The organism is Streptomyces tibetensis (assembly GCF_040647715.1).
GTDB classification, from domain to species: Bacteria; Actinomycetota; Actinomycetes; order Streptomycetales; family Streptomycetaceae; genus Streptomyces; species Streptomyces tibetensis_A.
In genome coordinates, this window is record NZ_JBEZCR010000012.1 from 227,032 (window position 1) to 282,398 (window position 55,367).

Sequence of the window (55,367 nt, forward strand, 5' to 3'; positions counted from 1 at the left end):
CCACAGCCCGATCCCGGTTGCGCGGGCCCCTGGACGTGGTCGCAGCTCGGTCAGCTGGGGGAAGCCACCGCCGAGGCCGGAACCGCGGCGGTGGACTTGGGGTTCAGCAGCCGTTCGGCCAGTTCACCGAAGAGGAGTCCGAAGCCGGCCCACAGGGTGACCTGCAGGGCGAGCGCGGACAGCCGGAACCGCCACAGCACGGTGGCCGGGAAGTCGCTCGGCACCTCGTTGACGACGGGCAGGAACGCGTACGCCAGCCCGGTCACGACGGCGAACGCGGTCACCGCGACGACCGTGGCGTACCAGGTGCCCAGCCTTGGGGCGAGCCGCTTGCCCAGGAGGGCCGCGGCCACCGCGAGGAGCACGCTGAGCGCCATCATCAGGAAGTACAGGGTGGTCCGCTTGCCGATGGTGCCGGGGTCGCCGACGGCGGGCGGGTTGGCCGGGTACTTCAGGAACGGGACCACATAGACGGCGAGCAGCGCGCAACCGGACAGCAGCAGCGCGGTGGCCCGCGGGGTGAAGTGGCCCACGCGGCCGAGGGCGAAGCAGTAGGCGAGGGCGGCGATGCCGCCGAAGGCGACCCCGTAGATCAGCACACCGGTCGCCAGGCCGGCGGTGGACTGGAGGCCGCGAGAGACGAGTTCGACCTCGTGCTCGTGGGCAGGTGCGTGGGCTTCCTCGAAGCCGATCGCCTTGTCGACGTTCGGCTCCCCGAGGAAGTAGGCGACGACCAGGGCGAGCGCGCCGGCGGCGAGGCCGGCGAGCATGCCCCGCACGAGGAGGTTTCTCACCGTTGCGGAGTTCATGGGCGCTGGTTCCCCCGGATCAGTGGCAGGGGAAGCCGAGCAGGTGGCGGGCGTCGTGCACCCACTCGTGGACGTCCTCGCCGGAGACGACGGAGGTGGCGCCCTGCTCGGCGCCGACGAAGTACAGCAGGACCAGCATCAGGATGCCGAAGAAGACCGCCCAGGGGACGATCGCGCCGATCGGCAGCTTGACGGGGAGGGCGGGGGTGGTGGCGGTCGGCGGGGCGACATGCTGCGCCATGGCAGGGCCTCCTCTGGGAGTTCGCGTCCCATCTCGGTGGTGCACGTGACGACGGCTACGGGTCTGACTCGCCGCCCCCGTTCCCAGGGGCCGGCACACAGTGGCGCGACCGTGCCGGATTCCCACCGGCTTCCGTTCTGCCGTCGTCGATACCAGAGCGACGGTAGCCCTCGGCCGGTACATGACCAATGCCGAGCCGAGGGGCGAGGGCCTGTTCTCACCGAACGCTTACCCCGGGCGCAATGGGGAAGGTCGTTCGTCGACGAAGGCCGCCATGCCCCCCCTTCCGGTCGGCGATGGCGAACAGCGCGCGAAAGAGGCGCGCAGGTCGAGGCCGGCACACCGCAGGCGGCCTCCCTCCGCCCCACGGTCAGTACCGCCGTCCAGCCGGTGGCGAACGTTCAGCCGGTCAGGCACGTCACAGTCACGACCACTCACGAAAGGCTCCCCTATGACTGCCGTGCGTCGCGCAGCTCGTGCCGCGCTTCCGTCCCTCCTGCTGATCGCAGGTCTTGCGTGGGCGACGACCTCCTGCGGCGAGAAGGCTGCTTCAGGCACAGCGGGAACGGAGTCTGCGCCGGCCCCGAGCGGGACCGCCTGGAAGGAGCCCTCCTCGTACACCTACACCCTGACGTCGAGTGAAGGAGAGCGGGCTCTGATCGGCACCTTCCACGTGACCGTCCGCGACCACAAGGTGGTGAAAGCAGCCGGGCTCGACGACAGCAGCCGGCGGGTGGTGAAGCAGTCACCCGCCGCGGTGCCCACCATCGCCGTGTTGCTGGACGAACTCGCCCAGGCCAGGCGCGAGAACGCGGACACGGCTGAAGCGGAGTACGCCGCCGACGGACACCCTGCACGCATCACCCTGGACTGGGAGAAGAACGCGGTCGACGACGAAGCCCTGTACGTCATCAGCGCCTACGAGCCCGCCCACCGCTAGCCGGTCACGAGACGAGGCCCCTCTTGCCCCCGTTCTAGGGGGAGCACGCCTGCACGGAGCCTCACACCTGGTCGGAGCTCTAGGAAGCCGAGCCACCCGGACCGGGGAACGGATCTCGGGAGGGCCAAGCTGCACCGGGTGGTGCTCGACGAGCTCGGTGAGCCGATTCCGGAGAAGGTCGGTGCCGGCCTGACGCTCGGGTGATCTATGTCCGTTCACGGCCTCCACTCCCGGGAGCGCGCGTGGAACCATGAGCGCACCCGGGCCGTGCAGCCCGAGCTGACCGCGGCCGCGATCCGCCCTCACCCCCTCGAAAGGTCATCACACGCGCATGAGCGACGACAACTCCGTGCTGGCGTCACAGAGGCCCGGTACCGAGCGGGGGCGGATGCCGAGCGGACTCGTCGCGCTGGCACTCGGCGGTTTCGGTATCGGTCTGACCGAGTTCCTGATCGCCGGGCTGCTGCCACAGGTGGCGTCGAGCTTCGCGGTGTCCGAGGCGGCCGCCGGCTGGCTGATCTCCGGGTACGCGCTGAGTGTTGCGGTGGGGGCCGTCACGCTGACCGCTGCGACGGTACGGCTGCCCCGCAAGCAGGTCCTGGTCGGCCTGGTGGCGCTGTTCGTCATCGGCAACCTGCTGTCCGCGATCGCGCCGAACTATCAGGTGATGCTGCTCGGGCGGATCGTCGCGGCGCTGTGCCACGGCTCGTTCTTCGGGATCGGGTCCTTGGTCGCGCGCACTCTGGTCGCCCCGGAGATGAAGTCCCGGGCCGTGGCGGTCATGTTCGCCGGGCTGACGGTCGCGAACGTACTCGGTGTCCCGTTCGGCGCACTGGTCGGCGAGCGGTGGGGCTGGCGTGCGGCCTTCTGGGCGGTGACCGCGGTCGGTGCGCTGGCGCTGGTGGGTATCGCCCTCTTGGTTCCCGCGTGGGCGGGACGGCCCCAGGCGCAGCGAGGAGATGAGTCCAGCCCGGTGCGGCCCCTCGGGCTGGCGGTTCAGGTCCGTGCGTTCCGGTCCTGGCAGGTCTGGCTGACCCTGTCGGCGACCGCACTCAGCTACGGCGGGATGTTCGGCGCATTCAGCTACATCGCCTACACGTTCACCGAGGTCAGCGGCTTCGCCCCAGCCGATGTCTCCTGGCTGCTCATGGTGTACGGCGTCGGCCTGGTCGTCGGGAACCTGGTCGGCGGGCGTGCGGCCGACCGTGACCGGGACCGAGCTCTGGTGCTGGCCCTGCTCGCGCTCACCGTCACCCTGACCTTGTTCGGTCTGCTGGCCGAAAGCCCCGTCGCATCGGTGGTCATGGTGTTCGCGCTGGGGGTCACCGGGTTCGCCAGTGTGCCCGGCATGATCACTCGCGTCACCGACTTCGCCCACGGGGCGGCACTGGCGGCCAGCGCCAACGTGTCCGCGTCCAACGTCGGCAACGCGCTCGGCGCCTGGCTCGGAGGGCTCGCCATCACGGCGGGCTTCGGCTATTCCTCACCGCTCTACGTCGGCGCTGGTATCGCACTGACCTCTTGGGTCGTCATGGTCGTCGCCGCCCGCCGAGCCGCTCAGCACGACGGACCGGATACGTGACGGATTCGACTGCACGTCCCTGAGGTTGGATCGAGCAGGCATGGTCGGCCAGGGGGTCGTCCTGTCCCCTGCGGGTACGCCGGTTCCGCACGCGTCGGATGCCCCCTGGCCCGCCAGGGAACTGCTGCGTGCCGGTGCCCCCGCCTCCTGGGTGGTCGGCCGCGGAAGGTTGCGACCGCGGCGGGGCTGTGCCGGGGTACCTCCTGGAGGGTCACCGATGTGCCGGCGCAGATGCCAGAAGCGTGGTCCAGTCCTGGGCGTCGGCCCACTCGGCGAAGGTGTGCCAGCCGACCTCGGGGTAGTCGCGGCGCAGCCCGGCGACATCGACGTCCAGGCCCGAGGTGGTGAAGTACTCGAACATGGCGGCCAGGTCCGCGGACCAGGTCCGTACGTAGGTCAGGGGCACTTCTTGATGGGTCACCGGGCGGCCGGTGGCCGTGGCGAGGGTCTTTGCGATCTGGCCCGGTGTGCACTCGTCGGAGGCGATGTCGATACGCCGTCCGGCGAACTCGTCGCGGCGCTGGAGGGCCAGCGCCGCGAATGCGCCGATGTCGTCGGCGGGGATGAGCGTGAGCGGCCGGTCGGTGGGCATGGGCCAGGCGAAAGTGCCGTCACGCAGGCCGTCGAGGGTCCAGCCGCCGGCGTAGTTGTCCATGAACGCCGCCGGGGCGATCACCGTCCAGGGCAGGCCGGAAGCGCGGAGGTGCTGCTCGACCAGGTACTTGCTCTCGTAGTGCGGCACGCCGGTGTCCCGGTCGGCGTGGGCGGCGGAGGTGAGTACGACGTGCCCGATGCGGGCGGCCGCCGCGGCGTCGACGATGGCCTTGCCCTGCCGGGCTTCGACCACGGTGTCTGCTTCGAAGGGTGTGGTGACGGCGAAGAGCGAGTCCGCCCCGGCGAGGGCGTCGTCGAGGGACGCGCGGTCGTCGAAGTCGGCACGGTGCACTTCTGCTCCGAGGCCGCGCAGGGTGACGGCGGCGGGCGAGTCGGGCCGGCGGGTGAGCGCGCGTACCCGGTGGCCGGCAGCAAGCAGAGCGCGGGCGGTGGCCCCGCCCTGGGCTCCGGTGGCCCCGGTGACGGCGATGGTGAGCATGGATCCCCCTGGATAGACTGACTGCGTGGCACATTAACTGCGTCACGCAGCAGACTATAGACAGCTGCGTCGCGCAGCAATAGGAGGACGATCCAGGTGACGAAGTCGCGTCGGGCCCGGTTGTACGAGGAGTTGTCGATGGAGTCCCGCCGCTACCTGGCGGCGTACGTGCTGTTCAACCAGGCTCTCGCCGACCACCTCGGACTGCATGCGACCGACGTGCAGTGTCTGAGCCTGCTGACGGCCGAACCCGGGCCGCTCACCGTGAAGCAGATCGCCGACATGACGGGTCTGACCACGGGCTCTGCCACACGGCTGGTGGACCGGCTCGAGCGCGGCGGCTACGTGGCCCGCACCCCCGATCAGCAGGACCGCCGCCGCGTCCTGGTCGCGCCGGTGCCCGACCGCGTGGCCCGCGTCGCCGCGGTCTGGGACGACCTCGGCGTGGCCTGGCAGGCGCTGCTCGACGAACACACCGAGGACGAGCTCGAGGTGATCACCCGTCACATGCGACAGGCGCACGACCTCAGCCACGCGCAGATGCAGCACCTGCGTTCCCGGCCCAAGCCGGACTGAGCAGCGGCCGCAGGCAACCGATCAAGCACCCTGCACTGCCGTACGGATCACGACCAGCAGGTCGATAGGCACGTTGAGCGGGGCCTGAAGAGGATCTCACGAACCCTTCACGGCGTTTCGGCTCATCCGCCAGACTTCTGCTTGTTCCCCAACGGAGAAGAGGTCGGCGAGCATGGGCAACAGCGCGCTTCTGGTGATGGACGTCCAACGGGACGTCGTGGCCATCGCCGACGACGGGTCCGGATATCTGCCGCGCTTGCGCAGAGCGATCGACGGCGCCCGGGCTGCCGGCATCACCGTGATCTACGTCAAGATGGCGTTACGGCCGGGTGACTATGAGGTCGGCCCTCGCAACAAGGTGATCACCAACGTGGTACGGGCCGGTCTGTTCGCCGAGGGTGCCCCTGGCACCGAGATCCATCACGACGTCGCGCCTCAGGAGGACGACGTCGTGATCACCAAGAGGCGGGGAAGCGCGTTCTCGGGCAGCGACCTCGACTTGGTCCTCAGGACGCGGGACATCGACAGCCTTGTCCTCACCGGCATCGCCACCAGTGCTGTGGTGCTGTCCACCTTGTGGCACGCCATCGACCTGGACTTCGGCCTCACCGTCCTGACCGACGCCTGCCTCGACACCGACCCCGAGGTGCACACGATGCTCACGGAAAGGCTGTTCCCGCAGTGGGCAGATGTCTTCACTGTCGAGGACTGGCTCAAAGCCATCGCAACGCGGTAGCAGGAGTCGCCAGCGTCGAAGGTGAAGACCGTTGTGCGTACGTCTCTCCACTGCCTGCGGACCGGAGGCGCCTCGGCACTCCCCGAACCCAGCGGGGGCGCCCCGCCGCGGCGCCCCGGCATGGCCGCCGCTCCCTGCACCGCCTACTGGCGGCCGCGTCCAGACTGACGATCCCGGCCTGCGTCTCGGGTCTGCTGGAAGGCGTCGGCGATGGTCTCCGCAGCGCCGGACAGCACGCCCTTGGTCTTGCCGCGGGCACCGGACTCGGTGACCTTCCCCGCGAGTTCCGTGAGCCCTGCCGGCTTGCGCGGCCCCGCCTCGAGATCGAGACGGTTGCACGCCTCCGCGAAGCGCAGGTAGGTGTCCACGCTGGCCACCACGATCCGTATGTCGATCTTGAGGATCTCGATTCCGACGAGGGAGACACGCACAAACGCGTCAATCACCAGCCCGCGGTCGAGAATGAGCTCAAGAACGTCGTAGAGGCCGCTGGAACCGCCCCCGCCACCGTGCTGTGTCGCGACGGTCATCGCGTTCACTCCTCGTCGCCCGCGTCGTGTCCCCGTATGTCGCTGTCGGCGCTGCCCCGTCGGGAGACAGGCTTGGCATGCGGATGACCCCTATTCGCCATACCAAACGCACGTACGAAAAATGTTGTCTACTTAGTGCCCTCCGCCGACAGGCGCTCCGGCAGGCCGAGCCGCCCGAACCGGTCGCTGTGGAACGTGATGATCTCCGTGATCAGCCCACCGGTGACGCGCAGGACGTCGATCGTCAGCGGCAGGTACGCGCTCTGCTGCTTGTTCCAGAGATAGAAGGCGAGGGCGGGCTGCCGGTTCACGGAGGTGGGAACGGCGCGCAGGCCCTTCATGCCCTCGAAGCCGCTGGTGATCCAGTCGTTCACCACCGTGTCGCGGCCGATGGACAGGCCCGGCGTGGGCGGCATCGAACAACGGACGTCCTCGCGCAGCAGTGTGGTGAGCCGGTCGATGTCCGTGGCCACGCTGGCGTCGGTGTAGCGCCGTACCAGTTCGCGCGTCCCGGCGTCCTGATCGCCGCCGTACCAGTCCTGCCGCTCGGCGGGCAGATGCTCCCGCATGCCGGCGCGGGCCCGCTGCAATGCGCTGTTCACGGAGTTGACGGAGTCGCCCAGGCATTCCGCGACGTCCTTCGCAGGCCAGCCGAGCACGTCCCGCAGGATCAGCACGGCCCGCGGGCGTGGCGCGAGGTGCTGGACCGCCACGAGGTAGGCCAGCTCGATCGTCTCCCGCGCGACGGCGACCGCCTCCGGCTCGTCCGCGTCGCCCGCGGGCAGTTCGTCGAGCAACCGGTCCGGGTAGGGCTGCAGCCACAGCACCTCGCCGCCGGTGGCAGGCTCCGGGCGGACCTTGGCGAGCAGGTCCAGGCAGGCGTTGGTGGCGATCCGGTACAGCCAGGCCCGGAAGGTCGAGCGCCTCTCGAAGGTCTCCCGCCGCCGCCAGGCACGCAGGAACGTCTCCTGGACGGTGTCCTCGGCGTCCTCGAACGACCCGAGCATCCGGTAGCAGTGCACGTGCAGCTCCCGCCGGTGCCGCTCCGCCAGCCCCGAGAACACCTGCTCGTCGACCTCGCCAGGACCGCTCACGCCCAGATCCTCTAGCCGCGTGTCCGCACTCATCACGTCATCCCTCCGCCTCGTCGTGTCCCGTCGTAGGTGTGACGGGTGCGGGCGCGAAAACTCATCACCAGGGTCGGTCGGCGCTGCCGTGCGCATGCTCATTCGGAGACCGGCCTGCACCCGCAGGTCCACCGCCCGCAGCCGGACCCCGATCCATGTCGGAGGGTCGTCCGGCACCGGACAGACCCGACGGCAGCGATCCAGCGACGCCCGCAGCGCCGCGCGCTTTTGGGTCTGCCCCGTGCGGAGGTACGGCGCTCAGCGCCACCGCCCGGCGCGCCGCGCAGTCCACACCGGGGTCTGATCCTGTACCGGGGTACCGCGAGGTCGGGCACGGCGTGGGGGGGAGCGCCCGGCGGTACCAGCGATGCGGGGCCGCTTGCGAGATGCTCGTGCGGTTCCTGCGGGTGGCAGATGACAGGATGGAAGCATGACTATCAAGGTTTTCTTCGACATCACCATCGACGGCGTTCCTGCCGGCCGGATCAACATGAACCTCTTCGACGACGTCGCCCCGAAGACCGTGGAGAACTTCCGCGCGCTCGCGACCGGCGAGAAGGGCTTCGGCTACAAGGGCTCGTCCTTCCACCGCGTCATCCCGGAGTTCATGCTCCAGGGCGGTGACTTCACCCGCGGCGACGGCACGGGCGGCAAGAGCATCTACGGCGAGAAGTTCGCCGACGAGAACTTCACGCTCAAGCACACCAAGCCGGGCCAGCTCTCCATGGCCAACGCCGGCCCGAACACCAACGGCTCGCAGTTCTTCATCACCACGATCGTGACGTCGTGGCTCGACGGCAAGCACGTCGTCTTCGGCGAGGTCGCCGACGAGAGCAGCATGGAGCTCGTGCGCAAGATCGAGAGCTACGGTTCGCGGTCCGGCCGCACCTCGGCCACGATCACCATCGCCGACTCCGGCACTCTCTGACGATACGTCGCCCCGTGCGGGGTCCGGACAGGCCGAACCCCGCACGAGAGGGCGCACGCACCCTCGTCCCTCATGCCTACGGCTTGCCGAGCACCGTCCCCGTCAGCACCGGCCTGCCGGGAAGCGGCGTCCCTTCGGTCACGAAACGGGCAACAAGCCTTGGACGTCGGGACAGTTGGCGATCGGTCCCTGCACACTGGCCGGCACGTCAAGAAGCTGACCGGCAGCGAAAAGGGGGGCCGTACCGGTGGAGTACGTGCGGCTCGCGGACGGCAGTCAGACGGTGGCCACGGCCGTCGTCAGCGTGATCCTTGGGGGCATCATCCTCTTCGCGATCGTCGCAAAAGTCGCCGAGAATCTGTCGGCTCTCGCTCGGGCCAAGCCCAGCGATCTCGGATTCCCCCTGGTGGTCGCGTCGGTGACGTTCCTCGTCCTCTGGCTCGTCCTGGCGATGTTCATGACGTCGGGGACGCAGGCGGCCGCCGTCGCGGGCGGCATCGTGGGCGTGCTGTTCCTCGGCATGGCACTCTTCGGGTAGCCAACCCCTTCGAGGCCGTACGACTGCGGATGGAAGCATCAGTGGATGGAAGAAGGGCAACTCTGCCGTGATGTCCCCGGATTTGACCGAGCCGGCGCAGTCGCGGCGCTCGGTGATGGCGAGCGACGCCTGCCTGGTGGCGCTGGTCGGCACGCCGACCCTCGTCTGGTATGGCCTCTGGCGCTTCGCGTCGGCGTCCCTGACCGTGGCGGCGTGCGTCGCCCTGGCAGTCGGTTGTGCCGCCACACTGATCGCCTCTCGCCTGGGGCATGCGCGGAAGATGCTGGTAGCCCTGGGATTGCTGGCCCTTTCCGTGGCTCTCGCGGCGCTCACGGGCCGGGCGCAGGACTACTTCCTGCCGGGCATTCTGATCGACGCGCTGTACGCGGTGGTGCTGTCCGCGAGCGTGGCGCTGCGGCGGCCCCTGATCGGTGTGGTGCTGCGCGCCGTCGCCGGACGATGGCGGTTCCGAGTTCCGGGTTCGAAGCGGGTACACGCACTGCTCACCTTGCTGTGGGCGGCACGGTTCGCCACGGAAGCCGTCGTGATGACCGTCCTGTACCTGCGCGGCGATACCGACGTCCTGCTCGTGGCGCGCTTCGTGCTGCGCGCGCCGTTGCAGATCGCCTGCGCCGCAGTGACACTCGCCGTCCTGGCTCACGGCGCTGCCCAGCAGCGTAAGACGGAGACCTTTTCGCCGAAGGCTGCCGGGAACTAGGGAAGTGAGTCCCGGGCGCCGGGCAGGGTGAGCCGTGTCGTACCCCTCGCGCGGACCAGGGCACGCATGCCCCAGCGCGCCGGTACGGCGATGACGGCAGGGGGGACGAGTGCGCGGCTGCGGGCAATCGTCTCGGCGATCCGGCAGAGTTCCCCCGGCCGCCCGTGCGGTGGCCGGCGCAGGACCAAGGAAGGCAGCATCCTCCGCTGCGTCCCTCGCGGGGGCGGGCGCAGATCGCAGTACCCGGAGGCCCGGATGTTGGCGGACGGCAACAAGCGGGCGTGCCCGTCCAGTTCCCCCACCGCGCGGCGCCCGGCGGCCGGCCGCCAGACCGGGTGCAGCGCGAGCAAGCCCTCCGGCCGTACCACCCGGAGCAACTCGGTCAGCAGTTCGTCGACGTCCCGAACATGCTGGGCGACGAAGCACCCCAGGACGACGGAGAACGTGCGGTCACCGAACGGCAGCGCCTGCCCGAGCGCGGCGACCGCCCCCGAACCCGCCGGGGGGTCGTCCGCGTACGCGGGGTCGACCCGCACGACATCCAGCCGCTCACGCCCGAAGGGTGAGTCGCCGGCGCCGATGTCGAGAATGGGACCGGCGCTGTCCACCACTTCGGAACCGAACGCACATGCATAAAATTCTAGGGTCCCCCGTCCGGTCCTGATCGTTTGCCGTGAGCGATCGAGATCTTTCCGGTGAGCTTCCCGCATCATCATGTACTTTCCGATCTCAGATAATCGAACTACTCAGTAAGTATGGACAGTTCACCCTGCGCACGGTCACACTGTTGGAACTTTGCATTTCTGATCAAGGGGGCGGGTGTGCAGCAGGACAGTTCGACCACCATCGAAGATCGCCAATTGTTCGAAGAGCTCGTCGGTTCGATCAATCAGGACTGGCGTACCGCGGAGACGGCGGACAGCACACGAGAACGCCGGCGGCTTCTCGAACCGCGCGCCGATGAAGGCGTCACTTGGTGAGAAAGGATTCCGGTCTCCGGCGGTACAGCCGGCTGACCAGGGTTCATGCCGCGAGCGCCGCGGCGTTCGTCTACCCCCTCGGCCCCTTGGTGGCCGCGGGGGGAGACGTCTCCCCAGCTTTGGTGATCGCGGTCTCGGCCCTCGGGGTGCTCGGTCATACGTATGGATGCACGGTCAACGACCTCGCCGATCTGGAGTCCGACCGACGGAACCCGGCGCGACGCAGAAGTGTTCTGGTCAGTGGTGCTGTCAGTATTGCCGGGGCGCGTATGGCGCTCGGAGTTCAGTTGATTCTGGCCGTCGTACTGACGATCTTCGCCGCGGTCGCCGGAGAATCGGGGTGGTTGTTCGCCATAGGCATGACCGTCCTTTTCGCGACTGTCACTTTTTCCAACACCCATCAGAAGCGCAGGGTCGCCCATCCCTTGGTGATGGACCTCCTGTTCGGCGTGAACATGGGCGCACCGGCTGTCCTGTGCTGTGCCGTGACGGCTCCGCGTGACCTCACGCCCGCCTGGTGGGTGGCCGTGGCCTTCGGTATCCACATGGTCCTGCTCAATGTCGTCGCCGGAAATCTCAAGGACCTCGAACACGACCGGGCGGTGGGAGACGACACGACGGCGCTCCGGGCGGGGGTGCGGCTGACCGACTCAGGCCGGCTGATACCGACGCACTCCTATCTGCTGCTGCTCTGTGTTCTGCTGCTCGGTTCGCTGGCCTCCCTTCTCGCGCTGGTCCTGGCCGCGCCGTCTCCGGCCGGGCACCGCGCGGTGGCCACGGCCGTACTGCTCGTTCTCCAGGGCATGGCCGGCCATTCGCTGTGGACGCTGGTGCGGCAGGCACGAGCCGTGGACCCGAACGGCAGGGAGCGTTATCTCGGCTTGAACTTCCTCTCGTTGATGGTGGCGTGTTTGCTCTGGGCACCCCTCGCGTCGGTCGTCGTCGCTGTCCTCACCGCCGTGTGGCTCGTGCTGACCCGCGGCCTGGTGGCCCTCCCTACCCGTGAGCAGGAGAAGATCGCCTGATGCCGTCCCTGAACGAGGCGCGCTCCGCCGTGCCCTGGGAATCCGTCGTCGCTCGCATTCACCGCGAGATCACCTGCGCCGTACCCGCGCTCGACCCCACGGTCCGGGAACTCCCTCGCAAGGTGTTCGGCCTCGATTCCGGCTTCTTCTACATGCCACTCGCCCAGGCCATGCATTGGGGGGAGGAGGACGGAGGGTGGCTGGAGGAGGTCGCCACCGTCTTCGGCCTCGGGCATCTGTACTACGTCCTGCACGACCAGCTCGTCGACCACGGACGGCTTTCCCCCAGGCAGGCGGTGCTCATGGACGCCGCGCTCTCCCTGTACCTGACGCGCGGGGCACGGCTCGGGGCCGGAACCGAGCGCTTCCTGGTGTCCCATGCCGCCGGTGCGGCCGCCTACGCTGAGGCGCTCTTGCGGGACATCGCGCACAACGAGCGGCCGGGAGACGACTACAGCCCCGAAGACGTGTTCCGTCTGGGAGAGAAGGCTGCCCCCGGGATTCTGGCGCTGGTTGTCGTGGCGGCGCGCTGCGGACGGTCAAGGCACCTCGCGGAGCTGCCCCAGGCGGTCACGGACCTGTGTTCCGGACTCCAGCTGCTCGACGACCTGCAAGATCTGAGGGAGGACTGGGAGCACCGCAACGTCACCTTCCCCGTCTCCTTGGGTATCAGCGCGTTGAGCGCCAGCGCCCCGGACAGTGCCGAGCCCTCGCCCACACCCTTAGCCGCACACACCGCGGACGACCTCCTCGACGCGCTGTATCTGAGCGGCGGAGCGGCCGTGGTGCTGCGACTCGCACTGCGCTGCCTGGAGCGGGCGCGCGCCGCGCTGTCGCGGACCGACGCCGGAGTCGTCCTCGGACTGACCGACACATGGGCCGAGCGCGCCGCGCGGCAGCTCGACCGAGCAGAGAAGGGATCAGGCGCCCATGCTCGTCTGGGGTGACCGCGTGAAGCCCGCGGTCCGCACCCGGTTGACCGGACACACCTACGGTGTCTACTACACCCTCTGCATCGGTCTCTTCCGCCCCACCGTGCGGGTGCCGTGCACGGTGATGCCCCCGGACCCGGTGCTCTACTACATGCCGCACGGGGACCTCGTCCCCGGGGTCTTCGCCGCTCGCGGATTCCGTCATTTCGCCTGGGTCAACGACAACACGGTCGGCGGCTACGCGGCAGCACTGCCCGCTCTGGCCGCAGGAGTGGACGTCTTCCGCATCGGCCGTGGAGGACACCGCAGCCCCTACGAGCAGGTCCGGGATTTCCTCCGCGAGCGCACGGGACCTGTCGGGATCTTCACGGACGGAGGCCGCCGGGACGGCAGGGTGAGGACTTCCCTTGCAGCGCTGGCGAAGGACACCGGCAGGGCGGTCGCCCCCTTGCGCGTCCGCGCGGACCGGGCCTGGAAGTTCCAGGGCCAGTCGGTGCCCCGTCCGTTCAGTACCATCCGGGTCGCCCGGGGCGAGCCGATCCCCGCCGCCGCGCTGTCCGCGGCCGGAACCGAGCGAAGCCGGGAGATGCTTCAGCACGCTCTGGACGCACTGAGCGAGGCGCCGCCAGGCGGGCGAGAGACACCGTGAGGAACGCCAGGACCGCGCACGGCGCTGCCGTACCGGCCGCAGCCGTCTCCAGCCGTGACGGCTCGGGGATCGCCGGACACCTCTGGGACTACACGGGTCTGATGCGGCTGGAGTGCCTGCCCCTGCTGTCGGCACCCTTCCTGCTGGGCTTTGCCGTGTCACCCACCGGCTCACCGGCGACGGCGTACGCCTGGTTCGCAGCCGGTCTGGCCCTGCACGGCCTGAGCTGCGCCAGCAACGACATCGCCGACAGGGAACTGGACGCCCTGGACCCACGGCGAGCCAACCGACCCCTGACCTCGGGACGCGTACCGGTCCGGCACGCTGTCGTCCTGTCGCTGCTCCTGGGCACGCTGTTCACGCTCGCGCTGCTCACCTTGCCCAGCGAGCACCCTTCCCTGCTGTGGGTCTCCCTGGCCCTCACCGTCTGGGGCAACTTGCGGCAGAAGCGCTCCCGTGTCCCCACACCGGTGTCCGACCTGCTCTGGGGCGTCAGCGTGGCCGCGCCGCTGCTCGCGTTCACCCCATCGCCCACGGTCGGACATCTGGCGGCGGCGACCGCTCTGGCCCTGGTGGTCACCGCGTTCGACGTGGCGGGAGGAGATGTCAAGGACCTGGAGACGGACGTGTCCGCCGGGCTCCGCACCACGGCGATCGTGCTGGGCCTGCGGCCCGGACCGCACGGCATCGGCACGTCCCCCGCGTTCCGGTGGACGATGGCAGTCGGCTACGCGGCGACGGGAGCGCTGTGCCTGACGGCACTCCTTGTCGCGTCGGCCCCGCTTCCGCTCCTCCTCACCGCCCTCACGGCTCTCCTCGCGGGCACTGCGCCCCTGGCACGTCACACCGCCGGACGGCGCGTCTCGGCCGGCGGCCGCAGCGCGCTGTTCCTCGCCGGCCCATTTGTGGCGGTGCTGGGCGCGACGGCGGCCCTGGCACCCCGCCCCGCGCACGTCGTCCTGAGCATGGGAGTCGTGACGGGAGCCACGCTCGCGACCGCCCTCGGCCGACGGCTCCTGGCCCGCACCGCACGGCGCCTGCCGTCTGCGCACAAGTCCTCGAACCGGTTCGAGTGAAGCGAAGGTAGGAGCTGACCGTGCGGGTGTCAATACCTCGCGTCAGCCCCCGGCCGAGCCTGTGCGGGTGGGCCACGGCCCCTGCCGCCACCGCCCGTGCGGCCGCGAGGAACACTCCAAGCCTTGTCGGAGGTATTGACGCCTCCGCTTCCCACATCTAGCGTCTGGCCGATTGCGCGAACATCGTTCGATCAACCGAACATCTCCGTTACGCCGAAGCCTCTCTGACACAGCGACAACGGGAGTCACACGACAAGACGCTGAAGCACCGCAAGGTTTGAAGCACTCTCAAGAGCCGGAACACCACAGACCGCCTCGCCGCACCTCGTCCACCGCCGGATGGAACGACCGTCCAAGCCTGCCCCGAATCCCGACCGCCCCACCCGGGCGACCACCGTGACCTCACCCCACGAGCCGCACACCACGCACCGGCATCGTGTGCCCCGTGCCGCCGTCACCGTTGCGGTACTCGCAGAACGACAGGAGATGCAGATGTCTGCGCTTCGCGCCCGGCTGTCGGCGATATTGCTCGCCGCCTGCCTCCTCTTCGCCGGCCAGGCCCTGGCCACACCGCAACCGGCGGCCGCGGCCGATCCGGGCTACCTGATGACGCACTTCATCGGGGAGGGAGCGACCGGTCAGCAGATCTACTTCTCGCACAGCACGGACGGCCTCAACTGGACTGACCTCAACGGCGCAGGCATGGCCCTGCGCTCCACGGTCGGCACGAAGGGGGTGCGCGACCCCTCCCTGGTCCGCGCCCCAGGCGGAGACAAGTACTGGATCATCGCCACCGATCTGTGCATCGGCTGCGGCCAGACGTGGGACCAGTCCATCAACGACGGCAGCCGCAATCTTGTGGTGTGGGAATCGACGGACCTGGTCACCTGGTCACAGCCGTGGCTGCTCAACGTCGCCGGCGCGATCCCCGACGGCCGCAACGCATGGGCACCGGAGGCCATCTGGGACCCCGCCAGCAACGACTACATCCTGTACTGGGCGACGAACAAGCCCCTCAACGGCGCGACGAAGCACCGCATCTACTACGCGCACACCAGCGACTTCCGCTCCATCACCACCCCGCAGATCTACATCGAGCGCCCGGGCAGCCAGGAGATCATCGACACCCAGATCATCGAAATGCCGACAGGCATCGGCGACTACCGCTACGTGCGAGCCTCCGGCGACGGCCAGATCACGCTCGAAGGCAGCAACTCGATCCTCGGGACCTGGACCCACCTCGGCAACCTCTCCGGCATCGGCCTGACCGGCTCACAGGTCGAAGGCCCGATGTGGATGAAGTTCAACGGCAGCGACAAGTGGGCCCTCTACCTCGACCAGTACGCCTCCAGCGGCGGTTACATGCCGGTGCTGACGACCGACCCGTCCAGCCCAGCCACCTACCGGAAGCAGGCCACGGGAAGCTACAACATGGGCGGAACGAAGAAGCGACACGGTTCCATCCTGAACCTGACGGCCGCCGAGGACAGCCGCGTGCAGGCACGCTGGGCCAACACCACGGCCAGCCGCATCCAGTCCTACAACTTCCCAGACCGGTACGTGCGCCACACCAACATGGACGTGCGCATCGACCCCGACGTCAGCCCCGCCGACGACTCCAGGTTCCGGCTGAGGCCCGGCCTCGCGGGCACCGGCACCGTCTCCTTCGAGTCGGTGAACTTCCCCGGATACTTCCTGCGGCACTCCGGCTTCGACTTCCAACTGGCCTACAACGACGGCACCGGCCAGTTCGCGGCAGACGCCACCTTCCGCCAGGTCGCCGGCCTCGCCGACACGTCCTGGTCCTCGTTCCAGTCGTACAACTTCCCCGACCGATACATCCGCCACTACGCCTACGAACTCCGCCTCGACCCGATCACCACCACGACGGCCCGCAGCGACGCCACCTTCCGCGTGACGAACTGACCCGGCCGCCGGGGTGCTCCAGGCACACCACCCCTCCGCCGGCGACATCGAAATCGAGTCCGTTCAGGACTCTGAGGGGACCGAAGGAGTTGCGGAGTCCGCGGGCCTGCAGCATCGGAATCCTTGTTTGGCTCCCTTCGTGGTCGTGCGCCCGCTCCCCTGGTACGAGCGCCGCTCCAGGAAGTGCTGTCCCACTGTGACCAGGGAGACCAGGACCAGGTACCAAGGGCTCGCCACGATCAGGAGCAGCACGACCTGGTAAGTGTTCGCACAGATGTGGGCGACGGCCGAGAGCAGGTCCAGGCCGGAGATGAAGGCGACCAGAGGGGTGGCCTTGAAGAGGTTGATGAACTGGTTGGCCGACGGGGGCGCGATGACGCGCAGGGCCTGTGGGAGGAGCACGTGCCGCATGCCTCTGGCCGCCGGTCATGCCGAGCGACTCGGCCGCCTCTGTCCGGCCCTCCGACGGCGCCGCCGTCATCCAGAACACCTGCGGCGGCCAGACCACCAGCGGAACAGCCGGTCGGGGCAGGAAGAACCTGTGGGCCGGCCGCCGACCTGCGGTAACCCGTCGGCGCACAGCTACTGAGGTTGAACTCGCTCCCGCTCAGCCCGCGAACGCCTTCGCGAACGCCCCCGCCTCCTGATCCACCCCGCTGCAGTCCGTCTTGGCGTCGTCGTTCTCCGCGTTGCCCTCCTCGCACCGCTGGTCGCGGAAGGTGGCCCACATCGACACCCATGCGATCTCCTTCTCCTCGGCGAACGCCCGTACCTGGGCCGCGTCGGAGAGGGTGAACGTCTCGCCGTCGACGTCGTTGACGCCGACCATCGAGGTGAGTGCCATGCCCCGCCAGGCCGCAGCTGTGGACAGCCCGAAGACCTCCTTGAGTTGGGTGTGGGCTGCCTTGGCGGAGGTGAGCGCGTAGCCGCCCATGTCGCCGTCGTAGGACTCGCCGTAGTTCATGGTCATGAGGTTGACCGTGGAGACCTGGACGTCGTGCTGGTTGGCGGACTCCAGCAGGGCCAGGCTGTCCGCCTCCAGGCCGGACGGCATCACCGGGAGGGTGAAGGAAACAGTCAGGTCGTCGCGGGACTTCTGAAGGAGCGCGATCGCCTCGGAGCGCAGGTCCACAGAGTCGGAGTCGGTGAGGTCATCTCCTTCGATGTCGAAGTCGGCCTGTGCGGAGCCGGCTGCGTCCAGCGCCTTGCCATACGCCTCGGCGAGCCCGGCCGCGCTGCCGCAGGTCGCCGCGAGCTCCTTGCCCGAGGCCCCGCCGAAGGAGACGCGCACCGAGGCGCCGTCTTCCTTGAGCCGCTCGATTCGGGACGCGACGGCCGCGTCACCGATGGCGTCCGTGCCGTTCCACTGGGGTGTGCAGCCACTGCCGTCGGATATCACGAAGGCCAGGTTGTACGTCGTCGGGGAGCCCGCGGAGTCGTTGTCGGACGCGTCGGTGGCATTGACGTAGGGGGCGTAGGCGGTGGCCGCCGAGGCATCCCCGCCCGGGGCCGCCGTCGTCTGTTCCGGCGCAGCCGGTGCCCTGTCCGAGGTGCCGTGGGATTCCGCGGAGCACCCCGCGGTGGCCAGCACGAAAAGGCAGGTGAGCCCGGCCGCCGGCTTCAGGAGGCTCCGCATGGCGTATCCACTCACTCTCGTCATTTCTGTCTCAGGACGGAAACAAAAAAACGCTTCCGGAGGGGAAACGTCTCACACTCGCCGGGCCCTAGGGCACACAGTCACCGCACAGAGACTGCATGGACAGAAGCCGTCAAAGGGCATTGTCAGGGCGGACTTTTAAGGTGTTCGACTCTTTTCGCCCCACCTCGCGTCGCGCAGGAATTCTCGAAATCTCTCAGGATAAGGACAGGTTGAGGCGCTTCTCATAGGCCTCTCACAAGAAAGCCAGAGTTTAGGCCACATAAAGACTCCCTAACATCCGGGGAATGCATTCCGAGCCTGCCATCGAAAACCGCGCCGCCGTCCCCGGGCGCGGGCGCCGCCGCAAACGCGGCAACGAGTCCGCCGAAGGACCCGTGTTCGTTGACACCTCCGGTCGCCGTTCCAGGGTGCTGCGCCGGATAGGCCTCCTGGTCGGTGTCGTCTGCCTCGGGTACGCGGTCGTGCTCGGCATGGCGTTCATGGGCATCGGCACCTCGATCAACCCGTCCTCGCTGGTGCCGTTCAGCGGTGGCCGGAACGGCCCCGAAGGCACCGGCCCCGGTGCCGCCGAGCCGCCCGGCGGCTCCGGCACTCCGCCCGCCAAGCCGACCGGAACCCCGCCCACCGGCACCGCCACCGATGCCCCGCCCAGCTCCGCCGCGACCGCGTCCCCCGCCGCGGTCGCCGACTGACGAGAACGCGATACCCCCATGACGACGACACCCTCGCGCGGCCGCCGGCGCGCCCCCTCCCGGATCGAACGGGCCGCGGGCAAGGCCGCGGCCCTGCAGAAACCCCGGGTCATCCTCGCCCTGCTGCTCCTGCTCGCCCTGACCAGCATCATGCTGCTCGACGGCTATCTGCGCGCCGAAGTCGGCGGCGACCAGCGCGTGCGGGAAGGCGCCAGCTCGAGCAAGGTACCCGACAAGATCCTCAACGGCGGTCCCATCGTCACCTTCCGGGGCGGCCAGGCCACGACGATCTCCGTCCCTGACAAGACGATCGCGCTGACCTTCGACGACGGCCCGAACCCGACGTACACGCCCGAGGTGCTCAGGGTCTTGGAGAAGTACGACGTTCCCGCCACGTTCTTCGTGGTCGGGGCGATGGTCTCGCGCTACCCGGGCATCGTGCGAGACATGGTCGAACAGGGCAACGAGGTGGGCATCCACACCTTCACCCACGTCGACCTCTCCTACCAGAGCGGCGCCCGTGTCCGGCGCGAGATGACCCAGACGCAGCTCGCGCTGGCGGGCGCGGCCGGCATCACGACCACGCTGTTCCGGGCGCCGTACTCCTCCGAGACCGACGCCGTTGACAACTACAGCTGGCCCGTCTACAAGCAGCTCGGGGCCGACGGCTACACCAGCGTCTTCGTCGACACCGACAGCGACGACTGGAAGAAACCGGGCGTCACGAAGATCGTCAAGTGGGCCACACCGAAGGGGACTTCGGGCGCATCAGTGCTCATGCACGACGCGGGCGGCGACCGCGAACAGACGATCAAGGCGCTGCCTCAGTACATCGAGAAGATGCGGGCGAAGGGGTACACCTTCACCACCATCAGCGGGGTCATCGAGGCGCGGACCGCCACCGAGCGGCAGGCGGCGCGAACGGGAACAGGAGCCGAAGCAGGAGCCGAGGCGGCGGGCACGACCGGGACGACGAGCGGCGAGCAGTCGGGCGCGACCGGGCCTGAACAACCCGCGGGCCTGCCGACCGGACAGGCCCAGGGCGCTCAGGGGGGCCAGGGCGCGAACGCGTCCCCGCTCCAGGCCGCGCACCGCGAAGCCACCGGAACGACCCTCTACGAGGGCAAGGCGCTCGTCGCGGCCGTGGCCGTCGCGGAGTTGATGGTGCCCACGCTCTCGGTCGGGCTGATGGTCGTGGGCGTCGCGGTCATGGGCCGCTTCGGGATGATGCTGATCCTCGCCCGCCGCCACTACCGGCAGCGCAACAGACGCCGGTTCAGCTGGGGAGCGCCGGTCACCCGGCCGGTGACCGTGATCGTCCCGGCGTACAACGAGAAGGAGTGCATCGCCAACACCCTGGAGTCGCTGGCGCGGAGCACCCACCCGATCGAGATCATCGTGGTCGACGACGGCTCGACGGACGGCACGTCGGAGATCGCGCGGGCGGCGGCCCACGAGCTCGGCATGACGAACGTCCGCGTCATCCGCCAGGACAACGCCGGCAAGCCGGCGGCCCTCAACAACGGTGTGCGCAGCGCCAGCCACGACATCGTCGTCATGATGGACGGCGACACGGTCTTCGAGGCCGACACCGTAGGGCAGTTGGTGCAGCCCTTCGCCGACCCGGCCGTCGGCGCCGTCGCCGGCAACGCCAAGGTCGGCAACCGCGACACCGTCATCGGAGCCTGGCAGCACATCGAGTACGTCATGGGCTTCAACCTCGACCGCCGCATGTACGACCTGCTGCGCTGCATGCCGACCATCCCGGGCGCGATCGGCGCGTTCCGCCGCGAGGCCGTCCTCCAGGTCGGCGGTATGAGCGAGGACACCCTCGCCGAGGACACCGACATCACCATCGCCATGCACCGGCAGGGCTGGCGGGTCGTCTACCAGGAGCACGCACGCGCCTGGACCGAGGCGCCGGGCTCCCTGAAGCAGCTGTGGTCGCAGCGCTACCGCTGGTCCTACGGCACGATGCAGGCCCTGTGGAAGCACCGCAAGTCCCTGACCGACAAGGGACCTTCGGGCCGTTTCGGCCGGGTCGGCATGCCGCTGGTGGTCCTCTTCCAGATCATCACGCCGGTCTTCGCCCCGCTCATCGACGTGTTCACGGTCTACTCGATGGTCTTCGTCGACTTCACCGCGGCGCTGCTGGCGTGGCTGGCGGTGCTCGGCGTCCAGCTGTTCTGCGCGGCGTACGCCTTCCGCCTCGACCGCGAGAAGTACCGCTATCTGCTGATGATGCCGCTCCAGCAGTTGGCCTACCGCCAGATGATGTACCTCGTCCTCATCCACTCCTGCATCACCGCCCTCACCGGCGGCCGCCTGCGCTGGCAGAAGCTGAAGCGGACGGGCGAGGTCGGGACTCCGGCGGGGGTCGGCTGATGGGGGCGCACAGCAAGGGAGCCGTCCGCCCGGGCAGTGCCGGGGACACCGCACCGATGCCCGCGGTGGATTCCGCACTCCGGCCGACGGCCACCGGCCGGGACCGTTACTTCGACACGCTCCGAGCCGTGGCCCTCGTCCGCGTCGTCGCGTACCACACCTTCGGCTGGGCCTGGGCCGGCCTGGTCTTCCCGTCGATGGGGATCATGTTCGGCCTGGCCGGGACCCTGATGGCGAAGTCCCTGGAGCGCCCAGCGCTGACGGTGGTGAAGAGCCGCCTGCGCCGCCTGTTGCCCCCATTCTGGTTCTGGGGTCTCTTCGTGGTCGTCGCGATGCTCGTCCACGGCTGGATGCCGGGCTGGCAGATCGTCTACTGGGTCGTCCCCCTCGGCGACCCGCCGGGCAACGCGTGGGGCGAGCAGGCCTGGGAGATCCTCTGGTACCTGCGGACGTACCTGTGGTTCGTCCTGCTCTCCCCGCTCCTGCTGAAGCTGTTCCGGCTCGCTCCCGTCCCCGTCCTGGTGCTGTCCCTGGGCCCCATCCTGGTTCTGAACTTCGTCTGGTCCGGTCCGGACAACCGGCTCGGCACCGCCCTGTGGGACCTGGCGACGTACCTTTTCTGCTGGATCCTCGGCTTCGCCCACCGCGACGGGGTGCTCCAGCGGATGAAACCGGCCGCTGTGGTGCTCCTCTCGCTCGCGGCCCTGGGTTACGGCGGCTGGTACGCGCTCTCGCACCAGGCCGAGTCCGGTACGTACGACCTCGACGAGAACCCGCTCGCGCAGGCCTTCTGGTCGGCCGGTTTCGTGATGCTCCTGATGTGGGCGAAGGCCCGCTTCCGGATCGACTTCGCCGGACTGACCCGGCTCAAGCGGCTGGACCGGCTCGTGACGGTCTTCAACGCCCGAGCCGTGACGATCTACCTCTGGCACGAGATCGCGCTGATCCTCGCCGTACCGCTGATCGACCAGTTCTGGAAGGTGCCGGCCTTCGAAACGTACCTGCCGCTGGAGAGCCAGTGGTTCATGTTCGGCGTCGGCTGGGTCCTGATCGCCGGGTTCGTCCTGGCATGCGGGTGGGTGGAAGACGTGGCGGCGAGGAAGAAGCCACGGTTCCTCCCCTGAGCGGGTGCCGGCGGCCTACCGCTGCAGCGCATGTTCCCGGTTCCGCTCGGAGACCCCGGGCGCGTACCTGGGGTTGCCGTCGGTGGCGGTGTCGCCCGGCAGATTGATCGGCACTCCTCTCACCAGCGGTGAACAACCCGGATACGCAGCTGCGAGGCCCCGACCGTTGACCGGTCGGGGCCTCCGTGACGGCGTGGCGCGTCTCAGTCGCGTCGACCAGCCCTCCCTGCGCATCGAGGCGTACGCCTGCGACACGGCGAATACTCCGTCCAGCGCATCGTCGGCGCCCGCCGTGCCCTCGCCGACATCTCCGCCGTCCACCCGCGGGCAGCACGCCACCGAAGCCATCCGCCACAGCGGCGGCGACCGGCGCCCACCACCCATGCCAGCCCCCCGACAACGACGGCCGCATACACCGGCCGCGCCGCGCGAGCAACCCGACAGCACCCCGAACACGCCGGTGGCCGGACCCGAAGGCCCGGCCACCGGCAGAAGAGCGGCACCCAAACGTGCTCCCACCACCAACGCCCACGTTCGCCTCGATGCCCATCTCAATGACTGATTCAAGCCACCTGTGCGGTCTTTCGAAGAGCGCCGAGGCCCAACTCTTGCCTGTGCAGCTGCCGCCGCCTCGCCGTGCAACGGCTGGTTCCGCAGTGATTTCGCCGTCGAAGATCGACGATGCCGGAGCCCTTCGCACCAGATGACGACAAGGGGTGGGTGACATGGCCGGCCTGATCAGACGCCAGGAGTATCCGGTGAATGCCGACTACAACGGATGGGCCTTGCAGGACTTCGACGACACGCAAGTTCCTGTGCTGTTCCCTGAGGGTTCGAGAGCGGCACGTTCCTCACTGCCCATCCTGGGCGCCTTGATGTCCACAGTGCCGAGCCCACCCACACCGCGGCCCCGACGGTGGAGGAGGCACGCGGAGCCTGCAGTGTCAAAGAACCTGCGCCCGCATCCATCGCCGAGCAGAGCCGCCACAGGCAGTCATCCCACTGACACGAAACGGAGAGATCGCATCCAGCTCTGTCCTCATCAGGAGTGTGATGGACCTGAGTGGGGGCCGGGTCCCGGGTGATAGGACGTCTCGTCGCGGAACAGGGGGCGGCCGTCCGGGAACGCGGTGGGCACGGGGGCGTAGGCGTTGTGGCCGTAGTCGTGGTCATAGTGATAGCCGGGGGCGTTGGCCGGCTCGGGCCAGGTGGGTGCGGTGGGGGTGCAGGCGTCGTACCGGGGGCTGTGGCCGGGCGGGTTCTGGTATCCCTGGGCCGGGTCCCGGGCGAACTCAGCCTGGGCGAACGCCCCCTCCTGGGTGTCGAACGACAGCGGCAGCCGCAGCTCGCCGGTGTCCATCACCGCGCTGTTCTGCGAGCGGTGCAGTCGTGCGTACGCCCCGCCTCGTGTGAGGAGTTCCTCGTGGCGGCCCGTCTCGACGATGCGGCCCCGGTCCACGACGAGGATGCGGTCGGCGTCGGGGGCGAGGTTGAGGTCGTGGGTGATCATGATGGTCGCGCGGCCGCTCATCAGGCGGCGCAGGGGCTGCACGACACGGCGGGCCGCCATCGCGTCCAGACCCGTCGTGGGCTCGTCCAGCACCAGGACCGGCGCGTCGCGCAGGATCGCGCGGGCGATCGCCAGGCGCTGGAGCTGGCCGCCGGACAGGCGGGCCGAGCTGGGGTCGACCTTGGTGTCGTAGCCGTCGGGGAGCCGGACGATGAAGTCGTGGGCGTCGGCCGCCCTCGCCGCCTCCTCGATCGCCTGGTCACTGGAGCCGGGCCGGCCGCAGGCGATGTTCGCGCGGACCGTGTCGTGCAGGACCAGGGTCTCCTGGGGGAGCAGGGTGACGTACTCGCGCAGGCGGGCCAGCGGGAAGTCGCGCAGGGGGATGCCGTCCAGCAGCAGTTCGCCGGCGTCCGGGTCGTAGAAGCGCAGGAGGAGCTTGGAGACCGTGGACTTGCCGGCGCCGCTCGGACCGGTGATGATCACGAGCTCGCCGGGGTTCACCGTGAAGGAGAGGTCCTTCAGGGCGGGCTTGTCGGTGCCGGGGTAGCCGAAGAAGACGTTGCGCACCTCGACTGTTCCGTCCGGGCGGCCGGTGTCCGTGCCGCGGCGGGGGTCGGTGACCGAGGGCTGCACGTCCAGGATCTCGATGAGCCGCTCGGCGCCCGCAGTGGCCGCCGTGACCGTGAGGCCGAGCTGGGCCAGGCCGCGCACGGGCGGGTAGAGGTAGCCGAGGAAGGCGGCGAAGGCGAGGAGCTGCCCGAGGGTCATGCGGCCGGTGGAGATCTCCCAGGCGCCGATACCGATCACGGCCAGGACGCAGACCGTCTCGATGACCTGCACCAGCTGCTCGTACGCCTCGTTCAGGCGGGTGGAGCGGACCGAGGCGCGGAACCAGGCGGCCGCCTCCTCGTTCAGGCGGCGCCGTTCCGCGTCCCGGCGGTCGTAGGCCTGGGTGAGCACGATGTTGCCGAGGGACTCCGCGACGACGGAGGTGATCGCGCCGTCGGCGACCCGGCCCTCGCGGGAGACGTCCTTGATGGCGCCGGAGAAACGGCGGGCCGCCAGCCAGAACAGGGGGGCCAGGACGAAGGTGGCGGCGGCCAGGTCCCAGCGCAGCCAGAACGCCGCGGCGGCGTAGAAGAGGGCGGAGAAGGCCGCCGAGGCCGCGCCCACCAGGCCGGACACGACCATCGTCTCAATCGCTTCGACATCGCCGGTCAGGCGCGAGAGCAGGTCGCCCTGGCGGTGGCGCTGGAAGAAATGCGGCGGCATCTGCTGGACGTGGTTGAAGACGTGCTCGCGCAGCCGCATCACGAAGCGCTCGGTCGCCCAGGCGGCAAGGGAGTTGCCCGCGTACGCGACGATCGCGCCGACCACTGCGATGCCCAGCCACTTGACCGCCGGGGACCAGAACGCGCCGAGGGAGCCCTTCTCCAGGGCGTTGTCGGTGAGGTCGCCGAACAGGAGGATGGCCTCGGTCTCGGCCAGTGCGGCGAGCACGGTGCAGATGAAGACGACCAGGAGCCAGCGGCGCAGGCCTCTGGTCAGCGGCCAGAAACGACGGAATGCGGTTCGTGCAGGGATGGTGGGCGTGTCCTCGTATTCGAGCTCGTCGCCCTCGTCGTCACCTATATCCATGTCAGACTCCCTCCGCTTTCCCATCTCCCGGTTCTTTTGAATTCAGGAATGCACAAAAGGGGGTCGACGGCGCACCATCGACCCCCTTTTGCTCAGCGCCGGATCAGTGGCCCTGGCCGGGCAGCGGCTTGGGAAGCGGCTTGTGGGCGTGCTTCTTGGGCTTCGGCTTCGGCGGCGGGGGAAGCTGCTTCGACTTGGGCTTCGGGGGCAGCGGGGCAAGCTTCTTGAAGCTCATTCCAACTCCTAAGTGCTTTGTAGTTCCGTCGTTCGCGGGATTCCGCGTCCGGATCCCGACATCGAGAAACCTACACACTTCTCGTGCTGCCGAACGGCAAAAATGGCAAAGGAGCACTGTGAACTCCCTGTCAGCACCTATGAGTTACTTGGAGAGCTGTGGAGTTCCTTTGAGAGGCCGGGGTTTCTTTGAGAATCCTGAGGGTGTGCCCTCGGCGGTGGTTCAACGGCGGGCCATGGAGACGTCCAGCGCCTTGTGCAGCAGCCGGTTCAGCGGGAAGTCCCACTCGCCGAGGCCGAGAAGGCGCGCATCTACGAAGGCTGCCCGCACAGCGGGTGTCAGGGGATCGCGACCGGCTCGGGCGCTTCGGCCGGGGTGTCGGTGATGCCCAGACGCAGGTGCTCGACGTGATACGGGGCCTGGTCGAGCAGAGTGTCATCGGGCGTGGCGGCGCCGGAGGGGGAGGCCGTGCCTACGCCTCACGGTCGCGGTGTCGGTATTGCAGTCCCATGAAAACGCCGGAGGCTGCGTGTCCGCCCCGCCTCCCGGTCAGCCGGACTGGCGCACCGGCTCCGATGCGTCCCGTCGTGCGTACGCCGCCCAGTCAACGATCGGTACTGCCGCGCCGGCGGCCTCAGTGCCCCGGCAGGGGGCGTGATGCCTGCGGGCGATGCCGTCCAGGTCGAGGTGAGAGCCGAAGGCGGGGTGCGCCGCCAGCCGTCGTGCCTACGCCCACAGACGGGGATGGCCGGCGATCCGGTCAACCGCGGCGGCGTCCAGGTGGTGGCGGTCCACGGTGTCCAGCTGCACCAGCGTCACCCACAACTGCACAACCGGCTCGGCGTCGTCGGCGATCACGTGGGTCATCGCGGTCTGCCGGCGCCGGCGAAGGGGACCTGCGCGGAGGGGGTTCCCTGCTTGCCGAAGGGGTGCTGCCACAGGCCCTGCGCCTGAAGCCTCGGCAGGACGCCCTCGCCGAACCAGTACGCCTCCTCCAGGTGCGGATAGCCGGAGAGGATGAACTCCTCGATGCCCAGATCGGCGTACTCCTTGATCCGCTCGGCGACCTCGTCGTGGCTGCCGACCAGGGCGGTGCCCGCACCGCCGCGTACCAGGCCGATGCCGGCCCACAGGTTGGGGTGGATCTCCAGCCGGTCCCGGCTGCCGCCGCCGTGCAGGGCGAGCATGCGCTGCTGTCCCTCGGACTCGCTGCGGGCGAGCCCGGCCTGCACGGACGCCACGATGTCGGAGTCGAAGCCGTCGAGGAGCCGGTTCGCCTCCGCCCAGGCCTGCTCGGAGGTGTCCCGGGTGATGACGTGCAGCCGGATGCCGAAGCGGAGGGTGCGGCCCTCCGTCGCCGCCAGCGACCGGATCCAGGCGATCTTCTCGGCTACGGCGGCAGGCGGTTCACCCCAGGTGAGGTAGGTGTCGACGTACCGGGCGGCGACCTCCCCCGCCGCGGGCGAGGAGCCGCCGAAGTACACCTCGGGAACCGGGTCGGGCAGCCGGGCCAGCGTGGCGTCCTCCACGCGCAGGTGCTCACCGTCCAGGTCGACGCTCTTTCCCTCCCACAGTCCTCGTACGATCTGCAGGAATTCGCCGGTACGGCGGTAACGGTCGTCCTTGTCGAGGAAGTCGCCGTAGGCACGCTGCTCGTGGCCCTCGCCACCGGTGACGACGTTGAGGAGCAGCCGTCCGCCGGTCTGCCGCTGGAAAGTGGACGCCATCTGCGCGGCGAGCGTGGGCGAGACGAAGCCGGGCCGGAAAGCGACGAGGAACTTAAGGCGTTCGGTGTTCTGGCTGACCATGGCGGTGGTCAGCCAGGCGTCCTCGCACCAGGCGCCGGTAGGCGTGAGCGCGCCGACAAAGCCCAGGTCCTCGGCGGCGCGGGCGATCTGGCTGAGGTAGGCGACCGTGGGCGGCCGGTCCCGGCCGAAAGCGGTGGCGGGGGTGCCGTGGCCGCCGCCGACGACGTGGCGGCTGTCGCCGTTGGTGGGCAGGAACCAGTGGAAGGTGAGGGACACGTGGGGCTCCGATCAGGGTTGTTCGTCAGAGGAGGCCGTGTCGGGGCGGCCTGGTCCCGTTCAGGACGTGGCGGCCGATGTGCTGGACCTTCCAGCGGGCCGGGTCGTGCAGGGTGTGGGTGCGGGCGTCGCGCCAGTGGCGGTGCAGGCCCAGGGAGTCGAGCGCCGCTCGGGTTCCGGAGACTTCGAAGAGGGCACTGCCGACCTCCACGGCGGCCTTCGCCGCCGTCACCTTGGCGGCGGCGACCGCGATCGACGCCTCGGCGGCCGAGTCGTCGGTGAGGTCGGCGCGGGCGGCGTCCACGGACCTCGCCGCGGCGGCGAGCAGAGCGTCGGCGGCACGTACCCGGATCGCCAGCTCGCCGAAACGCTGGATCAGCAGCGGATCCTCTGCGGCGGTGTCGAACCCGCTCTCGAACCAGGGGCGGCTCTTCGTGTGGACGAACTCCACGGCCTCGGCGAGCGCTCCGGAGGCGATCCCGGCGTCGATGGCGGCATGCAGCAACTGGGCCACGGCGCCATGGAGTTGAGGGCCCTGGAAAGTGAGGTGGTGCGGCAGGACCCGGTCGGCGGGGACGGGCACCGACTCCAGGCGGACGGTTCCGCTGGCGGTCGTGCGCTGTCCCATGCCGTCCCAGTCGTCCACGACCGTGAGGCCGGGCGCGTCGCGCGGTACGTACGCCACGTGCAGGGTGTCGTCGCCGGCGCGGGCGAGGACCGGGATCCAGTGGGCGAACAGCGCGCCGGTGGAGTAGTGCTTGAGGCCGTCGAGGACGTACGTCCCGTCCGGGCGCCGCACGAGCCGGGTCCTGATGTCCTGGACGTGCTTGGTGCCCGCCTCGGACTGCGCGTTGCCGAACCTCCTGCCGCCCAGCACCTCGCCGAAGAAGAACTTCTGCTGTTCCCGCGTCCCTTGCCGGCGCAGCACGCTGACGTACACGAAGTGGCTCTGCGGGATCTGGGCGAGGCTGGCGTCGGCAGCGGCCAGCAGCCGGAAGATCTCGGCGAGAGTCTCCGCACGGACGTCCGCGCCGCCGAACTCCTCGGGCACCGTCACACCGAGCAGCCCAGAGGCGGACAGCCGCTCCACCTCCGCGTGCGGGAGCCTGCGCAGCGCGTCCCGCTCGGTGGCCTCTTCCCGGAATTCGGCGGCCAGTTCGGCGGCGACGGCGAGGGCCTCGTCGTCGCTGCCGATCATGGTCACTGCGCTCATCCGGTGACCGCCAGCAGGGTCGGGCGGCCCCCGAGGGCGAGCGAGAACTGGTCGGTGACCTGGGCCAGGGCCCCGGCAGCTCCGGGCGCAACGGTCAGGGTGCCGTCGTCGTCCACGGTGATGTCCTTGTCGAGGGTGAACCAGCCCGGCGTGATGTGGGCGGCGCCCATGGAGTTCAGTACGGGGCGCAGGGCGTAGTCGATGGCCAGGACGTGGGCGGTGGTGCCACCGGTGGCCAGCGGGAGGACGGTCTTGCCCGCGAGCGCGTACTGCGGGAGCAGGTCGAGCAGGGCCTTGAGCAGGCCGGAGTAGGCGGCCTTGTAGACGGGCGTGCCGATCACGATGCCGTCCGCGCGTTCGAACAGGGCGGTGGCCTCGACGATCGCCGTATGCCGGAAGTCGGCGTGCAGCAGGGCCTCGGGCGGGAGCGTGCGGACGTCGAACGGGATCACGTCGTGCCCCTGGGCCCTGAGCCGGTCGTCCAGGTGGCGCAGCAGCCGGGCGGTGCGGGAGGTGGCGGAGGGGCTTCCGGAGACGGACAGGATGGTGGCCATCGGAGGACCTTTCAGGAGTACCAGGTGGGCTGCGGCAGTTCGCCCGTGAGGACGTGGCGGCCGATCTCGCGGCGCTTGTAGGCCACCGGGTCGTGAAGCGTGTGGGTGCGGACGTTGCGCCAGAAGCGGTCGAGGCCCTCGGCGGAGGCGGTGGCGCGGGCGCCGGTCACCTCGAAGATCCGGTTGGTGACCTCCAGGGCCACGTCGGTGGCGCGGGCCTTCACCGCGGCCACCCGCACCTCGAACTCGCCGCGGGCCTGCTCGGTGACCGCGTCCGGGGCGTCGTGCAGCTTCTGGCCCTCGACGGCCACGGCGTCGGCCAGCGCTTCGACGGCCCACAGCTTGGCGGTGAGGTCGCCGTAGGTGTCGATGACGTACGGCTCGTCCACCGCGTGTTCCTGACCGCCGTGCAGCCAGGCGCGGGACTTGGTCCGGGTGTAGGTGACGGCGGTCTCCAGGGCGCCGGCGGCGATGCCGAGGTAGAAGTTGACGAAGACGAGCTGGATGGTGGGCACGTTCAGGGTGTTGTAGATGCGCGGCTGGAACTGCTTGTCCACGTAGCCCGCCGCGGCCGACCAGGGGACGCGTACGGCGTCAATGGTGACGCCGCCGCTCTCGGTCAGGCGCTGGCCGATGTTGTCCCAGTCGTCGTGGAAGACCAAGCCCTCGCTGTCGGACGGGACAATGGCGAAGACGTGGTCGTCGGTGCCCTCCAGGACGCCTTCGAGGACGGTGACGTCGGAGACCTTGCTGCCGGTGGAGAAGGACTTGCGTCCGGTGAAGGTGAGGGTGTCGCCCTCGTCCTTCACCGTCACGTCCTCGTCGCGCGGATTGACCGCGCCGCCGAAGAACCACTGATTGCGGGCGGCCTCGGCCTCCACGTGCTCCCACTGTTCGCGGGTGGCGACCAGACGGGCGGCCCAGTTCCACAGGTAGTGGTAGCCGAGCAGCTGGCCGATGGAGCCGTCGGCCTTGGCGACCTCGCGGACGACGCGGTAGGCGGTGGGCCACTCCTGGCCCGCGCCTCCGTGCTCGACGGGGCCGAGGAGGGTGACCAGGCCGGAGTCCTTCAGCAGCTGGACCTCGGCGTACGGGGTGGCCGCGGCCTTGTCGCGGGCGACGGCGTCGGTGGCGAGGACGGCGGCGACCTCTGCGGCGCGGGCGATCCAGTCCTGGGCGGTCCTCGGGGCGGGGGCGGTCTTCCAGTCGGCCGGTGCGGCGGTGCTCATGGTGAAGTCCTTTCGTCTTGGGTGCGGATGCGGGTGCGGGTGCGGTCAGGCGCGGGCGGCGGCGACGGGCTCCGACTCGGCCTCCTGTGCCTCCAGTTCGCGTATGAGAGGGAGCACGCGCTTGCCGAAGTACTCGACCTCCTCCAGGTAGTGCAGGAAGCCGAGAAGGAAGAGGTCGACGCCGAGCCGCTTGTAGGCGACGATCCGCTCGGCGATCTGCTCGGGCGTGCCGATCAGGCCCGTACGGAAGCCGTCGTTGTACTGGACCAGGTCCTCGAAGCTGGAGTCCTGCCACATGCCCTTGCCGTCGGCGGTGGACGGACCGGCCTGCTGGACGGCGTCGCGGAAGCCGTGGACGGCCTCGGTGTTGGCCTTGGCGACGATCTCGCGGAGCGTGTCGCGGGCCTCGGCCTCGGTGTCGCGGGCAATGAGGAAACCGTTGAGGCCGAACTTCGGTGCCGCACGGCCCACTCGGGCGGCCGAGGCGCGGACGTCGCTGATCTGCTCGGTGACGCCGTCGAAGTCCTTGCCGTTGCTGAAGTACCAGTCGGAGACGCGGCCCGCCATGGCGCGGGCGGCGGTGGAGTTGCCGCCCTGGAAGATCTCCGGATGCGGTCGTTCGGGTGTGTTGAGCGGCTTGGGCTTGAGGGAGAAGTCGCGCACCCGGTAGAAGTCACCGGCGAGTTCGGCGTGGTCCTCGGTCCAGATGGTGCGCAGGGCCGTGATGAACTCCTCCGCGCGCCGGTAGCGTTCGTCGTGCTCCAGCCACGGCTCGCCGAGGGCGGTGAACTCGCCCTTGAACCAGCCGCTGACGACGTTGACGGCGAAGCGGCCGTTCGACAGGTGGTCGGCGGTGGCGCCGAGTTTGGCGAGGACGCCGGGGTGCCACAGGCCGGGGTGGACGGCGGCGATGACCTTGAGCCGCTGGGTGGCGAGCAGCAGGGCGAGGCTGAAGCTGGTCGACTCGTGCTGGAACTCGGCGCCGTAGCTGGCCATGTAGCGGACCTGGCTGAGGGCGTAGTCGAAGCCGTTGTTCTCGGCGAGGACGGCGAGTTCGCGGTTGTAGTCGTAGCCCCAGTCGGTCCGCTGCTCGATGGTGCTGGTGACCAGGCCGCCGCTGACGTTCGGCACCCAGTAGGCGAAGCGGAGGGGGTCGGATCCGGGCGGTTCGGACATAGAGAACTCCTGGTGACAGGCGTGCAAGAGAGCGCATGCGAAATGCGCGTGCGGTGACAGGGAAACGTGTTCGGTGACCGGGATTCAGGCGTGCGGGCGGGCGCACTGTTCCCGGGAATGTCGAAATCACTACGGAAAACGGCCGGCGGCGGAATGCACGAGAGGTGATCGGCGCGAGTGCGAGGATTTCTCTCGGGGGCTCAGCCGGTGCGCTCAGGCCCGACAGCGACAGCAGGAGCTGGAGACACGCGCGAGGTCGACGTGGCGTCGACGCGTGAGGTCCTGTCGCTTCATGTCACCGATAGAACCAGTGGAGAGTCCTGCCGGTCAAGAATTCCTGGCCGTGATTCCACATCCTGAGAGTCGGTATTCACGAGGTTGTGACAGGGTTTCCCTTGAACCCGGCGGGGGACGGGCGCCAGTCTCCTGTCATGCGCATCGAACAGCTGGAATACATCGCCGCTGTCACCCGGTTCGGTTCGCTGAGGCGCGCCGCGGAGGAACTGCATCTGTCCCAGCCCGCGCTCAGCGAGACCGTCCGCAATCTGGAGCGCGAGCTGAGCGTGGATCTGCTGGAGCGCAAGCGGTCCGGGGCGAAGATCAGCGACGAGGGCCGGGAGCTGCTGCCGCACATCATGAGTGTGCTGGACGCGGTCGACCGGTTGCGCGGTGCGGCCGACGAGCAGCACCGCATCAGCCGCATGGTCCGGCTCGGCACGGTCAACACGGCCACTGTCCCGCTGGTCATTCCGACCGTGCGTGAGTTCCGGGCCGCGCACCCGGTCACGCAGGTCGAGCTGGTGGGCGCGCAGCAGAGCGAGATCCACCGTGGGCTGCTGGAGGGCGCGTTCGACCTGGGGCTGGTGAACTACCTCCGGGGCGACGACATGCCGCCCGGCTTCGAGACCACCGAGCTCCTGCGCGGCCGCCCCGTGGTGTGCGTGCGCCCTGACAGTCCGCTGGCGGCCCTGGACGCGGTGGACACGGACAGCCTCCTGGCCGAGCCGCTGGTCGGCATGCGGTCCGGCTATGTCATGCATCGCTTCCTGCACCGTCTGCTCCGTGGCCGGACACCGGTCTTCTCGTATTCCACCGACGGCGCGGAGATGGGCAAGCTGATGGTCGCCGAGGGACTGGGGGCCACGGTGCTGCCGGACTTCAGCGTCGTCGGCGACCCGCTGGAGCGCCGGGGCGCGATCACGGTGCGGCCGCTCGCGGGGGACGGAACCGAGGTGCTGCTGGTCCTGCAGCGCCGGCATTCCGGTTCCGTCCCACGGGCCGTCCGCGATCTGCATGAGCTGTTCGTGCGCAACGCCCGTGCGTACCGAGCCGCTTCGTGATGGAGGTCCTGTGCCTCAGCTGTTCGCCAGCTCTCCGAGCAGCTTCCAGGTACGGCGTTGGTCCGCCTCACCTTCCAGGTCGGTCGCGGTGAACACTGCCACCCTCTCCGTACTGGACGACCGGTGGGCGGGCGATGCCGAGCACCGTGCCCGGCCCGGAGGGGAGTTCGGTGCGAGCAGCACGCGGTCCGCGCAGTGCACCGGCCTGGCGTACGGATATGACGGGCACGCAATTCGTTCGCCGGGGTGGCAAGCACCTCCCGCAGCAGGTGACGGAGGAATGATCCCGTGCTCATCGTCATGGGCGGCCTGCCCGGCGCTGGGAAGACCGCGCTCGCCCGTCTCCTGGCGGCCCGGATCGGCGCGGTGCACCTGCGGGTCGACACGATCGAGCAGGCGATCGTCCGTTCCGGGGTTGCCCGGCACCCGGTCGGTCCCGTGGGGTACGCCGTCGGCTGTGCCCTGACCGGTGAACATCTACGGCAGGGGCTCACCGTGATCGCGGAATCCGTCAATCCGCTGAGCGTGACGCGCGACGCCTGGCGTGCCGGCGCCCTCGGTGCGGGTGTGCCGGTCGTCGAGGTGGAGGTGACGTGCTCCGATCCGGCGGAGCACCGGCGCCGCGTGACCTCGTGGCCGGTCGACATTCCGGATCTGCCCCTGCCGGACTGGCAGCAGGTCGTCGATCGGGAGTACGAGCCATGGGACCGCGAGCGCGTCGTCGTCGACACCGCGGGACAGAGCCCGCAGCCGTCACTGGCTGTGCTCCTGCGTGGCCTCGAACCGCGCTGACCGAGACGTGGCGGCTGCGCGGCGCGCGGCCTCGAAGAAGTCACCCCCGGCGGCGCCATTCCTCGGCGAGCAGTTCATACGAATGGACCCGGTCGGCGTGGTCGTGAGTGATCGTCGTGATGAGCAACTCGTCGGCGTCGGTGGCCTCCTGGAGTTGTTCCAGCTGGTCGGCCACCCGGGCCGGTGAGCCGACGAACTGGGTGTCGATGCGGTCCTGTACGAGGTCCCGGTCCGCGTCGCTCCACGCGTGGGCGCGCGCCTCCTCGGGTGTCGGGAACTCGATGGCGCCCTCGGCGGTGCGGATGCTGCGGACCCACAGGCCGTAGCCGGTGGCGAGTTCCCGGGCGGTCGCGTCGTCCTCGGCGACGACGACGTCGGCGGAGACACTGACGTACGGCTTGTCGAGGAACTCGGAGGGCTGGAAGAAGGAGCGGTAACCCTCCACCGCCTCCAGCACCGTGGCCGGGCTGACGTGGTAGTTGGCGGCGAAGCGCAGGCCCCTGGCACCCGCGACCTCGGCGCTCTGGCCGCCGCTGCTGCCCAGGATCCACACCTCCACGTCGGCGCCCTCGCCCGGCACGACGTGCACCTCGATGCCCTCCGGGGAGCGGTAGGTGCCGGCGAGCAGCGCGAGGATGTCGTCGATCTGCTCGGCGTAGTCCTGCGGCTCGGCACCCGGGAGCAGGAGCAGCTTGCGCTGCAGTGCCACGCGAGGTGAGCCGAGCAGGTGCTCGAAGGAGAAGCGGGGCGGGATCAGCAGGCCGTTCGGGGCGCGGCCGTCGTCGACCGGAGTGGCCGTCGGCATGGTCGTCTTCTCCCCCGGCGGGCGGCCGCCCGAGCGGCCCAGGCCCAGGTCGAGGCGGCCGGGGTGCAGGGCGTCGACCAGGCCGAACTCCTCGACCGTGGACAGCGCGGTGCGGTGTCCGAGCTGCACAGCACCTGAGCCGAGTCGGATCGTGGAGGTCGCGGCGGCGGTCAGGGCGAGGACGACCGCCGGGGACGTACCCGCCACGCCCGGGTTGAGGTGGTGCTCGGCGAACCAGTAGCGGGCGTAGCCGAGCCGCTCGGCCTGCTGGGCGAGGTCGATCGAGTTGCGCAGGGCGTCCGCGGCCGTCGACCCGGACGGGATCGGGACGAGGTCGAGGACGCCGAGGGCGATGTCAGACACGGGCGGACTCCTGAGTGAGGGGCGGCGCCGGAAACACGGGGCCCCACGCGAACGGCGGGTCCGGGATCTCGCGGCGCAGCACGGGTGCGACCTGGGACTGAAACAGCTCAAGGGATGCGCGGTGCTGGGCATCCGTCAACCCGCCTGCGTCGGCGTGCAGATGGAGCACGGTGTGGCCGAACTGCTCGTGGTAGCGGTGCACCTTGTCGATGACCTGTTGCGGGCTGCCGACCAGGGCGGAGCTGCGTTCGACGAAGTCCTCCAGGTCCTCGAAGACAACGGGCAGCCCCGCCTGCTTGTAGAAGGCCAGATCGGCTTCGAAGACCGGCCGGTAGGCGGCCAGCGCCTCCTGGGAGGTCGGCGCCACGTGGATGCCCGCCGTGCCGGCGCCGATCGCGATGTCAGCCGGGTCGTGGCCGTAGTACTCCCAGCGCTCGCGGTAATGGCGGATCAACTCGGCATAGGGCTCCATGGGGTTGGTGACGTTCGCGGAGAACAGCGGGTCGCCGTAGCGGGCGGCGAGGTCGACCGACTCCTTGCTGGTGGCGCTGCCGTGCCAGACCCGGATGGGTTGCTGGAAGGGCCGGGGCCACACCTCGGCGTCCGTCAGCGGCGGGCGGAAGCGGGTCTGCGCGGTGACCTTGTCCTGGCGCCAGATCTGCCGGAAGACCTCATAGCTCTCGGCGTTGCGGTCCCACTGGTCCTCGGGCGTGACGTGGAACAGCTCGCGCTGGGCGGCGCCGTTGCCCTTGCCGATGATCAAGTCCAGCCGGCCCTCGGAGAGGTGGTCGAGAGTGGCGTAGTCCTCGTAGGCGCGCACCGGGTCGAGCAGACTCAAGGTCGTCACGGCGGTGAAGAGACGGATGCGTTTCGTCAGCGCGGCCACATGGCTCAGTACCACGGTCGGCGAGGACGAGATGAACGGCCGCTCGTGCCGCTCCCCCACCCCGAAGCCGTCGAAGCCCAGCTCCTCGGCCAGCACGGCGTTGTCGAGGACCTCACGGTAACGCTCATGGGTCGGCTTCTGTACGCCGGTGACCGGGTCCGGGCGGTGCACGATCAGGGTGATGGCGATGAACTTCACGACGCCACCCGCTCGCCGCGGCTGCCGTCCGGGTGCGCCAGACCCAGGTGGTCCCGCAGAGTCGTGCCCTCGTACTCCGTGCGGAACACACCCCGCTCCTGAAGCAGCGGGACCACCTTGTCGACGAACTCGTCCAGGCCGCTCGGGGTGATGTGCGGGACGAGGATGAAGCCGTCGCTCGCGTCGGCCTGGACGTAGTCGTTGATGGTGCTGGCGATGGTGGCCGGGGAGCCGACGAAGTTCTGACGATTGCCGGTATTGATGACCAGGTCGTGGATGGACCACTTGTTGGCGGCGGCCAGTTCGCGCCACTCGCGGGCGGTGGCCAGCGGGTCTCGGTACATGCGGACCTGGGCGCGGCCCTTGGAGATGTGGTTGTCGCTGACGTCGGGGTCGATGTCAGGGAGGGGCCCTTCCGGATCGTACGCCGACAGGTCCCGGTTCCAGACGAACTCCAGGTGTTTGATAGCGGTGGCCCCGCTGACCTGCTGCCTGCGCACCTCGTGGGCCAGTTCCTCGGCGTCCGCGTCGGTGTCGGCGAGGGCGAAGGTCGCGGCGGGCAGGATGAGCAACTGGTCGGGGTGGCGGCCGTACTTGGCCAGGCGGGACTTCACGTCCCGGTAGAAGACCTGGCCCGCCTCGAGGGTGCCGTACCGGCTGAAGATGGCGTCCGCTTCCGCGGCGGCGAACTCGCGGCCCTCGTCGGAGTCGCCGGCCTGGAAGATGACCGGGCGGCCCTGCGGGGAGCGGGGTACGTTGAACTGCCCGTGGATGTCGAAGTGCTGTCCGGTGTGGACGAAGGCGCCGGCCTTGGCGTCCCGCAGGAAGGTGCCGGTGGCCTGGTCGGCGAGGATCTCGTCACCGTGCCAGGAGTCGAAGAGCTCGTTCGCCGTGGCCAGGAACTCCTTCGCCCGGGAGTAGCGCTCCTCCTGCGGCAGGAAGCCGCCGCGGCGGAAGTTCTCGCCGGTGAAGGCGTCCCAGGAGGTGACGACGTTCCACGCCGAGCGGCCGCCGGAGAGGTGGTCGAGGCTGGCGAACTGGCGGGCCACCTCGTAGGGCTCGTTGAAGGTGGAGTTGATGGTGCCGGTCAGGCCGAGGTGCTCGGTGACGGCGGCGAGCGCGGCCAGCACGGTGAAGGTGTCCGGGCGGCCGACGACGTCCAAGTCGTAGATCCGCCCGCCCTGTTCCCGGAGCCTGAGGCCCTCGGCGAGGAACAGGAAGTCGAACTTGGCGCGTTCGGCGGTCCGCGCGAAGTGCGCGAAGGAGCTGAACTCAATGTGGCTGCCGGCGCGTGGGTCGCTCCAGACGGTGGTGTTGTTGACGCCGGGGAAGTGGGCGGCCAGGTGGATCTGCTTCAGCGGCTTGCTCATGGTCGTGGACGTCCCTCGGCTCAGGCGGTGGCGGCAGCGGCGTAGCGGTTGGCAGGGCGGGCCAAGCCCAGCAGGCCGCGCAGGGTGTCGGCCTCGTAGGTGTGTCGGAAGGCGCCCCGGCGCTGGAGTTCGGGGATCAGAACCCGGGTGATCGCCGGGAGTTCGTGGCCGGCGACGGCGGGCCGCAGCCGGAAGCCGGTCAGCCCGGCGCTCTGCAACTCCTGTAGCAAATCCGCGAGTTGGACGGGCGTGCCGGTGAAGATCAGGGCGTCGCTCGCATACGGCTGGCCCGCGAGCGCGTCGAGCCGTTCCCGGCGTGCCCGCGCGGCGGCCGGGTCGGCGTCGAGGAAGACCACCAGGTCGCCGAAGATGTGCAGCGGGTCGGCGGCCCGACCGGCGGCGCTCTGCTCGGCACGAATCTGACCGACGATCGCGCGGGCCTCGTCGGCGTCGTGCGGCGTGACGTAGCCGATGTCGGCGGCGCGGGCGACGAGCCGGTACGGGACGGTGTCGTGGGCGAGCGCGCTGACGATCGGCTGGCCCTGCGGCGGGCGGGGTGTGATGGAAGGGCCCTTGACGCTGAAGTGCCTGCCCTCGAAGTCGATGTAGTGCAGCTTGTCACGGTCGATGAAGCGGCCGGTGGCGGCGTCCCGGATCTCGGCGTCGTCCTCCCAGCTGTCCCAGAGGCGGCGCGCCACCTCCACGTGATCGGCGGCCTCGTCGAAGAGGTCGGTGACCAACTCCCGTGTGTCCGGATGGTCGTAGGCCTGGATACGCGGGATCGTACGGCGGCCGAAGTGGGAAGCCTCGTTGGGGCGGGCGGTGATCTGCACGCGCAGACCGGCGCGGCCGGTGCTGACGTAGTCGAGGGTGGCGATCGCCTTGGAGATGTGGAACGGCTCCGTGTGGGTGGCGACCACCGTCGGCACCAGTCCTATGTGCCGGGTCAGCGGTGCCACGCGGGAAGCGATGAGGACGGCGTCCAGACGACCGCGCACCTGGTCGGTGCGCTCGTCCGGGTCCAGGAAGTGGGACGACTGGAGGCCGAGGCCGTCCTCGATGGTCACGAAGTCGAGGAGCCCGCGCTCGGCCTCCGCGACCAGGTCGGCCCAGTACGCGGCGGTGAACAGATCCCGGGGCCGGGCCACCGGCTCGCGCCAGGAGGCGGGATGCCAGCCGGTGCCGTCCAGGGCGACGGCAAGGTGCAGGGAAGAAGCAGGTGTTGAGGACACGAGTGGAGTGCCTTCCTCGAGGTCCGTGACGAGAACGCCTGCCCTCGCACAGGCTGGGCACGGCGGTTGAGGGAAGGGTCAGGAGCAACAGAGCGCGCCGGCCACGCGCTGGAGGTCGATGTGCGGCCGGGAGTGGAGGTGCACGGCGTGGAATGTGTGCGTCACGTCCGCGACCTCCCTCCACCGCTCCGAAGTGCCCATATCGTCGTGAGTCACAACAGCCTGGGTCCACGGTGTGTTCCCGGCGTGCGCACCTGAAGGATCGCCGATCGGCGGCACAGGGTGAAGCCGATCGACTCGTACAGCCGAATCGCCCTCGTGTTGGTAGCGGCGGCGGGCAGGAAAGGGATGTCACCACGGTCGCGGATACCCGCCGCGACGGCACGTACGAGTCAGGTCGCCAGGCCGCGGCCATGGTGCGCTGGGTCGGTGCAGACAGCGCTGATCTCCGTCCAGACCGGGCACGCGTAGCCTCCGGGGGGACCCCCATCTCGCTTCGCTCGGCGAAGTGGACGTGCGGGCCGGCCAGCGCGGCCCAGACAGCGTTGTCCAGAACGCGCGTGCTCGGGAGGACCAGGGCTTCGCCACCACGAGCGTCGATCGGATGTGACATGGGGGGAATCCTCAACGGTCGAAGACGGTGCGGGGCGGTCGCGCCTCGCACAGGGGCGGTTGAGGGCGCGGAGGCCATGCGTCTCCACGCCCTGGACCGGCTACTTGTTGGTCTTGGGCAGGCCGAGGGGGTTGATCTCCGACTTGGTCACCGCCTCGTCGGACAGGCCCCAGCGCTTCAGCACCTTCGCGTACGTCCCGTTCTCGATGACGTGGTTGAGGGCGTCGGCGAGCGGCTTGACGAGGCCGCTGTCCTTCTTGGTCGTGGCCGCGATGAGGCCCTGGAGGGTGGCGCCGGCGCCGGAGTAGGTGCCGACGACCTCGGTCCTCCCGGTGGTGGCCGCGTGGTAGGCGGCGGTCGGGTTGGGGCCGAGGTAGAGGTCGATGCGGCCGGACTGGAGGGCGAGATAGGTGTCGCTGTCGTTCTGGTAGTACTTGATGTTCACCGGCTTCCGGCCGGCCTTCTCGTTCTCCTTGCTCCACTCGATGAGCAGCTTCTCCTGGTTGGTGCCGCTGCCCACCGCGACCGTCCTGCCCGCCACGTCCTCGGGCCCGGTGACCTTCAGTCCGCTGCCCCTCTTCGCCTCGAAGCCCAGGTTGTCCTCGCGGTAGGTGGCGAAGTCGTACTTCTCCTTGCGTTCCTCGGTGACCGTGATGTTGCTGAAGCCGACGTCGTACTTGGCGCTGTCCAGGCCGACGAAGATGTTCTCCCAGGAGACCGTGTTGATGTGCAGCTTGAGGCCGAGCACGTCGGCGACCAGAGAGGCAATGTCGGGCTCGACGCCGATGACGGTCTTGTTGTCGGTGGCGAAGAAGGTCAGGGGCGCAGCGGAGCCTGACGAGTCGACGATCTCCAGGGTGCCTCTCTTACGGATCTTCTCCGGGACCTCGGCGGCTATGGAGTCGACCTTGTCGGTAGCGATGCGGTTCTGGTCGGGACTGATGTTGATCTTCGTCTTGCTGTCCGACGTGGCCGCGACCTCGGTCGTGCCGCCGTCGTCGGGGTTGCTGCACGCGGCAAGGACGAGGGCGGTGGCGAGTCCGAGCGCGGCTGCGGCGGTGCGGCGGGTGATCGAGGCTGACATGGTCGTGCTCCTTGCTTGCGGAAAGGGGTGAGGGTTGGTCAGAGGACCTTGGAGAGGAAGGCGCGGGTTCGCTCGTGTTGCGGGTCGTCCAGGACGGCCGCGGGCGGGCCCTGCTCCACGACGACACCGCCGTCCATGAACACCACCCTGTCGGCGACCTCGCGGGCGAAGCCGATCTCGTGGGTCACAACGATCATGGTGGTTCCGGTGCGGGCCAGGTCCTTGATGACGTCGAGGACTTCGCCGACCAGTTCCGGGTCGAGCGCCGAGGTGGGCTCGTCGAAGAGCAGCACCTTGGGTTCGAGGGCGAGCGCGCGGGCGATGGCCACGCGCTGCTGCTGGCCGCCGGAGAGCTGCCGGGGGTATGCGTCGGCCTTGTCGGCCAGGCCGACCCTGTCGAGGAGCCGGCGGGCTGTCTCCTCCGCTGCCCTGCGCGGGCGGCGCAGTGCGGAGACGGGCGCCTCGATCAGGTTCTCCAGCACGGTCAGATGTGGAAAGAGGTTGAAGTTCTGGAAGACGAACCCGATGTGGGTGCGCTGCTTCAGAACGTCCTTCTCCTTCAGTTCGTGCAGCTTGCTCCCGGATCGGCGGTAGCCGATGAGTTCACCGTCGATGCTGATCCAGCCGCGGTCGACCTTCTCCAGGTGGTTGATGGTGCGCAGCAGCGTGGACTTTCCGGAGCCGGACGGGCCGAGGATCACCGTGACCTCGCCGGCGCGAACCTGAAGGTCAACGCCGCGCAGCACCTCCAGGGGGCCGAAGCTCTTGTGGACGCCGTGGACGTCCACCATCACGTCGTCGACCGTCGGCGTCGCGTCCTGGACGGCCACCGTCACGTCGGTCATCGGCTGTCTCCCAAGGGCTTCAGGGGTACGACGGGCTGATTGCGCTGGGCGGCGGCCGCGCGCAGGGTGCGGACGAAGCGCCGGGCGCGCTGGAGCGGGGTGGGCGGCGGGGTGCGGTTGGCGCCCCGGGCATAGCGGCGCTCCACGTAGTACTGCGCGATCGACAGCAGGGAGGTGAGGAGGACGTACCAGGCGGTGGCGACCAGGAGCAGCGGGATCACCCGGCCGTTGCGGCCGTAGATCACCTGCACCTGGTAGAACAGTTCACCGATGGACATCACGTAGACCACCGAGGTGCCCTTGAGCAGGCCGATGATCTCGTTGCCGGCCGTGGGCAGGATGGCGCGCATGGCCTGCGGCAGCACGATCCGGCGGATCTGCCGCAGCCGGGGAATGCCCAGCGCGGCGGCCGCCTCCAGCTGCCCGTGGTCGACGGCGATGACACCACCGCGCACGATCTCGGCGGCGTACGCGGCCTGGTGCAGCGTCAGCCCGATGATGGCGGCGCCCATGGTGCCGATGACGCTGTTGCTGTCGACGGACCAGAAGACCGGGCCGAAGGGGATGCCGAAGCCCAACTCCTCGTACAGCGCGCTCAGGTTGAACCAAAACACCAGCTGGACGATCATCGGGATGGACCGGAGGATCCAGATGTAGGTCCAGGCGACGGTCTGCAGTACCGGACTGCGCGACAGCCGCATGAAGGCCAGGACGGTGCCCAGGAGGAAGCCCAGCACGGTGGCGTACGCGGTGAGCTGAAGGGTCACGTACACCGCCTGCACGATCGTCTCGGACAGCACGTAGTCGCTGAAGACGCCCCACTCCCACACGGGGTTGGTGGCCAGACCGTGCACGAACTGGGCGACCAGCACGATCACGGCGACGGCCGCCACCCAGCGGGCGTGGTGGCGGGCGGGTACGACCTTGAGGAAGGCCGGATCGTCCGGGGCGGGCGGGGCTTGTGGGCCGGTGCCCGGGGTGACCGCGCCGGGCGGCGCGGTGTCGGTGGTGGAGGGCATCGTGATGTTCCTGCTCAACTCTCAGGTGTGCTCGGGCGGGTTGATTCGCGACGTGTCGATCGCGGAGGCGGTAGTGCCCCACTTGGCGAGGGTCCGGGCGTACGTGCCGTTCTTGATCAGCTCGTTGACGGCGGCCTGGAAGGCCTTGGTGAGTGGGGAGCCCTTCTTGAAGGCGAAGCCGACGTCGAGGCGGTGGAACTCGCCGAGGAAGGTGGTCTGAGAGGCGGGCTGGGCCGCCTGGTAGCGCAGGCCGTTGATGGTTGACATGATCACGTCGATACGGCCCTGCTGGAGTGCGGTGAGGGTCGCCGCGTTCTCCGAGTAGACCTTCACGTCGTACGGCTTCTTGCTCGCCTTGGCGCACACCCCCTTCTGCGCGGTGAGGGTCGACTCGAAGGTGGTGCCGGCGCCGGTGCCGATGGTCAGCCCGCACAGCTGGGTGAGGTCGGCGGCCTTCTTGCCGAGGACGGTGTTGCCCTTCTTCACCGCGAAGCCCTGGCCGTCGTTGATGTAGGTGACGAAGTCGATGGTCTTCAAGCGTTCGGTGGTGACACCGAAGTTGCCGGTCCCGAAGTCGTACTTGCCGCTACCCAGGGCGGGCAGGATCGTCTCGAAGGAGGCGTCCTGCCGCTCCAGCTTTACGCCGAGGACCTTGGCCACCGCGTCGGCGATGTCGATGTCCTGGCCGGCGGGGGGCTTGTCCGGCCCGTTCGGGTAGTACGCACCGGGTGGAAACCCGATCGAACTGCCGACGCGGAGCGTGCCCGCCTTGCGGACGTCGGCGGGCAGCAGGGCCGCGACGGAGTCCACCTTGCGTACCGCGGCCACCGGGTCGTCGGTCGGCGCGGGGGATGCCTGAGCGTCCGCCGATGTGGCGCCGGAGGTGTCGCCGGAGCCACAGGCGGTCAGCGCCAGTACGGGCAGGTGCGCGATGGTCGCGGCGATGCGCAGGCGGGTTCTGATCGAGCGAAGGTTCACAGGTCGGCTCCCGTGCGTGCTGTGCGTGCTTCGGCCGGCAGATGCTTCTCGAAGGGCAGCGGGCCGATGGTTTCCGGGTCGGCCTCGGTGTCGAACAGCGGTGTGTAGCCGGTGGCCAGGTACAGGCCGCGGGCCTCGGGCTGGCGTGGCCCGGTGGTCAGGTAGATCCGCCGGTAGCCGCGTGCGCCCGCCTCGCGTTCCAGCTCGGCGATGACGTGCCGGGCAAGGCCGCGCCTCCGGTGGGCGGAGTGGGTCCAGATCCGCTTCAGCTCGGCTGTGGCCTCGTCGTACCGGCGGAAGGCGCCGCCCGCGACGGGCTCGCCGCGCTCCAGCAACAGGAGAAGCAGGCCGCCGTGAGGTTCGGTGAACTGCTCGTCGGGGTAGCGGGAGATTTCGGCGTGGGCGTCCTTTCCGTAGCGCGTGGAGTATTCGTGCCCGAGTTCGCGCAGCAGGGGTTTCACTCGCGGGTCGGAGACAGGGACATGAAGCACCGTCACATCCACTGTTGACGATGATGGTTGGGCTACTGAGGTCATTCGCCCACCGCCGCAAGGGTTTGCGTCCCGCGTGCCGTCCGCTCGGCGTCGCGCTTGGCGACCTCCTCGCGGACGATCGGGATCACGTACCGGCCGAAGTCGATGGCGTCGCCCAGTAGGTCGTAGCCGCGGGCGGAGAGGATGTCGACGCCGAGGTCGTAGTAGTCGAGGAGCGCCTGGGCCACGGTGTCGGGCGTGCCGACCAGGGCGTTGGAGTTGCCCGCGCCGCCGGTCGCGGCGGCGGTCGGGGTCCACAGGGCCCGGTCATAGCGCTCCCCCGCCTCGGCTATGGCGAGCAGCCGCTGCGAGCCGACGTTTTGAGGTGTTGCAGCCGGCTGCTGCGCGTGCCCGTTGTGGCGCTTGGTGATCGCCTCGCCCCTCTCCTTTCGCGCCTTGATCGCGCCGACCGTGCGGTGGGCCTTCTCCCAGGCCAGCTCCTCGGTCGGGGCGATGATCGGGCGGAACGCCACCTGGATGCGCGGTACGTCGGTGCGGCCCGCGGCCTTCGCGGCGGCCTTCACGTTCTCGATCTGCTCGGCGGTCTTCGCCAGGGGTTCGCCCCACAGGCAGTAGATGTCGGCCTCCGCGCCGCCCGCGGCGTACGCGGCAGGGGACGAGCCGCCGAACGACACGTTCGGGCGGGGCTGCTGGACCGGGAAGACGTCGCTGACGAAGTCGTGGAAGCGGTAGTGCTCGCCCTCGTGGACGAAGGGCTCGTGGGTGGTCCAGATCTTCTTGATGATCCGGATGTACTCGCGGGTGCGGGCGTAGCGCTGGTCCTTGGTGAGGGTGTCGCCCTCGCGGCCCTGCTCGTGGTCGTTGCCGCCGGTGATGAAGTGCACGGTCAGCCGGCCCTCGCTGATCTGGTCGAGGGTGGCGAATGTCTTGGCGGCGAAGGTGGGGTAGGACACGTTGGGCCGGTGGGCGAGCAGGATCTGCAGGCGTTCCAGCCGGCTCGCGATGTACGCGGCGGCCGGTGCGGGGTCGGGCGCCCCGGAGCCGTAGGCGAACAGCACCCGGTCCCAGCCGTGGTCCTCGTGCGCCCGGGCGAGCCGGAGCGTGTACTCCTTGTCGAACGCGGCGCCGGAGCGCGGTGTGGTCTCTGAGCCGTCGTTGGTGGCGGCGATGCCGAGGAACTCCACGGGCATGGGAGATGGCCTTTCAGGGTGCGGCGACACGCAGGCATGACGGGATTGCCTTGGGTGCAGGCATGAGCGCACAGGCCGTCGGGCAGACGGGCCGGTGCAGTCGTGACGACGTCAAGCGTCGGGAGAAGCAGAGGTACGGCAGCGCGCGTGAGGAGAGAACTCGGCCCGCGACGGGGTCACCGAGGGAGGGAAGGGCCGGTCAGACGGCCCGCTGCCGAGTCAGGCGCAACACGCGGCGGACCACACTCGACCGAAGTCGATGTGATCGCGCGAGACCAAGCGCTGCTGGGCATTCATGCGACTAATTGAGCAGTACATCCTGGCGCCCGTCAAGCAGCGCCCGGATGCCGGACCGCCGGGACTGGCCCTGCCCAGGGCGCTGTTGACACAACGATGCCCAGGGCGCATACGATCGACAGCGGATCGGCCGCCGTGCGCGGCAGCCTCTCCGGCCGCGTTGAGGGACGCGGCGAATGTGACGACGCCGAGCCCCGGCAGCACCGTACGCACGTAGCGCCTGTGCCGTTGCGTCCCTGCGAGTGCCACCGGGTGGTCACCCACGCCTGCGATTCCCTCCCCCGGAGAGCCTCTCGATGGTCACGCCTTCCGAAGTCACGCCAGCCCCTGCGACGAAACCCCCGAAACGGGCGAACACGCCTGGCCCCAACATGCCGCGGATCGTGCCGCGCCGGCACACCGGCCGGTGGCTGACGGCTGTCGTCACGCTGCTGCTGTTCGCGATGGTGCTCAACTCCGTCGTCCGCAACGACGCCTTCCAATGGGCCGTGGTCGGCCGGTACTTCACCACCGCCGCCGTGCTCGACGGACTGCTGCTCTCCCTGTGGCTGACCGCACTGGTGATGGTGCTCGGCTTCCTGCTCGGCACCGTGCTCGCGGTGATGCGACTGTCGGCCAACCCTGTGCTGCGAACCCTGAGTTGGGGCTATGTGTGGATCTTCCGGTCGACACCACTGCTGGTGCAGCTGCTGTTCTGGTTCAACATCGGCGCCCTGTACCCGACGCTCGGCCTCGGCGTCCCGTTCGGCCCGCAGTTCCTCACCGTCAAGACGGTCAACCTCCTCGGCCCCACCCTGACCGCCGTCATCGGCCTGACCCTGCACGAGACCGCCTACGCCGCCGAAGTGGTCCGCGGCGGCATCCTCTCCGTGGACTCCGGGCAGACCGAGGCCGCCCAGGCACTGGGGCTGAGCCGGCGCCGTACCCTGCGCCGGATCGTCGTCCCCCAGGCGATGCGCTCCATCGTGCCGACCGCCGGGAACATGCTGATCGGCACCCTCAAGGGCACCAGCATCGTGAGCGTGCTGGCTGTGCACGACCTGCTGTACTCGGTGCAGCTGATCTACAACCAGACCTACCAGGTCATCCCGCTGCTGATGGTCGCCACCCTGTGGTACATCGCGGTCACCACGGTGCTGAGCGCGGGCCAGTTCTACGTCGAGCGGTACTACGCGCGCGGGGACTCCCGTGCCCTGCCGCCGACCCCGCCGCAACGGCTGCGCGGCCAACTGACCGCCGTTCACCACCGACTGAGTGCGGCCACGGCCGCCGATGCCCGCCCGGCGATCGGCGGTGACCGGTGAGCACCGCCTTCTCCCCGGCCGTCCTGGTCGTCGTCGGCGCGGGGCCGCGCGCCACGGGCCTGCTGGAGCGCATCGCCGCCGACCCGACCGAACTGTGGGACAAGTCAGGCAGTTGCGCATCCATCCGGTCGACCCGCATCCGCCGGGTCCGGGACGTGTCTGGCGGCACGAGCAGTCCGCGCTGCTGCGGATGAACCTCATGGCCGAGGACGTCACCATGTTCACCGACGAGTCGTCCACCAGCGAAGGCCCGGTGCGGCCCGGCCCCTCGCCGGCCGAATGGGCCGCCCAGTTCTCCGGCCGGAGCCCGTGTCAGGCTCCGTACACCGAGCCCGCTGACCCGGAGGTGCTCGCCGAACTGCGCACCCGCGCCGGGAGGGACGTTCCCACCGCCGTGCCCAGAGCTCCTCCCTGGACTGGGTGTTCCGCAGGGCGCTGGCCCAGCTGCCGCCCACGGTCACAGTCGAATGGCACCCCACCACCACGACCGCCATCACCGGCCCCCCTGACGGAACTGCAACGATGGGACTTTTCGAGGATCCTGTCAGCTGCAAGGAAAGAAGCACTCGCCCGGTGGCGGGGACGCCACCGTAGGAATGGCGGGACTATTGATGCGCGTTCCTCAACACCCGGCGGCGGGCGTCATGTGTAAGGGCCTACTCAGTTCGGGGGTCGTGGCCGTGCGCATCGAGGTGACGTAGGAACCAGTCCACGGCAGCCCGAGAAGCGACCGAGAATTGGGCGTCGTACGGCGCGAAGTGCCCTCCCGGCACGGTCACCAGGCTCTTCGGCTCCAGCGCGCGCTCATAAGCCTCGAGCTGCAGGTCGGTGTTGGTGATCACATCCTGCAGGGCGACGATCATGAGTAGTGGCGTCGGTGAGACCCGGGCGATCCACATCGACGGTTCGTACATCCGTGCCGTTCGAGAAGAACGCAGGGTGAGCTCATTCGTCCAGGCGTGTTGCGCGGCGGGCTGGGTGTAGAAGGCGACTGCCTGGGGGTCGTCGTACGCCGCGGACATCCCGGGGGCCGTGGCCACCACGGCGATCCGCGCGGGCAGCTTCCCGCGGAAGCGGTCACGGTCGTCCTCGCAGACGGAACTCTCCAACTGTGCGACTGCCGAGGCCGGCACGCGCCGTCTGCTCTGCTCAAAACCACTGGTCGTCGGCACCTGCGCGACAACACAGCGCAGACGGCTGTCGGTCGCCCCGAGAATGACCGCGTGCCCTCCCGCATAGCTGGTTCCCCAGATTCCGATCCGCTCCGGATCCACCTCGAGCCGTGTTTCAAGGAACGAGACAGCACGTCGCCAGTCGGCGATCTGAGCCCACGGGTCCACGTCATGCCGCGGTGCGCCGCCACTCCCGCCGAAACCGCGATGGTCATGGACGAGCACAACGAACCCCGCATCGGCCAATGCGCGGGCGAACCGGTCCAGCCCGTGCTCTCGGGTCGCGGCGAACCCGTGAGCCATGGTGACCGCCGGATTTGGCCCCGGCCGCGCGGGAAGGTACAGCCAGGCAGCCAGCGTATTGCCATCCTCCCCAGGGAATTCGACCTCATGCCGCCGGGTCACGGCTGCGCCCCAGTGGCTGAAGGCAGTTCGATCAGCCGGGACTGGTCGTTCCGATCGTGTCCGGTGGACACAGCCCTCGAAGCCTCCACGACACGGCTATCACTCATCCCCGTCGTGACCGGCACATCCTCGGGGCGAGCGGGTGGTCCGGTCACCACTGCGGCGCCGCGTTCGCCAGCTGCAGCTCTCCCCGGCCGAAGGAGAAGTTCTCGTTCGGTACAGGGACAAGGGCCACGAAGATGTCGTCGGGCGACACGCCCAGCGCGTCCACAACGAGCCGGTTGATCGCTGACACAACCTTCTGCTTGTCCGAGAGCGGACGGTGCGCCCCGAACAGCACAGAGATGATCATGGCGTCCCCTGTCCGCTCCACCTCCATGAAGGACGGGTCCAGATACAGCTCCCCTTCACCGTGTTCGGTGATCACTATGAAGCGGTCCCCGGCGGGGATCCCCAGGCCCTGGACAAGGGACTGGTTCAGAGCGTCCGCCAAGGCGCGCTTCTTCTCGACAGAGAAGCGTCCGGCCGGGACGTGAGCCTCAAAGACGGGCATGAGTAAACCTCCGATCGGCTGTGGCAGGCCGGCGGCCACCACTAATAGGAGCATATGCTCGTAACTGTTTGATCTGCAAGCCGCTGTTGCAGGAGGCGAAGACTGCCTGCCCGTGCTACCGACGATCCGCCGCTCCCTCAACCTCAGCGGTCGCCGTGAGCTTGACTCTGTCGTGGATCTGAATTCTGCGGCGGAGTGGCCAGCTCACCCGTCATGCTCGGGACGGTTCCGAAGCCCTAGGCATGCAGCGCGGTGGTTCGCGTCCGTCCCCGTCCCGGTGAACAGACCCCCCCTGACCGCGCAGGTCGCGCGGGCGAGCAAGCGGTAGAGCGTGACTGCGCCAGTGGAACCTTGGCCGGGTCAAAGGCGCGACGTCGCCCTGGCGGCCGCCTGGATGACGAATGGCAGCACGGTCTCGGCGAGCGCGGAGACAACCGCGGGCGGGATGCGGGCCCCCGCTCCGACCTTCAGGTCGACCGTTTGACTGACGGGCCACCGTCAACTGTGAGCGGACCGCGCGTTGGACTTCTGGGTTCCCACCGAGTGCCCGCAACGGTGCGATGTCCGGGTCGGGAAGACGGGCGCCGGCGAGAGGCACAGGTGTGAGGAGGATCAGCCCCCGCACGGCGTCACCGCGCGGTGCGGCCACACGTTCGGCCACCTGGGCTCCCATGTTCTGGCCGAGGATGACACAGGGTTTGCCGAGCGAGTCGACGACCGCGCCGGCGTCCTCGGCCGTGCGCCGCAGGGTGAACGGGTCGGATGCGTTCACACGACCGCCGACTCCGGCAGGCTCGAGCTGCACCACATCCATGCCGGCCCCGGCGATCAGATCGGCGAACACGGTCCAGACAGTGGCGCCGTCCAGGAATCCGGGAAGCACGACGAACGCCGTAGAGCCCTGGCCCGTGCGACGAGCCATCACAGGTGCTCTTCCGCGGAGGTGATGCCGGCTGAGGGTTCGGTCATGGCGGTTCTCCTTGAACGACCGTGATGACTCCCGACGGTGACGCTGTATCGCTGACGACGGGAGACGAGTCGTCCGGTTGGTGAGGAGCAAATCGCTCGCTCACGCGAGCGTCGCCCGCGGGTACCGGCGCGGCTCCAGGCCCGCCATCACGTCCCGGCCGCGCGCCGTGTCTGCGTAGAGCCGACCGAGGACGACCTTGCCGTCCCGGACCCTGAACAGGAACAGGTGCTCATTGCACATACGGATGCCGCGGATCGACAGGGCGTCCGTGCGGACCGGAACGATGATCGTGTCGCCGGCATCGATGATCTCGTGGGCCTCGTAGCGGAAGTACCGCCACTCTTTGCCGACCTCCTTCCAGAATGCCGTGAACTCGACCGCGCCGATGTAGACCCCGCCGTAGGGCAGCGAGTCCGACATCTCGAACTGGAAATCGTCCGCCAGCAGCGCGACCAACGGACCGCGGTCGTTCGTCTCGTAACCGGTGAAGGCAGTCTTGAGCGCCGCGAGGATCTTGTCGTTCTGCATCTCGTCTCCGGCAATCGGGTCATCGAGGGAAAAGGAGCATATGCTCGCTTGAGCAGAAGGGAGCATATACGCGTATCCCTTTCGCCACTAGCCCCCGCAGTCGTTGAAGTCGATGCGCACGGGCGGCGCCGCGACAGCGCCGCACGCGTGCGCCAAGACGTCACTCAGCCCAGGGGTCGAAGCCCGTCTCCAGCACCGCCCGCAGCGCCGCTCGCAGTTCAGCGGCCTCGGACGCGCCGAACGTGCTCTCGAACTGATCTTGAGCGGCCTTCCACAGGGGCACCGCCGCCTCCAGACGCTTCAGACCTGCCTCCGTGATCTCGACTGCGCGAGCGCGCCGGTCGGTGTCCGAAGACCGGACGACGAGCAAGCCATCACGCTCCAGCGGCTTGAGATTCGTCGCGAGGGTCGTGCGATCCATCGCGATCCGCTGGGAGAGTGCCGTGATCGTTGTGCGGCCTCCCAGTGCCAGTCGGTGCAGGATGTTGAACTGCGTCGTCCGTAGCCCAACCGGGGTCAGCGCCTTGTCGTAGGCGGCAGTCAGATACCGGGTCGCCCGTCGGCTGGCTGTGCAGTTGCACCGACCGTCCATCTCGGCGAGGGTCGCGGCGAACGGCGCCTTCGGTCGAGCCTGCCCGTCGCCCGCCCTCACTGTGGTGGCGGCAGTCGCGGACGTTTTGTCGGTCATAGTGGTCCCTTCCGGATGCCGCCTTCCAGGATAGGCGCATGTGCGCGCAACCACGTAGTCCGACCGCCAGGTGATCGACTCCGCTGGAGCCTGCGTGGAACGGAGGATGTCAGGCCGTCCACTCATCGCAGGTGCATCACCGCCTTGAGGTTCCACCCCGAGCTCCCGCACCCTGCTGCGGATCGCGTCCACCGTCGCCAGCTTGATGTCCTCATAGCCACGATCATGTCCGGCAGCGACGCAAGTTCGACGCAGTGCGCGTACGAATCTTCACTCAAGGTGTCCAGCAGCCCCTCGAGTATGGTCCGGTATTCACGGATGCGCTCGCTCGGTACTCCTTACCCCGGCGAGGCCGAAGGGGCCGAACGGCGTCCCACGCAGCACCTTCAGCGCGCGCAGAGCCACGAACGCCCGGCGGAACCACGGACCGAGAAAGAGTACGACGTCATCGTCACTCACGGCCTCGACGTGTCGCAGAGGTGTGCAGTGGTCGAGACGATCAACTCTGCAGCGAGGATGGGCGTCGCCATCCCGTACCGGACTCGCCAGCGCCGCGATCGCTCTCCGGGACGTCCAGGACAGCCTCAACGCCGGTAAGCACCCGGTTCGAGGCTGTCCTCCAACCGACGACGGGGTGGCACTACGGCCCCCACAGCCGGCCGAGACGGTACGGGCGCACTCGGAATGCCGGTACTACGTGAGCGCCTGCGCCCGTCGGCTGCACACCCATCCGAACAGCGCCTGAGATCGCCTCGATCGACGGAAGGAGCCCACCGGCCGCGACGTCGAGACAGTCGACGGACTGAACGCTTCCGTCATCGCGCTCGCACTGATCCGCTGGGCGTGACGCCCGTGCGCCAGGCGGGCAGGGGCGCTCGGGGCATCGATCAGTCGTCGGCTGCCACGGTGCTCAGCAGGGTGGGTGCCGCGACCACTTCGACCTCGCCCGGCGGCAGGATGTGGCCCTCGGCGCAGGAAAGCCGGGGGTGGACAGGTGCCCCGCAATCCCGGTGCCTCAGACGTACCGGACCTCCGTCAGGGGCGGCATGCCGGTCGCCCCACTCCATGAGGGCGAAGAAGGCGACCATGAGCTCTTCGCCGGGCGGGGTGAGTTCGTAGCGGTGCCGTGTGCGCTGGCCGGCTTCCTGGTAAGGAACACGGGTCAGGAGCCCGACGTCCACGAGTTCTTTGAGCCGCTTGGACATCGCGGGCTCGCTGAGCGGGGTTTCCCGCACGAAGTCCTGGAAGTACGTCGTGCCGTAGAACGCCTCGCGCAGCACCAGCAGGTTCGCCGGGGTGCCGAGCACCTCCAGGGCACGAGCGGCGGAACAGCGCTCGGACCGCCAGCTGTCGCGGTCGGCCAGCAGGCCAATCAGGGATGACGTCACCACCCCACTCTACGAGGAGCCTGACTTAAGGTACGTTAAGTCAGCCATCTCGCCCACCTCTGGAGGTTTCCCCATGTCAGCTGCAGCCCTGGAAGCAACTCTCGATCACGAGCAGGTGGTGGTCCGGTCAGGCCGCCGGACCGGCCTCCCTGTGATGATCGCCGTCCACTCGACCCGCCTCGGGCCCGCGGTGGGCGGCGTCCGCATAACCCGCTACGCGTCGCCGGCCGACGCGTTCGTCGACTGCCTTCGGCTGAGTCGGGGCATGACGTACAAGGCCGCCGCCGTCGGCAACGGTACGGGCGGCGGCAAGGCTGTCGTACCGCTGCTTCCCGGCGGCCCGCAGCAACTGGACGAGGCGCTGCGCGACGGGCTGCTGATGGACCTGGCCGAAGTGGTGCACGAACTCGGCGGCGCGTACCACGTGGCGCCGGACGTGGGCAGCAGCACCGCCGACATGCTCCGCATCCGTCGCCGCACGCCGTACGTCGGCGGCTACTCGACCACCGAGAACGGACTGGGTGCGACAACGTTCGGCACGGCCGCAGGCGTGGAGCACGCGATGCTGGCCACTGCCGAGCACCTGTGGGGTGCCGCCGATCTGCACGGCCGGGACGTCGTGGTCGTCGGCTTCGGAGCCGTGGGCGAGGAACTCACCCGACGCCTGGTGGCCGCAGGAGCCACGGTCAGGGCAACCGACATCGACATCACCCGTCGCGCAGCCGCGGAGACGGCTGGAGCACGGTGGGTGGAACTCGACGGCGCCTACACGCTGGAGACGGAGATCCTGGCGCCGTGCGCACTGGGCGGAGTGTTCACCAGTGAGCTGGCGGCTGCGCTGCGCTGCCGCGCCGTGGTCGGCTCGGCCAACAATCAGCTGGCCACCGACGAGGTAGCCGCCGATCTCGCCAAGGCAGGAATCACCTGGGCCCCCGACTTCGTGGCCAACGCCGGCGGAGTGATGTACGGGACCGGCGTCGAACTGCACCACCTGAGCCCTGAGCAGTCCCGGGGCCGGCTGAGGTCGATTCAGTCGACGACCGCCGAGATCCTGCGGCGGAGTACCGAAGAGGCTACGACCACCCTGGCAGCTGCCAACCGGATCGCGGAGCGCGCTCTGGCCGCCGCCGGGCGGTAACGCTCTGCTCGACGACCACCCGCCGGTCGAGGGACGCTTTTTTGCCGCGGACGCCCTCGCCCGCCGGGTCGTGCTCGCGCGCCGGCATCTGCGAACTGTTCCGATCTCGGTGCTTGCCCCGGCGCGCAGGCTCACAGCCGGCTGCGTTCGCCCCCCCCGTCGCGGCTCGCACTTCACCGCGCGGCACGACACCCCCCAAGCGCCGATCGCCCCTGTTACGGGGGACGGCGCATTTCACGGAGAGAATCGATGAGTACGCGTGCGGCCCTGCGCCGCGTGGCCCAGGCCGGGGTGCTGCGATGCGCCCGGCCTTCCGACATCTGGTTCAAGCCCGCGCTGAGCGTGGTCGCCGCTACCGCCCTGCCTGCTCTGTCTCTGCTCGTGCTGGGCAGGCTCGACCTGGCGATGTACCCGATAGCTGGCGCCATGTCCGCGCTGTACTGTCACCACCGCCCATACGCTGCCCGGTGCCAGGCCCTGGTCTGGGTGGTGCTCGGCATGGTCGGTGGCCTCGCCGTCGCGCTGCTCACGGCGGCGCTCACCACCAACGCAGTCGTCCTGGTCGGTGTCGGCGCTCTCATGGCCGCTCTACAGAAGGCCGTCTGCGACGCCACCCGCATCGGCCCGCCCGCGAGTGTGGTCCTGACTTTCATCAGCTCGACCGCGCTGTTCTTGCCTCAGACTCCCGCTCAGGTCCCCGGCCATGTCGGGCTGGCCCTGCTGGGGGGAGTCTGGGCCTGGCTGGTCTGCATGGCGCCCGGCCTGCTGCGCCCCCACGGACCCGAGCGTCGCGCCACCGCCCACGCCCTGGACACGGTCGCCGCGTACGTAGCCGTGAGCGGCACGGCCGAGGTCCAGGTCAAGGCCCGCGCTGCCGCGGCTGCGGCTGTGCAGGCCGCCTGGCAGTGCATGCCGGCCGCCGGCGCCCGAGGCGACCTCACACGCCGCTCCCTCAGACGGCTCGTCGCTTGCGCCGAAGTCGCCGTCACCGCCCCTGGAGATGCCGACCCGGAGCGTCTGCAGGCGTGGGCGCGCAACCTGCGCGGCTCGGGCCCGGTCCCGGACGTCGGCCCCCCGGTGCCGGACGGCGAGGAACTCCTCGACGTCGACGCCGAGACGACCGCCTCACCCCGGGCGGCTTGGTGGAGCCGGCACAATCTGCTCGCCCCCATCGCGGTGCGCACCGGAATCGGCTGCGCGCTTGCCGGATACGCCTCCCTCACCCTCGGGATCGGGCGCCCGTACTGGGCCCTCGTCACCGCCGCCTCCCTGTACCAGGCCAACCTCACGCTCACCCGGCGACGAGCAGTTGAGCGGGTCGTCGGCAACCTCATCGGCGTCCTCGCCTTCGCCGCTGTCGTTCCAGTCGCCCACCTGCATCCTGCGGCCCTCGTGCTGTGCTTCCTCGCCTTCTGCTTCGCCGCCGCGGCACTGATCGGCCCCAACTACTGGCTCCATACCGTCTGCGTCACCCCGATGGCCCTGCTCATCACCGAGTTCGCCCGGATGCAGGACTCCGTCCAGTTGATCACCGGACGGATCACCGACACTCTCGTCGGCACGCTCGTCGGCCTCGTCGCAGCCCTGGCAGTCACCAACCGGCGCGCAGGGGACCGCCTCGAGAACGCGCTCACCGCCGTCGAGCACGCCCATGCGCACACGGCGGCTCTCCTCGCCGAGCCGGATCCCGTACCCAGCGCGCTGAACGCCGCCCGACGTCACCTCGGCGCCGCGTTGGTCGAACTGCGTGCCTCGGCCGACACCGCAGCCGGCGAGTGGTGGCAGCACGCCCTGCCCAGCGACAGAGTCGTGCACGCCGAGCAGTCCGGACACCAGATGCTGGCTGAGGCACTACGACGTCAGAGGCCG

Annotated in this window: 56 protein-coding genes, 2 pseudogenes and 1 riboswitch (1 of these 59 running past the window's edge); of the genes and pseudogenes, 23 read left to right on the forward strand and 35 right to left on the reverse strand. The window is 69.2% G+C overall.

Features of this window, described 5'->3' with window-relative positions; translation table 11 throughout:
• Positions 1-50 precede the first annotated feature (50 nt).
• The gene (locus AB0B29_RS29760; RefSeq protein WP_362244546.1) at positions 51-809 is read right to left on the reverse strand and encodes a CbtA family protein; all 759 of its coding nucleotides are present in this window, start codon (positions 807-809) and stop codon (positions 51-53) included.
• 19 nt (positions 810-828) lie between these two features.
• Positions 829-1,050 (reverse strand): CbtB domain-containing protein, encoded by a 222-nt coding sequence (locus AB0B29_RS29765; RefSeq protein WP_362244547.1) that lies wholly within the window; start codon positions 1,048-1,050, stop codon positions 829-831.
• 37 nt (positions 1,051-1,087) lie between these two features.
• A riboswitch (cobalamin riboswitch) is annotated at positions 1,088-1,236 on the reverse strand.
• 265 nt (positions 1,237-1,501) lie between these two features.
• Between AB0B29_RS29765 and AB0B29_RS29770 the strand changes: the two genes are divergently transcribed.
• Together AB0B29_RS29770 and AB0B29_RS29775 are read left to right on the forward strand one after the other, a co-directional pair.
• Positions 1,502-1,990, forward strand: a complete 489-nt coding sequence (locus tag AB0B29_RS29770) for a DUF6174 domain-containing protein (protein WP_362244548.1) — start codon at positions 1,502-1,504, stop codon at positions 1,988-1,990.
• A gap of 388 nt (positions 1,991-2,378) precedes the next feature.
• Positions 2,379-3,572, forward strand: coding sequence for an MFS transporter (locus AB0B29_RS29775; protein ID WP_362244613.1), 1,194 nt, complete (start codon positions 2,379-2,381; stop codon positions 3,570-3,572).
• A 211-nt stretch (positions 3,573-3,783) separates the two neighbouring features.
• Here AB0B29_RS29775 and AB0B29_RS29780 read toward each other — a convergent pair whose 3' ends face one another.
• Entirely contained in the window at positions 3,784-4,665 is an 882-nt protein-coding gene (locus AB0B29_RS29780) for an NmrA/HSCARG family protein (protein ID WP_362244549.1), read from the reverse strand.
• A 138-nt stretch (positions 4,666-4,803) separates the two neighbouring features.
• Here AB0B29_RS29780 and AB0B29_RS29785 point away from each other — a divergent pair, with 138 nt between their 5' ends.
• A complete protein-coding gene (locus AB0B29_RS29785; RefSeq protein ID WP_362244614.1) occupies positions 4,804-5,241 on the forward strand; it encodes a MarR family winged helix-turn-helix transcriptional regulator in 438 nt (145 codons plus the stop codon).
• Positions 5,242-5,413: 172 nt separating this feature from the next.
• Positions 5,414-5,977: a cysteine hydrolase family protein gene (locus AB0B29_RS29790; RefSeq protein ID WP_362244550.1), complete on the forward strand. Its 564-nt coding sequence runs from the start codon at positions 5,414-5,416 to the stop codon at positions 5,975-5,977.
• Positions 5,978-6,120: 143 nt separating this feature from the next.
• Here AB0B29_RS29790 and AB0B29_RS29795 read toward each other — a convergent pair whose 3' ends face one another.
• Positions 6,121-6,507: a gas vesicle structural protein GvpA gene (locus AB0B29_RS29795; protein WP_362244551.1), complete on the reverse strand. Its 387-nt coding sequence runs from the start codon at positions 6,505-6,507 to the stop codon at positions 6,121-6,123.
• Between the two features lie 128 nt (positions 6,508-6,635).
• Positions 6,636-7,601, reverse strand: a complete 966-nt coding sequence (locus AB0B29_RS29800; protein WP_362244552.1) for an RNA polymerase subunit sigma-70 — start codon at positions 7,599-7,601, stop codon at positions 6,636-6,638.
• Positions 7,602-8,064: 463 nt separating this feature from the next.
• Between AB0B29_RS29800 and AB0B29_RS29805 the strand changes: the two genes are divergently transcribed.
• The 3 genes from AB0B29_RS29805 to AB0B29_RS29815 all read left to right on the forward strand — a co-directional run bounded on the left by AB0B29_RS29805 (position 8,065) and on the right by AB0B29_RS29815 (position 9,818).
• Complete coding sequence (locus tag AB0B29_RS29805; RefSeq protein WP_031107460.1) at positions 8,065-8,562, forward strand: peptidylprolyl isomerase; 498 nt, start codon at positions 8,065-8,067, stop codon at positions 8,560-8,562.
• Between the two features lie 247 nt (positions 8,563-8,809).
• Positions 8,810-9,100, forward strand: coding sequence for a hypothetical protein (locus tag AB0B29_RS29810; protein ID WP_362244553.1), 291 nt, complete (start codon positions 8,810-8,812; stop codon positions 9,098-9,100).
• Positions 9,101-9,170: 70 nt separating this feature from the next.
• The gene (locus AB0B29_RS29815) at positions 9,171-9,818 is read left to right on the forward strand and encodes a DUF3159 domain-containing protein (RefSeq protein ID WP_362244554.1); all 648 of its coding nucleotides are present in this window, start codon (positions 9,171-9,173) and stop codon (positions 9,816-9,818) included.
• Here the strand turns inward: AB0B29_RS29815 and AB0B29_RS29820 are convergent.
• Positions 9,815-10,429 (reverse strand): methyltransferase domain-containing protein, encoded by a 615-nt coding sequence (locus AB0B29_RS29820; RefSeq protein WP_362244555.1) that lies wholly within the window; start codon positions 10,427-10,429, stop codon positions 9,815-9,817. The genes AB0B29_RS29815 and AB0B29_RS29820 overlap by 4 nt on opposite strands.
• 210 nt (positions 10,430-10,639) lie before the next feature.
• On the opposite strand from AB0B29_RS29820, the gene AB0B29_RS29825 reads away from it, so the two are divergent.
• From AB0B29_RS29825 to AB0B29_RS29850, 6 genes are all read left to right on the forward strand, one after another.
• Complete coding sequence (locus tag AB0B29_RS29825) at positions 10,640-10,798, forward strand: hypothetical protein (RefSeq protein WP_362244556.1); 159 nt, start codon at positions 10,640-10,642, stop codon at positions 10,796-10,798.
• Between the two features lie 89 nt (positions 10,799-10,887).
• On the forward strand, positions 10,888-11,823 hold the full coding sequence (locus AB0B29_RS29830) for a UbiA family prenyltransferase (protein WP_362244615.1): 936 nt from the start codon (positions 10,888-10,890) through the stop codon (positions 11,821-11,823).
• The gene (locus tag AB0B29_RS29835) at positions 11,823-12,770 is read left to right on the forward strand and encodes a hypothetical protein (protein ID WP_362244557.1); all 948 of its coding nucleotides are present in this window, start codon (positions 11,823-11,825) and stop codon (positions 12,768-12,770) included. Before AB0B29_RS29830 ends, AB0B29_RS29835 begins: the two co-directional genes overlap by 1 nt.
• Positions 12,754-13,404, forward strand: coding sequence for a hypothetical protein (locus AB0B29_RS29840; RefSeq protein ID WP_362244558.1), 651 nt, complete (start codon positions 12,754-12,756; stop codon positions 13,402-13,404). The genes AB0B29_RS29835 and AB0B29_RS29840 overlap by 17 nt, the downstream gene beginning before the upstream one ends.
• On the forward strand, positions 13,401-14,480 hold the full coding sequence (locus AB0B29_RS29845; RefSeq protein WP_362244559.1) for a UbiA family prenyltransferase: 1,080 nt from the start codon (positions 13,401-13,403) through the stop codon (positions 14,478-14,480). Before AB0B29_RS29840 ends, AB0B29_RS29845 begins: the two co-directional genes overlap by 4 nt.
• Before the next feature lie 492 nt (positions 14,481-14,972).
• Complete coding sequence (locus tag AB0B29_RS29850) at positions 14,973-16,406, forward strand: glycoside hydrolase family 43 protein (protein WP_362244560.1); 1,434 nt, start codon at positions 14,973-14,975, stop codon at positions 16,404-16,406.
• Positions 16,407-16,469: 63 nt separating this feature from the next.
• On the opposite strand, the gene AB0B29_RS29855 is transcribed toward AB0B29_RS29850, so the two are convergent.
• Both AB0B29_RS29855 and AB0B29_RS29860 read right to left on the reverse strand, forming a co-directional pair.
• Positions 16,470-16,808: a hypothetical protein gene (locus tag AB0B29_RS29855; protein ID WP_362244561.1), complete on the reverse strand. Its 339-nt coding sequence runs from the start codon at positions 16,806-16,808 to the stop codon at positions 16,470-16,472.
• Between the two features lie 205 nt (positions 16,809-17,013).
• Positions 17,014-18,042: a chitinase gene (locus AB0B29_RS29860; RefSeq protein WP_362244562.1), complete on the reverse strand. Its 1,029-nt coding sequence runs from the start codon at positions 18,040-18,042 to the stop codon at positions 17,014-17,016.
• A 308-nt stretch (positions 18,043-18,350) separates the two neighbouring features.
• Here AB0B29_RS29860 and AB0B29_RS29865 point away from each other — a divergent pair, with 308 nt between their 5' ends.
• The 3 genes from AB0B29_RS29865 to AB0B29_RS29875 are packed head-to-tail and all read left to right on the forward strand — an operon-like array spanning position 18,351 to position 22,267.
• The gene (locus AB0B29_RS29865) at positions 18,351-18,758 is read left to right on the forward strand and encodes a hypothetical protein (RefSeq protein WP_362244563.1); all 408 of its coding nucleotides are present in this window, start codon (positions 18,351-18,353) and stop codon (positions 18,756-18,758) included.
• A gap of 18 nt (positions 18,759-18,776) precedes the next feature.
• The gene (locus AB0B29_RS29870) at positions 18,777-21,143 is read left to right on the forward strand and encodes a bifunctional polysaccharide deacetylase/glycosyltransferase family 2 protein (RefSeq protein ID WP_362244564.1); all 2,367 of its coding nucleotides are present in this window, start codon (positions 18,777-18,779) and stop codon (positions 21,141-21,143) included.
• The gene (locus AB0B29_RS29875; RefSeq protein ID WP_436845906.1) at positions 21,143-22,267 is read left to right on the forward strand and encodes an acyltransferase family protein; all 1,125 of its coding nucleotides are present in this window, start codon (positions 21,143-21,145) and stop codon (positions 22,265-22,267) included. The genes AB0B29_RS29870 and AB0B29_RS29875 overlap by 1 nt, the downstream gene beginning before the upstream one ends.
• 1,042 nt (positions 22,268-23,309) lie before the next feature.
• Here AB0B29_RS29875 and AB0B29_RS29880 read toward each other — a convergent pair.
• From AB0B29_RS29880 to AB0B29_RS29920, 9 genes and pseudogenes are all read right to left on the reverse strand, one after another.
• Positions 23,310-25,415, reverse strand: a complete 2,106-nt coding sequence (locus tag AB0B29_RS29880) for an ABC transporter ATP-binding protein (protein WP_362244566.1) — start codon at positions 25,413-25,415, stop codon at positions 23,310-23,312.
• A gap of 103 nt (positions 25,416-25,518) precedes the next feature.
• On the reverse strand, positions 25,519-25,650 hold the full coding sequence (locus AB0B29_RS29885; RefSeq protein ID WP_362244567.1) for a hypothetical protein: 132 nt from the start codon (positions 25,648-25,650) through the stop codon (positions 25,519-25,521).
• A gap of 549 nt (positions 25,651-26,199) precedes the next feature.
• Positions 26,200-26,481 (reverse strand): annotated as a pseudogene (locus tag AB0B29_RS29890) (glutathione S-transferase family protein); the annotation flags it as partial.
• A gap of 32 nt (positions 26,482-26,513) precedes the next feature.
• On the reverse strand, positions 26,514-27,674 hold the full coding sequence (locus AB0B29_RS29895; protein ID WP_362244568.1) for an LLM class flavin-dependent oxidoreductase: 1,161 nt from the start codon (positions 27,672-27,674) through the stop codon (positions 26,514-26,516).
• A 25-nt stretch (positions 27,675-27,699) separates the two neighbouring features.
• Positions 27,700-28,887: an SfnB family sulfur acquisition oxidoreductase gene (locus AB0B29_RS29900; protein ID WP_362244569.1), complete on the reverse strand. Its 1,188-nt coding sequence runs from the start codon at positions 28,885-28,887 to the stop codon at positions 27,700-27,702.
• Positions 28,884-29,441, reverse strand: coding sequence for an NADPH-dependent FMN reductase (ssuE, locus tag AB0B29_RS29905; RefSeq protein WP_362244570.1), 558 nt, complete (start codon positions 29,439-29,441; stop codon positions 28,884-28,886). Before ssuE ends, AB0B29_RS29900 begins: the two co-directional genes overlap by 4 nt.
• Before the next feature lie 11 nt (positions 29,442-29,452).
• On the reverse strand, positions 29,453-30,670 hold the full coding sequence (locus AB0B29_RS29910; RefSeq protein ID WP_362244571.1) for an acyl-CoA dehydrogenase family protein: 1,218 nt from the start codon (positions 30,668-30,670) through the stop codon (positions 29,453-29,455).
• A 45-nt stretch (positions 30,671-30,715) separates the two neighbouring features.
• Positions 30,716-31,846: a dimethylsulfone monooxygenase SfnG gene (gene sfnG, locus AB0B29_RS29915; RefSeq protein ID WP_362244572.1), complete on the reverse strand. Its 1,131-nt coding sequence runs from the start codon at positions 31,844-31,846 to the stop codon at positions 30,716-30,718.
• 213 nt (positions 31,847-32,059) lie between these two features.
• Positions 32,060-32,140 (reverse strand): putative leader peptide, encoded by an 81-nt coding sequence (locus tag AB0B29_RS29920; RefSeq protein WP_358839838.1) that lies wholly within the window; start codon positions 32,138-32,140, stop codon positions 32,060-32,062.
• A 137-nt stretch (positions 32,141-32,277) separates the two neighbouring features.
• Here AB0B29_RS29920 and AB0B29_RS29925 point away from each other — a divergent pair, with 137 nt between their 5' ends.
• Positions 32,278-33,186 carry a LysR family transcriptional regulator gene (locus tag AB0B29_RS29925; RefSeq protein ID WP_362244573.1) on the forward strand — a complete coding sequence of 303 codons (909 nt, stop codon included), beginning with the start codon at positions 32,278-32,280 and terminating at the stop codon, positions 33,184-33,186.
• A 288-nt stretch (positions 33,187-33,474) separates the two neighbouring features.
• Positions 33,475-33,978 (forward strand): AAA family ATPase, encoded by a 504-nt coding sequence (locus AB0B29_RS29930; RefSeq protein ID WP_362244574.1) that lies wholly within the window; start codon positions 33,475-33,477, stop codon positions 33,976-33,978.
• A gap of 40 nt (positions 33,979-34,018) precedes the next feature.
• Here AB0B29_RS29930 and AB0B29_RS29935 read toward each other — a convergent pair whose 3' ends face one another.
• The 12 genes and pseudogenes from AB0B29_RS29935 to AB0B29_RS29990 form a co-directional block, all read right to left on the reverse strand.
• On the reverse strand, positions 34,019-35,146 hold the full coding sequence (locus tag AB0B29_RS29935; RefSeq protein WP_362244575.1) for an LLM class flavin-dependent oxidoreductase: 1,128 nt from the start codon (positions 35,144-35,146) through the stop codon (positions 34,019-34,021).
• Positions 35,139-36,230 (reverse strand): LLM class flavin-dependent oxidoreductase, encoded by a 1,092-nt coding sequence (locus AB0B29_RS29940; protein WP_362244576.1) that lies wholly within the window; start codon positions 36,228-36,230, stop codon positions 35,139-35,141. The genes AB0B29_RS29935 and AB0B29_RS29940 overlap by 8 nt, the downstream gene beginning before the upstream one ends.
• Positions 36,227-37,600 carry an NtaA/DmoA family FMN-dependent monooxygenase gene (locus AB0B29_RS29945; RefSeq protein ID WP_362244577.1) on the reverse strand — a complete coding sequence of 458 codons (1,374 nt, stop codon included), beginning with the start codon at positions 37,598-37,600 and terminating at the stop codon, positions 36,227-36,229. Before AB0B29_RS29945 ends, AB0B29_RS29940 begins: the two co-directional genes overlap by 4 nt.
• Positions 37,601-37,620: 20 nt before the next feature.
• Positions 37,621-38,832, reverse strand: coding sequence for an LLM class flavin-dependent oxidoreductase (locus AB0B29_RS29950; protein ID WP_362244578.1), 1,212 nt, complete (start codon positions 38,830-38,832; stop codon positions 37,621-37,623).
• A gap of 78 nt (positions 38,833-38,910) precedes the next feature.
• Complete coding sequence (locus AB0B29_RS29955) at positions 38,911-39,033, reverse strand: putative leader peptide (RefSeq protein ID WP_362244616.1); 123 nt, start codon at positions 39,031-39,033, stop codon at positions 38,911-38,913.
• A gap of 11 nt (positions 39,034-39,044) precedes the next feature.
• Positions 39,045-39,293, reverse strand: a pseudogene (locus AB0B29_RS29960) (GNAT family N-acetyltransferase); the annotation flags it as partial.
• A 252-nt stretch (positions 39,294-39,545) separates the two neighbouring features.
• On the reverse strand, positions 39,546-40,529 hold the full coding sequence (locus tag AB0B29_RS29965) for an ABC transporter substrate-binding protein (RefSeq protein ID WP_362244579.1): 984 nt from the start codon (positions 40,527-40,529) through the stop codon (positions 39,546-39,548).
• A gap of 38 nt (positions 40,530-40,567) precedes the next feature.
• Complete coding sequence (locus AB0B29_RS29970; RefSeq protein ID WP_362244580.1) at positions 40,568-41,374, reverse strand: amino acid ABC transporter ATP-binding protein; 807 nt, start codon at positions 41,372-41,374, stop codon at positions 40,568-40,570.
• Positions 41,371-42,393: an amino acid ABC transporter permease gene (locus AB0B29_RS29975; protein WP_362244581.1), complete on the reverse strand. Its 1,023-nt coding sequence runs from the start codon at positions 42,391-42,393 to the stop codon at positions 41,371-41,373. Before AB0B29_RS29975 ends, AB0B29_RS29970 begins: the two co-directional genes overlap by 4 nt.
• Positions 42,394-42,414: 21 nt before the next feature.
• The gene (locus AB0B29_RS29980) at positions 42,415-43,371 is read right to left on the reverse strand and encodes an ABC transporter substrate-binding protein (RefSeq protein ID WP_362244582.1); all 957 of its coding nucleotides are present in this window, start codon (positions 43,369-43,371) and stop codon (positions 42,415-42,417) included.
• A complete protein-coding gene (locus AB0B29_RS29985; protein ID WP_362244583.1) occupies positions 43,368-43,907 on the reverse strand; it encodes a GNAT family N-acetyltransferase in 540 nt (179 codons plus the stop codon). Before AB0B29_RS29985 ends, AB0B29_RS29980 begins: the two co-directional genes overlap by 4 nt.
• On the reverse strand, positions 43,904-45,055 hold the full coding sequence (locus AB0B29_RS29990; protein WP_362244584.1) for an LLM class flavin-dependent oxidoreductase: 1,152 nt from the start codon (positions 45,053-45,055) through the stop codon (positions 43,904-43,906). Before AB0B29_RS29990 ends, AB0B29_RS29985 begins: the two co-directional genes overlap by 4 nt.
• 593 nt (positions 45,056-45,648) lie before the next feature.
• Between AB0B29_RS29990 and AB0B29_RS29995 the strand changes: the two genes are divergently transcribed.
• Genes AB0B29_RS29995 through AB0B29_RS30005 form a run of 3 tightly spaced genes read left to right on the forward strand, consistent with a single transcriptional unit; the run spans position 45,649 to position 47,308 of the window.
• On the forward strand, positions 45,649-46,656 hold the full coding sequence (locus tag AB0B29_RS29995) for an amino acid ABC transporter permease (RefSeq protein WP_362244585.1): 1,008 nt from the start codon (positions 45,649-45,651) through the stop codon (positions 46,654-46,656).
• The gene (locus tag AB0B29_RS30000) at positions 46,653-46,850 is read left to right on the forward strand and encodes a hypothetical protein (RefSeq protein ID WP_362244619.1); all 198 of its coding nucleotides are present in this window, start codon (positions 46,653-46,655) and stop codon (positions 46,848-46,850) included. The genes AB0B29_RS29995 and AB0B29_RS30000 overlap by 4 nt, the downstream gene beginning before the upstream one ends.
• Positions 46,769-47,308, forward strand: a complete 540-nt coding sequence (locus tag AB0B29_RS30005; RefSeq protein ID WP_362244586.1) for an FAD/NAD(P)-binding protein — start codon at positions 46,769-46,771, stop codon at positions 47,306-47,308. The genes AB0B29_RS30000 and AB0B29_RS30005 overlap by 82 nt, the downstream gene beginning before the upstream one ends.
• 4 nt (positions 47,309-47,312) lie before the next feature.
• Here AB0B29_RS30005 and AB0B29_RS30010 read toward each other — a convergent pair whose 3' ends face one another.
• The 6 genes from AB0B29_RS30010 to AB0B29_RS30035 all read right to left on the reverse strand — a co-directional run bounded on the left by AB0B29_RS30010 (position 47,313) and on the right by AB0B29_RS30035 (position 52,360).
• Positions 47,313-48,233: an alpha/beta hydrolase gene (locus tag AB0B29_RS30010; protein ID WP_362244587.1), complete on the reverse strand. Its 921-nt coding sequence runs from the start codon at positions 48,231-48,233 to the stop codon at positions 47,313-47,315.
• 151 nt (positions 48,234-48,384) lie between these two features.
• Positions 48,385-48,786, reverse strand: coding sequence for a tautomerase family protein (locus AB0B29_RS30015; RefSeq protein ID WP_362244588.1), 402 nt, complete (start codon positions 48,784-48,786; stop codon positions 48,385-48,387).
• Positions 48,787-49,855: 1,069 nt separating this feature from the next.
• Complete coding sequence (locus AB0B29_RS30020) at positions 49,856-50,284, reverse strand: nuclear transport factor 2 family protein (RefSeq protein WP_362244589.1); 429 nt, start codon at positions 50,282-50,284, stop codon at positions 49,856-49,858.
• A 160-nt stretch (positions 50,285-50,444) separates the two neighbouring features.
• A complete protein-coding gene (locus tag AB0B29_RS30025) occupies positions 50,445-50,972 on the reverse strand; it encodes a MarR family winged helix-turn-helix transcriptional regulator (RefSeq protein ID WP_362244590.1) in 528 nt (175 codons plus the stop codon).
• Between the two features lie 312 nt (positions 50,973-51,284).
• Entirely contained in the window at positions 51,285-51,560 is a 276-nt protein-coding gene (locus tag AB0B29_RS37815) for a DUF6537 domain-containing protein (RefSeq protein ID WP_436845907.1), read from the reverse strand.
• A 299-nt stretch (positions 51,561-51,859) separates the two neighbouring features.
• Positions 51,860-52,360, reverse strand: coding sequence for a winged helix-turn-helix transcriptional regulator (locus AB0B29_RS30035; protein ID WP_218967957.1), 501 nt, complete (start codon positions 52,358-52,360; stop codon positions 51,860-51,862).
• 73 nt (positions 52,361-52,433) lie between these two features.
• Between AB0B29_RS30035 and AB0B29_RS30040 the strand changes: the two genes are divergently transcribed.
• Both AB0B29_RS30040 and AB0B29_RS30045 read left to right on the forward strand, forming a co-directional pair.
• Positions 52,434-53,498 carry a Glu/Leu/Phe/Val dehydrogenase dimerization domain-containing protein gene (locus AB0B29_RS30040; protein WP_362244592.1) on the forward strand — a complete coding sequence of 355 codons (1,065 nt, stop codon included), beginning with the start codon at positions 52,434-52,436 and terminating at the stop codon, positions 53,496-53,498.
• A 249-nt stretch (positions 53,499-53,747) separates the two neighbouring features.
• Positions 53,748-55,367: the 5' portion of an FUSC family protein gene (locus AB0B29_RS30045; protein WP_362244593.1), read on the forward strand. 51 nt of this gene lie beyond the right edge of the window; 1,620 of the gene's 1,671 nt are visible here — the first part of the coding sequence; the start codon lies at positions 53,748-53,750; its stop codon lies beyond the right edge, outside the window.

Bases quoted from the DNA above. Each gene is read 5' to 3' on its own strand.
- AB0B29_RS29760 (WP_362244546.1), bottom strand. From the start codon at position 809: ATGAACTCCGCAACGGTGAGAAACCTCCTCGTGCGGGGCATGCTCGCC.
- AB0B29_RS29765 (WP_362244547.1), bottom strand. From the start codon at position 1,050: ATGGCGCAGCATGTCGCCCCGCCGACCGCCACCACCCCCGCCCTCCCC.
- AB0B29_RS29770 (WP_362244548.1), top strand. From the start codon at position 1,502: ATGACTGCCGTGCGTCGCGCAGCTCGTGCCGCGCTTCCGTCCCTCCTG.
- AB0B29_RS29775 (WP_362244613.1), top strand. From the start codon at position 2,379: ATGCCGAGCGGACTCGTCGCGCTGGCACTCGGCGGTTTCGGTATCGGT.
- AB0B29_RS29780 (WP_362244549.1), bottom strand. From the start codon at position 4,665: ATGCTCACCATCGCCGTCACCGGGGCCACCGGAGCCCAGGGCGGGGCC.
- AB0B29_RS29785 (WP_362244614.1), top strand. From the start codon at position 4,804: ATGGAGTCCCGCCGCTACCTGGCGGCGTACGTGCTGTTCAACCAGGCT.
- AB0B29_RS29790 (WP_362244550.1), top strand. From the start codon at position 5,414: ATGGGCAACAGCGCGCTTCTGGTGATGGACGTCCAACGGGACGTCGTG.
- AB0B29_RS29795 (WP_362244551.1), bottom strand. From the start codon at position 6,507: ATGACCGTCGCGACACAGCACGGTGGCGGGGGCGGTTCCAGCGGCCTC.
- AB0B29_RS29805 (WP_031107460.1), top strand. From the start codon at position 8,065: ATGACTATCAAGGTTTTCTTCGACATCACCATCGACGGCGTTCCTGCC.
- AB0B29_RS29815 (WP_362244554.1), top strand. From the start codon at position 9,171: ATGTCCCCGGATTTGACCGAGCCGGCGCAGTCGCGGCGCTCGGTGATG.
- AB0B29_RS29835 (WP_362244557.1), top strand. From the start codon at position 11,823: ATGCCGTCCCTGAACGAGGCGCGCTCCGCCGTGCCCTGGGAATCCGTC.
- AB0B29_RS29840 (WP_362244558.1), top strand. From the start codon at position 12,754: ATGCTCGTCTGGGGTGACCGCGTGAAGCCCGCGGTCCGCACCCGGTTG.
- AB0B29_RS29850 (WP_362244560.1), top strand. From the start codon at position 14,973: ATGTCTGCGCTTCGCGCCCGGCTGTCGGCGATATTGCTCGCCGCCTGC.
- AB0B29_RS29860 (WP_362244562.1), bottom strand. From the start codon at position 18,042: ATGCGGAGCCTCCTGAAGCCGGCGGCCGGGCTCACCTGCCTTTTCGTG.
- AB0B29_RS29865 (WP_362244563.1), top strand. From the start codon at position 18,351: ATGCATTCCGAGCCTGCCATCGAAAACCGCGCCGCCGTCCCCGGGCGC.
- AB0B29_RS29870 (WP_362244564.1), top strand. From the start codon at position 18,777: ATGACGACGACACCCTCGCGCGGCCGCCGGCGCGCCCCCTCCCGGATC.
- AB0B29_RS29875 (WP_436845906.1), top strand. From the start codon at position 21,143: ATGGGGGCGCACAGCAAGGGAGCCGTCCGCCCGGGCAGTGCCGGGGAC.
- AB0B29_RS29880 (WP_362244566.1), bottom strand. From the start codon at position 25,415: ATGGATATAGGTGACGACGAGGGCGACGAGCTCGAATACGAGGACACG.
- AB0B29_RS29885 (WP_362244567.1), bottom strand. From the start codon at position 25,650: ATGAGCTTCAAGAAGCTTGCCCCGCTGCCCCCGAAGCCCAAGTCGAAG.
- AB0B29_RS29900 (WP_362244569.1), bottom strand. From the start codon at position 28,887: ATGAGCGCAGTGACCATGATCGGCAGCGACGACGAGGCCCTCGCCGTC.
- ssuE (WP_362244570.1), bottom strand. From the start codon at position 29,441: ATGGCCACCATCCTGTCCGTCTCCGGAAGCCCCTCCGCCACCTCCCGC.
- AB0B29_RS29910 (WP_362244571.1), bottom strand. From the start codon at position 30,670: ATGAGCACCGCCGCACCGGCCGACTGGAAGACCGCCCCCGCCCCGAGG.
- sfnG (WP_362244572.1), bottom strand. From the start codon at position 31,846: ATGTCCGAACCGCCCGGATCCGACCCCCTCCGCTTCGCCTACTGGGTG.
- AB0B29_RS29920 (WP_358839838.1), bottom strand. From the start codon at position 32,140: ATGAAGCGACAGGACCTCACGCGTCGACGCCACGTCGACCTCGCGCGT.
- AB0B29_RS29925 (WP_362244573.1), top strand. From the start codon at position 32,278: ATGCGCATCGAACAGCTGGAATACATCGCCGCTGTCACCCGGTTCGGT.
- AB0B29_RS29945 (WP_362244577.1), bottom strand. From the start codon at position 37,600: ATGAGCAAGCCGCTGAAGCAGATCCACCTGGCCGCCCACTTCCCCGGC.
- AB0B29_RS29955 (WP_362244616.1), bottom strand. From the start codon at position 39,033: ATGGGCACTTCGGAGCGGTGGAGGGAGGTCGCGGACGTGACGCACACA.
- AB0B29_RS29965 (WP_362244579.1), bottom strand. From the start codon at position 40,529: ATGTCAGCCTCGATCACCCGCCGCACCGCCGCAGCCGCGCTCGGACTC.
- AB0B29_RS29970 (WP_362244580.1), bottom strand. From the start codon at position 41,374: ATGACCGACGTGACGGTGGCCGTCCAGGACGCGACGCCGACGGTCGAC.
- AB0B29_RS29975 (WP_362244581.1), bottom strand. From the start codon at position 42,393: ATGCCCTCCACCACCGACACCGCGCCGCCCGGCGCGGTCACCCCGGGC.
- AB0B29_RS29985 (WP_362244583.1), bottom strand. From the start codon at position 43,907: ATGACCTCAGTAGCCCAACCATCATCGTCAACAGTGGATGTGACGGTG.
- AB0B29_RS29990 (WP_362244584.1), bottom strand. From the start codon at position 45,055: ATGCCCGTGGAGTTCCTCGGCATCGCCGCCACCAACGACGGCTCAGAG.
- AB0B29_RS29995 (WP_362244585.1), top strand. From the start codon at position 45,649: ATGGTCACGCCTTCCGAAGTCACGCCAGCCCCTGCGACGAAACCCCCG.
- AB0B29_RS30015 (WP_362244588.1), bottom strand. From the start codon at position 48,786: ATGCCCGTCTTTGAGGCTCACGTCCCGGCCGGACGCTTCTCTGTCGAG.
- AB0B29_RS30020 (WP_362244589.1), bottom strand. From the start codon at position 50,284: ATGCAGAACGACAAGATCCTCGCGGCGCTCAAGACTGCCTTCACCGGT.
- AB0B29_RS30025 (WP_362244590.1), bottom strand. From the start codon at position 50,972: ATGACCGACAAAACGTCCGCGACTGCCGCCACCACAGTGAGGGCGGGC.
- AB0B29_RS30040 (WP_362244592.1), top strand. From the start codon at position 52,434: ATGTCAGCTGCAGCCCTGGAAGCAACTCTCGATCACGAGCAGGTGGTG.